Annotated in this window: 52 protein-coding genes (2 of these 52 cut by a window edge); 14 read left to right on the forward strand and 38 right to left on the reverse strand. The window is 66.8% G+C overall.

The features are described 5' to 3' along the window. The 5 genes from FBY21_RS11260 to FBY21_RS11280 all read right to left on the reverse strand — a co-directional run. Positions 1-49: the beginning of a Trm112 family protein gene (locus FBY21_RS11260; RefSeq protein ID WP_069561688.1), read on the reverse strand. It extends 137 nt beyond the left edge of the window; only the first 49 of its 186 coding nucleotides appear in the window; its start codon is at positions 47-49; its stop codon lies beyond the left edge, outside the window. Between the two features lie 35 nt (positions 50-84). Then, on the reverse strand, positions 85-1,089 hold the full coding sequence (gene lpxK, locus FBY21_RS11265; RefSeq protein WP_142011075.1) for a tetraacyldisaccharide 4'-kinase: 1,005 nt from the start codon (positions 1,087-1,089) through the stop codon (positions 85-87). Next, positions 1,089-1,532: an ExbD/TolR family protein gene (locus FBY21_RS11270; protein ID WP_044404945.1), complete on the reverse strand. Its 444-nt coding sequence runs from the start codon at positions 1,530-1,532 to the stop codon at positions 1,089-1,091. The genes lpxK and FBY21_RS11270 overlap by 1 nt, the downstream gene beginning before the upstream one ends. Beyond that, entirely contained in the window at positions 1,529-2,164 is a 636-nt protein-coding gene (locus FBY21_RS11275; RefSeq protein WP_044404948.1) for a MotA/TolQ/ExbB proton channel family protein, read from the reverse strand. The genes FBY21_RS11270 and FBY21_RS11275 overlap by 4 nt, the downstream gene beginning before the upstream one ends. A 72-nt stretch (positions 2,165-2,236) precedes the next feature. Continuing rightward, on the reverse strand, positions 2,237-4,459 hold the full coding sequence (locus FBY21_RS11280; RefSeq protein ID WP_142011077.1) for a DNA internalization-related competence protein ComEC/Rec2: 2,223 nt from the start codon (positions 4,457-4,459) through the stop codon (positions 2,237-2,239). A 147-nt stretch (positions 4,460-4,606) separates the two neighbouring features. Here FBY21_RS11280 and FBY21_RS11285 point away from each other — a divergent pair, with 147 nt between their 5' ends. Further along, entirely contained in the window at positions 4,607-5,137 is a 531-nt protein-coding gene (locus FBY21_RS11285) for a DUF2062 domain-containing protein (protein ID WP_044404954.1), read from the forward strand. 63 nt (positions 5,138-5,200) lie between these two features. Here FBY21_RS11285 and FBY21_RS11290 read toward each other — a convergent pair whose 3' ends face one another. From FBY21_RS11290 to FBY21_RS11300, 3 genes are read right to left on the reverse strand one after another with little or no spacing between them, the layout of a single operon-like run. After that, positions 5,201-6,445, reverse strand: coding sequence for a lipoprotein-releasing ABC transporter permease subunit (locus FBY21_RS11290; RefSeq protein ID WP_142011079.1), 1,245 nt, complete (start codon positions 6,443-6,445; stop codon positions 5,201-5,203). A 1-nt stretch (position 6,446) separates the two neighbouring features. After that, positions 6,447-7,130 (reverse strand): lipoprotein-releasing ABC transporter ATP-binding protein LolD, encoded by a 684-nt coding sequence (gene lolD, locus FBY21_RS11295; protein WP_160481182.1) that lies wholly within the window; start codon positions 7,128-7,130, stop codon positions 6,447-6,449. A gap of 1 nt (position 7,131) precedes the next feature. Beyond that, entirely contained in the window at positions 7,132-8,382 is a 1,251-nt protein-coding gene (locus FBY21_RS11300) for a lipoprotein-releasing ABC transporter permease subunit (RefSeq protein ID WP_142011081.1), read from the reverse strand. A 95-nt stretch (positions 8,383-8,477) separates the two neighbouring features. Between FBY21_RS11300 and FBY21_RS11305 the strand changes: the two genes are divergently transcribed. The 3 genes from FBY21_RS11305 to FBY21_RS11315 are packed head-to-tail and all read left to right on the forward strand — an operon-like array spanning position 8,478 to position 10,073. Further along, positions 8,478-9,059, forward strand: coding sequence for a PilZ domain-containing protein (locus tag FBY21_RS11305; protein WP_142011083.1), 582 nt, complete (start codon positions 8,478-8,480; stop codon positions 9,057-9,059). Positions 9,060-9,063: 4 nt separating this feature from the next. Continuing rightward, positions 9,064-9,357, forward strand: a complete 294-nt coding sequence (locus tag FBY21_RS11310) for a hypothetical protein (RefSeq protein WP_044404968.1) — start codon at positions 9,064-9,066, stop codon at positions 9,355-9,357. Next, positions 9,354-10,073, forward strand: coding sequence for a glycerophosphodiester phosphodiesterase (locus FBY21_RS11315; RefSeq protein WP_142011085.1), 720 nt, complete (start codon positions 9,354-9,356; stop codon positions 10,071-10,073). The genes FBY21_RS11310 and FBY21_RS11315 overlap by 4 nt, the downstream gene beginning before the upstream one ends. Positions 10,074-10,285: 212 nt before the next feature. On the opposite strand, the gene sthA is transcribed toward FBY21_RS11315, so the two are convergent. The 11 genes from sthA to FBY21_RS11370 form a co-directional block, all read right to left on the reverse strand. Further along, positions 10,286-11,680, reverse strand: coding sequence for a Si-specific NAD(P)(+) transhydrogenase (gene sthA / locus FBY21_RS11320; protein ID WP_044404974.1), 1,395 nt, complete (start codon positions 11,678-11,680; stop codon positions 10,286-10,288). A gap of 118 nt (positions 11,681-11,798) precedes the next feature. Next, entirely contained in the window at positions 11,799-12,026 is a 228-nt protein-coding gene (gene nqrM, locus FBY21_RS11325) for a (Na+)-NQR maturation NqrM (RefSeq protein WP_044404977.1), read from the reverse strand. A 2-nt stretch (positions 12,027-12,028) separates the two neighbouring features. Further along, positions 12,029-13,045: an FAD:protein FMN transferase gene (locus FBY21_RS11330; protein WP_142011087.1), complete on the reverse strand. Its 1,017-nt coding sequence runs from the start codon at positions 13,043-13,045 to the stop codon at positions 12,029-12,031. Further along, positions 13,029-14,255, reverse strand: a complete 1,227-nt coding sequence (nqrF, locus tag FBY21_RS11335; RefSeq protein ID WP_107328900.1) for an NADH:ubiquinone reductase (Na(+)-transporting) subunit F — start codon at positions 14,253-14,255, stop codon at positions 13,029-13,031. Before nqrF ends, FBY21_RS11330 begins: the two co-directional genes overlap by 17 nt. 9 nt (positions 14,256-14,264) lie before the next feature. Further along, complete coding sequence (gene nqrE / locus FBY21_RS11340; protein WP_021219522.1) at positions 14,265-14,873, reverse strand: NADH:ubiquinone reductase (Na(+)-transporting) subunit E; 609 nt, start codon at positions 14,871-14,873, stop codon at positions 14,265-14,267. Then, positions 14,873-15,547: an NADH:ubiquinone reductase (Na(+)-transporting) subunit D gene (locus FBY21_RS11345; RefSeq protein ID WP_172433032.1), complete on the reverse strand. Its 675-nt coding sequence runs from the start codon at positions 15,545-15,547 to the stop codon at positions 14,873-14,875. Before FBY21_RS11345 ends, nqrE begins: the two co-directional genes overlap by 1 nt. Continuing rightward, the gene (locus FBY21_RS11350; RefSeq protein ID WP_044405014.1) at positions 15,544-16,332 is read right to left on the reverse strand and encodes a Na(+)-translocating NADH-quinone reductase subunit C; all 789 of its coding nucleotides are present in this window, start codon (positions 16,330-16,332) and stop codon (positions 15,544-15,546) included. Before FBY21_RS11350 ends, FBY21_RS11345 begins: the two co-directional genes overlap by 4 nt. Further along, a complete protein-coding gene (locus FBY21_RS11355) occupies positions 16,325-17,536 on the reverse strand; it encodes an NADH:ubiquinone reductase (Na(+)-transporting) subunit B (protein ID WP_142011090.1) in 1,212 nt (403 codons plus the stop codon). The genes FBY21_RS11350 and FBY21_RS11355 overlap by 8 nt, the downstream gene beginning before the upstream one ends. Before the next feature lies 1 nt (position 17,537). Continuing rightward, positions 17,538-18,875, reverse strand: coding sequence for a Na(+)-translocating NADH-quinone reductase subunit A (locus FBY21_RS11360; protein ID WP_142011092.1), 1,338 nt, complete (start codon positions 18,873-18,875; stop codon positions 17,538-17,540). 270 nt (positions 18,876-19,145) lie between these two features. Then, positions 19,146-20,537, reverse strand: a complete 1,392-nt coding sequence (locus tag FBY21_RS11365; protein ID WP_142011095.1) for an amino acid permease — start codon at positions 20,535-20,537, stop codon at positions 19,146-19,148. A 94-nt stretch (positions 20,538-20,631) separates the two neighbouring features. Next, positions 20,632-22,098 carry a glyceraldehyde-3-phosphate dehydrogenase gene (locus tag FBY21_RS11370; RefSeq protein ID WP_074968622.1) on the reverse strand — a complete coding sequence of 489 codons (1,467 nt, stop codon included), beginning with the start codon at positions 22,096-22,098 and terminating at the stop codon, positions 20,632-20,634. Between the two features lie 133 nt (positions 22,099-22,231). Between FBY21_RS11370 and mfd the strand changes: the two genes are divergently transcribed. The 3 genes from mfd (at position 22,232) to FBY21_RS11385 (ending at position 28,863) form a co-directional block, all read left to right on the forward strand. After that, on the forward strand, positions 22,232-25,684 hold the full coding sequence (mfd, locus tag FBY21_RS11375; RefSeq protein WP_044405026.1) for a transcription-repair coupling factor: 3,453 nt from the start codon (positions 22,232-22,234) through the stop codon (positions 25,682-25,684). 11 nt (positions 25,685-25,695) lie between these two features. Continuing rightward, entirely contained in the window at positions 25,696-26,220 is a 525-nt protein-coding gene (locus FBY21_RS11380; RefSeq protein WP_074968618.1) for a CsiV family protein, read from the forward strand. Positions 26,221-26,337: 117 nt separating this feature from the next. Then, complete coding sequence (locus FBY21_RS11385; protein WP_409563815.1) at positions 26,338-28,863, forward strand: DEAD/DEAH box helicase; 2,526 nt, start codon at positions 26,338-26,340, stop codon at positions 28,861-28,863. A 29-nt stretch (positions 28,864-28,892) separates the two neighbouring features. Here FBY21_RS11385 and FBY21_RS11390 read toward each other — a convergent pair whose 3' ends face one another. Genes FBY21_RS11390 through FBY21_RS11405 form a run of 4 tightly spaced genes read right to left on the reverse strand, consistent with a single transcriptional unit; the run spans position 28,893 to position 31,923 of the window. Then, complete coding sequence (locus FBY21_RS11390) at positions 28,893-29,630, reverse strand: S-methyl-5'-thioinosine phosphorylase (RefSeq protein WP_074968613.1); 738 nt, start codon at positions 29,628-29,630, stop codon at positions 28,893-28,895. Between the two features lie 10 nt (positions 29,631-29,640). Continuing rightward, entirely contained in the window at positions 29,641-30,639 is a 999-nt protein-coding gene (gene nagZ / locus FBY21_RS11395) for a beta-N-acetylhexosaminidase (RefSeq protein WP_142011097.1), read from the reverse strand. An 11-nt stretch (positions 30,640-30,650) separates the two neighbouring features. Beyond that, positions 30,651-31,172 (reverse strand): L,D-transpeptidase, encoded by a 522-nt coding sequence (locus tag FBY21_RS11400; RefSeq protein WP_142011099.1) that lies wholly within the window; start codon positions 31,170-31,172, stop codon positions 30,651-30,653. Positions 31,173-31,215: 43 nt separating this feature from the next. Further along, entirely contained in the window at positions 31,216-31,923 is a 708-nt protein-coding gene (locus FBY21_RS11405; RefSeq protein WP_044405042.1) for a TetR/AcrR family transcriptional regulator, read from the reverse strand. 236 nt (positions 31,924-32,159) lie between these two features. Between FBY21_RS11405 and lexA the strand changes: the two genes are divergently transcribed. Then, positions 32,160-32,768: a transcriptional repressor LexA gene (lexA, locus tag FBY21_RS11410; protein WP_044405045.1), complete on the forward strand. Its 609-nt coding sequence runs from the start codon at positions 32,160-32,162 to the stop codon at positions 32,766-32,768. Positions 32,769-32,779: 11 nt separating this feature from the next. Further along, positions 32,780-33,247 carry an SOS-induced cell division inhibitor SulA gene (gene sulA / locus FBY21_RS11415; protein ID WP_044405049.1) on the forward strand — a complete coding sequence of 156 codons (468 nt, stop codon included), beginning with the start codon at positions 32,780-32,782 and terminating at the stop codon, positions 33,245-33,247. Between the two features lie 53 nt (positions 33,248-33,300). Here the strand turns inward: sulA and FBY21_RS11420 are convergent, their stop codons facing one another. From FBY21_RS11420 to fadB, 6 genes are all read right to left on the reverse strand, one after another. Then, entirely contained in the window at positions 33,301-33,534 is a 234-nt protein-coding gene (locus tag FBY21_RS11420) for a hypothetical protein (protein WP_044405053.1), read from the reverse strand. Positions 33,535-33,605: 71 nt separating this feature from the next. Further along, positions 33,606-34,124: a DUF6586 family protein gene (locus tag FBY21_RS11425; protein ID WP_142011101.1), complete on the reverse strand. Its 519-nt coding sequence runs from the start codon at positions 34,122-34,124 to the stop codon at positions 33,606-33,608. Positions 34,125-34,232: 108 nt separating this feature from the next. Further along, positions 34,233-36,842, reverse strand: coding sequence for a type I DNA topoisomerase (gene topA / locus FBY21_RS11430; RefSeq protein WP_142011103.1), 2,610 nt, complete (start codon positions 36,840-36,842; stop codon positions 34,233-34,235). A gap of 121 nt (positions 36,843-36,963) precedes the next feature. Next, positions 36,964-37,200, reverse strand: coding sequence for a DUF1653 domain-containing protein (locus FBY21_RS11435; RefSeq protein ID WP_044405062.1), 237 nt, complete (start codon positions 37,198-37,200; stop codon positions 36,964-36,966). 136 nt (positions 37,201-37,336) lie between these two features. After that, on the reverse strand, positions 37,337-38,512 hold the full coding sequence (fadA, locus tag FBY21_RS11440) for an acetyl-CoA C-acyltransferase FadA (protein WP_044405065.1): 1,176 nt from the start codon (positions 38,510-38,512) through the stop codon (positions 37,337-37,339). Positions 38,513-38,542: 30 nt separating this feature from the next. Then, the gene (fadB, locus tag FBY21_RS11445; RefSeq protein ID WP_044405068.1) at positions 38,543-40,690 is read right to left on the reverse strand and encodes a fatty acid oxidation complex subunit alpha FadB; all 2,148 of its coding nucleotides are present in this window, start codon (positions 40,688-40,690) and stop codon (positions 38,543-38,545) included. Positions 40,691-41,162: 472 nt separating this feature from the next. Here fadB and FBY21_RS11450 point away from each other — a divergent pair, with 472 nt between their 5' ends. Beyond that, positions 41,163-41,975: a hypothetical protein gene (locus FBY21_RS11450; protein WP_074968597.1), complete on the forward strand. Its 813-nt coding sequence runs from the start codon at positions 41,163-41,165 to the stop codon at positions 41,973-41,975. Between the two features lie 20 nt (positions 41,976-41,995). Here the strand turns inward: FBY21_RS11450 and FBY21_RS11455 are convergent, their stop codons facing one another. Continuing rightward, positions 41,996-42,433, reverse strand: a complete 438-nt coding sequence (locus FBY21_RS11455) for a hypothetical protein (protein WP_142011105.1) — start codon at positions 42,431-42,433, stop codon at positions 41,996-41,998. 89 nt (positions 42,434-42,522) lie between these two features. Between FBY21_RS11455 and FBY21_RS11460 the strand changes: the two genes are divergently transcribed. Then, entirely contained in the window at positions 42,523-42,966 is a 444-nt protein-coding gene (locus FBY21_RS11460) for a universal stress protein (protein WP_044405078.1), read from the forward strand. Between the two features lie 19 nt (positions 42,967-42,985). Here FBY21_RS11460 and FBY21_RS11465 read toward each other — a convergent pair whose 3' ends face one another. Then, positions 42,986-43,672: a DUF6901 family protein gene (locus FBY21_RS11465; protein WP_044405081.1), complete on the reverse strand. Its 687-nt coding sequence runs from the start codon at positions 43,670-43,672 to the stop codon at positions 42,986-42,988. A 23-nt stretch (positions 43,673-43,695) separates the two neighbouring features. After that, positions 43,696-45,621, reverse strand: a complete 1,926-nt coding sequence (locus FBY21_RS11470) for an ATP-binding cassette domain-containing protein (protein WP_142011107.1) — start codon at positions 45,619-45,621, stop codon at positions 43,696-43,698. A gap of 180 nt (positions 45,622-45,801) precedes the next feature. Between FBY21_RS11470 and FBY21_RS11475 the strand changes: the two genes are divergently transcribed. Further along, positions 45,802-47,730: a transglycosylase SLT domain-containing protein gene (locus FBY21_RS11475; RefSeq protein ID WP_044405088.1), complete on the forward strand. Its 1,929-nt coding sequence runs from the start codon at positions 45,802-45,804 to the stop codon at positions 47,728-47,730. 75 nt (positions 47,731-47,805) lie between these two features. Here FBY21_RS11475 and FBY21_RS11480 read toward each other — a convergent pair whose 3' ends face one another. The 3 genes from FBY21_RS11480 to yegS all read right to left on the reverse strand — a co-directional run bounded on the left by FBY21_RS11480 (position 47,806) and on the right by yegS (position 50,651). Beyond that, positions 47,806-48,609 carry an MOSC domain-containing protein gene (locus FBY21_RS11480; protein WP_142011109.1) on the reverse strand — a complete coding sequence of 268 codons (804 nt, stop codon included), beginning with the start codon at positions 48,607-48,609 and terminating at the stop codon, positions 47,806-47,808. A 78-nt stretch (positions 48,610-48,687) separates the two neighbouring features. Further along, positions 48,688-49,614 (reverse strand): chemotaxis protein CheV, encoded by a 927-nt coding sequence (locus tag FBY21_RS11485; protein ID WP_044405093.1) that lies wholly within the window; start codon positions 49,612-49,614, stop codon positions 48,688-48,690. Positions 49,615-49,745: 131 nt separating this feature from the next. Beyond that, positions 49,746-50,651, reverse strand: a complete 906-nt coding sequence (yegS, locus tag FBY21_RS11490; RefSeq protein ID WP_142011111.1) for a lipid kinase YegS — start codon at positions 50,649-50,651, stop codon at positions 49,746-49,748. 207 nt (positions 50,652-50,858) lie between these two features. Here yegS and FBY21_RS11495 point away from each other — a divergent pair, with 207 nt between their 5' ends. Further along, on the forward strand, positions 50,859-51,557 hold the full coding sequence (locus FBY21_RS11495) for a pirin family protein (RefSeq protein WP_142011114.1): 699 nt from the start codon (positions 50,859-50,861) through the stop codon (positions 51,555-51,557). A 91-nt stretch (positions 51,558-51,648) separates the two neighbouring features. Here the strand turns inward: FBY21_RS11495 and FBY21_RS11500 are convergent, their stop codons facing one another. Genes FBY21_RS11500 through FBY21_RS11510 form a run of 3 tightly spaced genes read right to left on the reverse strand, consistent with a single transcriptional unit; the run spans position 51,649 to position 56,399 of the window. Then, on the reverse strand, positions 51,649-53,208 hold the full coding sequence (locus FBY21_RS11500) for an FGGY-family carbohydrate kinase (protein ID WP_044405102.1): 1,560 nt from the start codon (positions 53,206-53,208) through the stop codon (positions 51,649-51,651). Between the two features lie 20 nt (positions 53,209-53,228). After that, positions 53,229-54,800: a glycerol-3-phosphate dehydrogenase/oxidase gene (locus FBY21_RS11505; protein ID WP_142011116.1), complete on the reverse strand. Its 1,572-nt coding sequence runs from the start codon at positions 54,798-54,800 to the stop codon at positions 53,229-53,231. Between the two features lie 3 nt (positions 54,801-54,803). Next, positions 54,804-56,399: an FAD-binding oxidoreductase gene (locus FBY21_RS11510; protein WP_142011119.1), complete on the reverse strand. Its 1,596-nt coding sequence runs from the start codon at positions 56,397-56,399 to the stop codon at positions 54,804-54,806. 132 nt (positions 56,400-56,531) lie between these two features. Between FBY21_RS11510 and FBY21_RS11515 the strand changes: the two genes are divergently transcribed. After that, a protein-coding gene (locus tag FBY21_RS11515; RefSeq protein WP_074968581.1) for an AraC family transcriptional regulator crosses the window boundary here: on the forward strand, positions 56,532-56,651 show its beginning. It continues 903 nt past the right edge of the window; 120 of the gene's 1,023 nt are visible here — the first part of the coding sequence; it begins with the start codon at positions 56,532-56,534; the stop codon falls past the right edge of the window.

The following is a 56,651-nucleotide window of genomic DNA, read 5'->3' on the forward strand; positions in this document are numbered from 1 at the left end:
GGCCCTTGCACAGCGGGCAGGCGAGGATGTCGAGCAGTTTCGGGTCCATGGGGGAATCCTTGGTGACCGCCTCGGGGGCGGGTTTCAGGGGCGGGCCGGCGCCAGTGCGGCGAGGCGCGCATCGAGCCAGCGGACGAAGCCGGCGGATGGTGCGGCGTCCACCGCCAGGTACCACCAGTCGGCGCCGGCGAAGGCCCGGCACTTGACCGCATCCTTCTCCGTCATCACCAGGGGCAGCGGCGGGCTGAACTGCAGCTCGGCGGGCCCGAAGCGGGCGTGATCGGCGAAGGCATGCGGAATCGGGCGCCAGTTTAGCGCCTCGAGCGTGGTGAAGAAACGCTGCGGGTTGCCGATGCCGGCCACCGCGTGCAGGGCCTGGCCGGGGGGGAAATGTTCGAGCCCGACGCGCTCGCCGCTGCGCAGGTTGAGCAGCGCCGAGGGGCGCAGGCGGAAGCCGTGGGCGCCGTCAGGGCCTTCGTCCGCGCCGTTGTAGAGCACGGCATCGACGCTGGCCAGGCGCTCGGCGGGCTCGCGCAGGGGGCCGGCCGGCAGGCAGCGGCGATTGCCGAGGCCACGGGCGGCGTCGATCAGCACCAGTTCGATGTCCCGCGCCAGGCGGTAATGCTGCAGGCCGTCGTCGCTGAGGATGAGGTCGAAGGGCCCCTCCTCCAGCAGCGCGCGGACGGCGCGGGAACGGTCGGGGTCGATCACCAGCGGCACGCCGCTGCGCTGGACGATCAGCAGGGGTTCGTCACCGGCGACGGCGGCGCTCTGGTCGGCCTCGACCCGCCAGGGCAGGTGCGGCGGCTCGGCGCCGTAGCCCCGGCTGACCACCCCGACGCGCAGGCCGCGCTGCCGGCAGTGCTCGATCAGCCAGAGGATCATCGGGGTCTTGCCGGTGCCGCCGACGGTGATGTTGCCCACCACCATCACCGGGACCGGGGCGCGGTAGATCTCGCCCTCGCCGGCCAGGAAGGCGGCGCGGCGGCGGGCAGCGATGCGGCGGTAGAGGGCCTCGAGCGGGCGCAGCAGGCCCAGTGCGGGATGGCCCCGGTACCAGGCCTCCAGCAGGCGGTCGGAGAAGGCCATCAGGGCTTCTCCGGCTGGGCCTCGACGGTGGTGATGCGCAGCTTGCTGAAGCCCAGCTTGCCGGCGGCATCCATGGCGGTGATCACCGACTGGTGAGTGGTCTTGGCGTCGGCGCTGATGATCATCGGCAGGCTGTTGTCACCACCGGATTCCTTGCCCAGGGCGTTCATCAGGGTGGTGAGGTCGTTCTTCACCAGCACCTGGCCGTTGAGGGCGTATTGCCCGTCGGCGCTGATGCTCAGCTCCAGGGTCTTCTCGGTGGTGGCCTCGGTGGGCGTGCCGCTGACCGCCTCGGGCAGTTCGATCTTCATCTCGCTGGGGCGGCTGAAGGTGGTGGTGACCACGAAGAACAGCAGCAGCACGAAGATGACGTCGATGAACGAGGTCAGGTTGAGGAAGACTTCCTCGCGGGCCACGTTGCCCGCCCGACGGCGGAACTTCACGCTTTGCCTTCCTCTGCGAAGTCCACTTCACGGTCGCCCTGGGTCACTTCCACCAGCTTGATGGCGTCCTGTTCCATGGCCACCACCAGCTCGTCAACACGACGCAGCAGGAAGCGGTGGAAGAACACGGCGGGGATGGCGACCATCAGGCCGGCGGCGGTGGTGATCAGCGCCTTGCCGATGCCGCCGGCCAGGGCCGGGGCGTTGGCCATGCCGTTGTCCATGAAGCCGCCGAAGATCTCGATCATGCCGAACACGGTGCCCAGCAAACCGAGCAGCGGGCCCATGGCGGCAATGGTGCCGAGGGTGTTGAGGTAGCGCTCCAGCTCGTGGATGACGCGGGACGCGGCCTCCTCGATGCACTCCTTCATGATCTCGCGACCGTGCTTGGAGTTGGCCAGGCCTGCGGCGAGCACCTCACCCAGCGGCGAGGAGGCGCGCAGCTCCTTGAGCTTCTGGCTGTTGAGCTGCTTGTCCTTGACCATGCGCCAGACCTGACCCAGCAGTTGCGGCGGTGCGACACGGTTCTTGCGCAGCGTCCAGAGACGCTCGGCGATGATGGCGGTGGCGACCACGGAACTCAGAATGATCGGCAGCATCATCCAGCCGCCTGCTTTGACCAGCTCCCACACGGTGGTAAATCCCCTCGAAAAAAGTCGCGCAACTCTAGCACAGGGCACCCGGCCCGCCGACCGTCGCTGTTCTCATTTTTCCCGCCAGAAACGTGCCTGGCTCCGCAGTCCCGACACCTCGCCGTGGGTGCCCAGGCGAATCAGCAGCGCGCCGGACTCGGCGGTGTCGTAAAGAGCCGTCGGCAGCGCACGGTAACGCGCCAGCACCTGGGGATGGGGATGACCGAAGGCGTTGCGCGCGCCCCGGGAGATCAGCGCCCCGCGCGGCCGCACCGCCTGCAGCAGGCGCGCCGAGGAGGAGCTGCGGCTGCCATGGTGGGGCGCCAGCAGCCAGTCCGCTGCGAGAGGCTCGCCGCTCTCCACCCAGGCGGCTTCGGCGGCCTGGCCGAGATCGCCGGTCAGGTGCAGGCGCTCGCCGTTGGCCTCGAGGGTGAGCACGCAGGAGCGATCATTGCTGTCGCGGGCTTCGGGCCAGCGCCAGGTGCGCAGGTGCACGCCATCCCACTCCCACTGGCGGGCTTCGCAGGGCTGGGCGTTGAGGCCGGGCGGCAGGCGCTCCACCTCGCCGCTGATCACCCGCGCCACGGACAGGGCGCGCACCACCGCCTCGGCCCCGCCGGAATGATCGTTGTCGGCGTGGCTCAGCAGCAGTTCGTCCAGATGCCGTACACCCAGCCCGCGCAGGGCCGGCACCACCACCCGCTCGCCCAGGTCGAAGCCGCCCTGGCGCGGGCCGGTGTCATACAGCAAGGCGTGGTGCTCGGTGAGCACCAGCACCGCCAGGCCCTGCCCCACGTCCAGCACGCGGACATCCGCCGTACCGGGCGCGGGCCGCTGCAGGGGTGGCCAAACCAGCAGCACCAGCAACAGCAGCCCCGGCAGGCGAAAGGGCAGCGCCGGCGGCAGGATCAGCAGCAGGCAGCCCAGCAGCACCAGGCCCCAGCTCCAGACCGCCAGTGCAGGCGCCTGCCAGGCCGGCATCGCCTCGGCGATCCAGCCTAATAGAAGGAAGAGCCCCTCCAGGGAAAGCCCCGCCAGCCACAGCAGGCCTTCCCCCAGGCCGGGCACGGCGTGCAGGGCCGTGCCGGCCAGGGACAGCGGCACCGAGACGAAGCTGACCCAGGGCACCGCCACCAGGTTGGCCAGGGGGCCGCTGAGGCTGATGGGCAGGGCAAGGGCCATCAGCGCCGGAGTCAGCGCCAGGCTCAGGGTCCACTGTGCCCGCCACGCACTGCGCCAGGCCGGCGGGCTGCCCAGGCGCCCGGCGAACACCAGCACCAGCAGCGCCACGGCTGCGAAGGAGAGCCAGAAGCCCGCCTGCAGGGAGGCCAGCGGGTCCACCAGCAGCACGGTGCAGAGCACCGCCAACAGCGGCGTGACCACCCCGAGCCGGCGGAAACGCAGGCGCCAGAGCAGCACCAGGGCGGTCATCAGGCAGGCGCGCTGCACCGGTACGTCGAACCCGGCCAGCGCCCCATAGCCAAGGGCACCGGCCAGGGCCAGCGCGCAGGCACAGGGCAGCCAGGGCAGGCGCGTTGGCCAGAGCCCGAGCCGGGCCAGGGCGGCCACAGCGCCGTAGAGCAGCAGCGCCAGCAGGGAGATGTGCTGCCCGGAGATGACCATCAGGTGGACCGTGCCGGTGTCCTGCAGGTGCCGCCAGTCGCGACTGCTGAGGCCGGAGCCGTCGCCCAGGACCAGCGCGGCGATGGTGCCGTTGCGCCCCCGCGCCTCGGCCTGCTGGATGGCCTGGCGCAGGTCATCACGCCAGGCGCCGGGCCCTTCGGCCGCCATGAGCCGTTCGCCCGCCTTCACCGTGCCGGTGGCGCCAATATGCCGGGCCAGCAGCCAGGCCTCGTAGTCGAAGGTGTGGGGGTTCACCAGACCGCGCGGACGGCGAAGGGTGACTGCCAGTCGCCAGGTCTCGCCGCTGCGCACCTCCGGCCCGCCGTACCATGACACCCGCATCCGCCCGGGCAGGCGCAGCCCTTCGATGACGGCGGGCACCAGTTCGAAGCGCACCACGCCGCCGTCCTGCTGCGGCAGGCCGACCACCTGCCCCTGCAGCCAGCGGGTGGTGCCGTCCAGCGCCGGGTCGAGCCGGTCGTCGAGGGCGACCTGGGCACAGTGACAGGCCCAGGCGAAGCCGATCAGGGCGACGCCCAGCGCTCGCGCCCGCCAGGGCAGCAGCACCGCGCCGATGCCCGCCAGCCCCAGCAGCACCCAACCGGGCGGCAGCGCCGGCAGGAAGCGCAGCGCCAGCAGCCCGCCGGCCAGGGCCAGCCAGAAACCTCGCATCCCCTACCCTCCCTGGAGACGATGCGAACCCGAGGCCCATGGTTGAGCGGGTGTCTCGGGTTCGTTCATTTATCGACACAAACTGTCCCGGCGGTGTCATGAATCGCTATGCATAATGACCGGCGCTTCCGCCCGCCGAGACCGCCGATGCCGCGCCACCTCTTCAAACGCTACATGCCCAACCCGGACACGATCAGGGAACACAAGTCCCTGCGTTTCCTCGGCACGCTGCTGCACGATCCCAACCTCTGGCACCTCAATCGCCATTCCGTCTCGCGGGCGATGGCCATGGGGCTGTTCGCGGCGTTCGTGCCGATCCCGATGCAGATGCTGCTGGCCGCCGGCCTGGCGGTGATGGTGCGAGCCAACATGCCCATCTCGGTGGGGCTGGTGTGGCTGACGAACCCTATCACCATGCCGCCGGTGTTCTATTGCACCTACAAGATGGGCGCCTGGCTGATGGGCGTGGCGCCGCGCACGCTGCCGGACTCGCTCACCTGGGAGTGGATCACCCAGGAGCTGTCCACCCTGTGGCAACCCTTCCTGCTGGGCTCGCTGGTCTGCGGTGTGCTGGTGGGGGCGCTGGGCTACGTGCTCACCATGCTTTATTGGCGCTGGTGGGTCGCCCACAGCTGGCGCAAGCGGCAACGTCGCCGCCGCGAGCGCACGGGGGCCTGACACCGGGAAACGAAAACGCCGCATCACTGCGGCGTTTTTTCGTCTGCGGCATCCGGGCGGGGATCACTCGTAGCGCAGGGCCTCGGCCGGGTGGGTCTGGGCGGCACGCCAGGCCGGGTAGAGGGTGGCGAGGAAGCTCATCAGCAAGGCCGCACCACAGACCATCACCACATCGCCCACCTGCAGGTCGGACGGCAGGTAGGCCACGAAGTACACGTCGGAACTGAAGATGTGCAGGCCGGTGGCGCGCTCCAGGGCGGCGATCCAGGTGCTGACGTTGAGCGCCGTGACCACGCCGAGCAGGGTGCCGATCAGGGTGCCGACGCTGCCGATGACGCTGCCCTGGACCATGAACACGGCCATGATCTGCCGCGGCGTGGCGCCCAGGGTGCGGAGGATGGCGATGTCGGCGCGCTTGTCGGAGACCACCATGATCAGCGTGGCGATGATGTTGAAGGCGGCGACGGCGACGATCAGCATCAGCAGCAGGCCGATCATGGTCTTCTCCATCTTCATCGCGCTGAACAGGCTGCCCTGGGTGTGGGTCCAGTCGTCGGCCCGGTAGCCCGCGCCCAGTTGCCGGGCGATCTCGGCGGACACCTGGGGCGCCTGGTACAGGTCCTTGAGGGCGATGCGCACCCGCTGCACGGTGCCTTCCGGCAGGCGCAGCACTTCGGAGGCGTCGGCGACGTTGATCAGCGCCAGGGTGCTGTCCAGCTCAGCGCCGACCTTGAACACGCCCACCACGTTGAAGCGCTGCATGCGCGGGGTGATGCCGCCCGGGGCGCTGCTCAGCTCGGGGACGATCAGGGTCAGCTTGTCACCCACCGAGAGGCGGAAGCGCCGCGCGGTGATCTCGCCGATGACGATGCCGGACTCGCCGGGGCGCAGGTCCTGCAGCGAGCCCTGCACCATGTGCTGGCCGATGATGGAGACCTTGGGCTCTTCCGCCGGGTCGATGCCGTTGATCTGCACCGGCTGCATCAACCCCTTGAAGGAAAGCATGCCCTCCAGCTCGGCGAACGGCGCCACGCCGGTGACGTTGCGGTTGCGCGAGGCGGCCTCGGCCACCTGGCGCCAGTCGGCCAGCGGCTCGGGCCCGGACAGGGTGGCGTGGGGCACCATGCCGAGGATGCGCGAGCTCATTTCCTTCTGGAACCCGTTCATCACCGAGAGCACCACGATCATCGCCAGCACGCCCAGCGCCAGCCCGATCATTGAGGTCAGGGAGATGAAGGAGATGAAGTGGTTGCGTCGCTTGGCACGCACGTAGCGCGCCCCGACGAAGACGGCGAGCGGTCTGAACATGTCAGGCAGCCACCAGCCGGCCGTCTTCCAGGCGCAGCACGCGGTCCATCTGCCGGGCCAGTTGCGGGTCGTGGGTGACCACCAGGAAGGCGGTGCGCGACGACTGGCTAAGCTCCAGCATCAGTTCCTGGATGCCCTGGGCGGTGTGCTGGTCGAGGTTGCCGGTGGGCTCGTCGAGCAGCACCAGCGCCGGGTTGTTGACCAAGGCCCGGGCGATGGCGACGCGCTGGCGCTCGCCACCGGAGAGCTCCGCCGGCTTGTGCGTCAGGCGGTGGCCTAGGCCGACGCGCTCCAGCAGCGCGGTGGCACGCTGGCGGGCCTCGGCGATCGGCGTGCGGCCGATCAGCAGCGGCATGCAGACATTCTCCAGGGCGGTGAACTCCGGCAGCAGGTGATGGAACTGGTAGACGAAGCCGAGGGCGCGGTTGCGCAGCAGGCCACGGGCGCGCTCGTTGAGGGCGGAGAGCTCTTCGCCGGCCAGCCAGACGCTGCCGGTGGTCGGTACATCGAGGCCGCCGAGCATGTTCAGCAGGGTGCTCTTGCCGGAGCCGGAGCTGCCGACGATGGCCACGCGCTCGCCGGGGTTCAGCTCCAGTTCGACGCCGCTGAGCACCTGCACGGACTGCGGGCCTTCCTCGTAGCTCTTGGCGATGTTGCGGCAGCTCAGCACCGCGCGGTCTTTCACGTCACTCATAACGAAGCGCCTCAGCAGGCTGGGTGCGGGAGGCACGCCAGGCCGGGTAAAGGGTGGCGAAGAAACTCAGGATCAGGGCAGCGCCGCAGACCAGGACCACGTCCTCCAGCTTGAGCTGGGAGGGCAGGTAGTCGATGAAGTACACCTCGGCACTGAGGAATTTGTGGCCGATCAGCTGCTCCAGGCCGTCGATGGCGGCGCTGATGTTGAGGGCGGCGAGCACGCCCAGCACGCAGCCGATGGCGGTGCCGACCACGCCGATCACCGTGCCCTGGACCATGAAGATGCCCATGATCTGCCCCGGCGTGGCGCCGAGGGTACGGAGGATGGCGATGTCACCCTTCTTGTCGGTCACCACCATCACAAGGGTGGAGATGATGTTGAAAGCGGCCACGGCGACAATCAGCAGCAGCAACAGGCCGATCATGGTCTTCTCCATGCCGATGGCCTGGTAGAGGTTGCCGTGGGTGCGGGTCCAGTCGCGGGCGTAGAAGTCCTCGCCCTTGAGCTGCCCAGCAATTTGCCAGGCGATCTGCGGTGCCTGGAACAGGTCATCCAGCTTGAGCCGCAGGCCCTGCACCTGTTCGGGTTTCCAGCGGTGCAGGCGGGCGGTGTCCTGCAGGTTGGTCAGCGCCAGGAAACCATCCAGTTCACCGACGCCGACATCGAACAGGCCGACCACGGTGAAGCGCTTCATGCGCGGGAAGACCCCGGCCGGCGTCACCGAGACCTCGGGCAGCACGATGGTGACCTTGTCACCCATCTTCACGCCCAGCTTGGCGGCGGCACGGTCGCCGATGACGATGCCGAACTCGCCCGGGCGCAGGTCCTGGATACTGCCCTGCTGCATGAAGTTGCCGATGATCGACACGGCGCCTTCGAGGTCCGGGTCCACCGCATTCACCAGCACCTTCTGCACCTGGCCATTGCTGGTCAGCAGGCCCTGCATCTGGATATAGGGCGCCACGGCGGCGACGCCCGGCTGCTGCCGGACCTGCTCGGCGAGGGCCTGCCAGTCGTTGATCGGCACGGCGGATTCGATGGTGGCGTGGGGCACCATGCCCAGCACGCGTTCACGCATCTCCCGGTCGAAGCCATTCATAACGGACAGCACTAGGATCATCACCAGCACGCCGAGGGCGAGGCCGATCATGGAAGTCAGGGAGATGAACGAGACGAAGTAACTGCGACGCTTGGCGCGCGTGTAACGGGCGCCGATGAACAGGGGCAGCGGTCTGAACATAGAAAAAGGTTCGCTTGCGAAGAAAGGAACGTCCTTGTGGCGGGGCCCGGCGAGCAGCTTTACACTCTGACCACCCCTGCAGCCATGGGTTCGCCATGTCGATACAAGACGCAGATGACCGCCGCGAATACTACCGTATCGAAGATACGATCGCACTGGAATTCATGCCGCTTTCCAGTGCCCAGGCGCAGGCTGGCGAAGCCCTCCAGGACCCGTCTCCGCTGTTCAACCTGCTCAGCGACCTGCACCTGATGGACTTCGAGTCCCAGCACCTGTTGCGCCACATCGCCGAGCGCGACCGTACCCTGGCCAGCTACCTGAAGGTGATCAACAAGCGCATCGACCTGCTGGGCCAGGCGGTGGCCCAGAGCCTGATGCGCGACATCGGCCCGCCCCGGCAGGTGACGCTGTCCGAAGGCGGCGTGGGCTTCGTCACGGCACAGCCGTTCGATCAGGGCACCCACCTGGCGATCAAGATGGTGCTGATGCCCCAGGCGCTCGGCCTGCTGTTGCGTGCGGTGGTGATCCACTGCAAGCCGCGCGAGGACGGCCAGTACGAACTGGGCACCGAATTCGAAGCGCTGACTGACGCACAGCGCCAGTTGCTGGCCCGGCATATCCTGCAGAAACAGGCCCAGGCCCGTCGCCTGGCCCGCCAACGCCCGTCTTCAGGATGAATCCATGTCGCGTCTGTTGCTCCTGCTCTGCCTCGCCCTGCCACTCCCCGTCCTCGCTGACACCCTGGAAATCCCGCTGGGCCAGCAAGGCGACAGCGGCAGCCCGCTGCCTGCGCGCGGTGAGTCGCAGCGCGCCGTGCTGGAACGTTTCGGCCTCCCGGACGAGGAGCACCCGGCGGTCGGCAAGCCGCCGATCGCCCGCTGGGACTACCGTGAGTTCTCCGTCTATTTCGAGAGCGGCCGCGTGATCGACAGCGTCCGCCACCACCAACCCCGCAACCCCGAGGTTTCCCAGTGACCCTGATCTACGGCCATCGCGGCGCCAAGGGCGAATGCCCGGAAAACACCATGGCCAGCTTCCAGCAGTGCCTGTCCCACGGCGTCAAGCGTTGCGAGCTGGACCTGCACCTGTCCCGCGACGGCGAGCTGATGGTGATCCACGACCCGACCCTCAAGCGCACCACCGGCCGCCGCGGCAAGGTGGTGGAGCATGACGCCGAGGAGCTGGTGAAGTACGACGCGCGCCTGGGCGGCCCGGGCTGGGTCAGCCCCTGCCCCATCCCGCGCCTGTCCGAGCTGTTCGAGCGCTGCGACTTCGAGCACTGGCAACTGGAGGTGAAGAGCGCCTCCCGCGTGCGCGCCGCGCGTACCGTGCTGGCGATCCAGGGACTGGCCGAGCGCTACGGGCTGATGGACAAGGTGACGGTCACCTCCAGCTCCCGCGAGGTGCTGCGCGCGCTGAACCGGCTGACGCCGAAACTCTCCCGTGGGCTGGTGGCGGAATATGCCTGGCTCGACCCGCTCAAGGTCGCCGCCCACCACGGCTGCGACCTGCTGGCGCTGAACTGGACCCTGTGCACCCCGGAGCGCCTGCTGCGCGCCCAGAAGCAGGGGCTGCACGTATCGGTGTGGACGGTGAACGAGCCGGCCCTGATGCGCCGCCTGGCGGACTTCGGTGTCGACAGCATCATCACCGACTTCCCCGGCGTGGCGGTGAGTACGCTGCCGCGTTGAATACCCTGGCCCCGTGCTGAACGTAAGGCCTGGGCAGGCGGTGGGCTGAAGCCCACCCTACGGCGAACGGCAGAAACGAAAAAACCGGCCACCTGGGCCGGTTTTTTCATGGGCGCTGCCTGATCAGAAGCTCTCGCGATTAGGCCAATGCCAGTTGGCCGGATCCCCGAGAGGGTCCTCCCCGGCCGGTTCAGGCGCCCGGCCGGTGCCGCTCAAAAAAGCCGGTTGAGGCCGTCGAACGCCGCCACCCGATAGGCTTCCGCCATGGTCGGGTAGTTGAAGGTGGTGTTGATGAAGTACTTGATGGTATTCGCCTCACCCTTCTGGTTCATGATCGCCTGGCCGATGTGGACGATCTCCGAGGCCTGGTAGCCGAAGCAGTGCACGCCGAGCACTTCCAGGGTCTCGCGGTGGAACAGGATCTTCAGCATGCCCACGGGCTCAACGGCGATCTGCGCGCGGGCCATGCCCTTGAAGAAGGCCTTGCCGACTTCGTAGGGGATCTTGGCCTGGGTCAGCTCCTTCTCGTTCTTACCGATGGAGCTGATCTCGGGGATGGTGTAGATGCCGGTGGGCACGTCGTCGACGAAGCGCCAGCTGTCGTTCTCCACGGCGCTGCCGGCAGCGGAGCGGCCCTGGTCGGCGGCGGCACTGGCCAGGCTCGGCCAGCCGATCACGTCACCGGCGGCGTAGACGTTGCTGACTTCGGTGCGGTAGTGCTCGTCGACGCTGATCTGGCCACGGCTGTTGACCTTGATGCCGATGTTCTCCAGGCCCAGGCGGTCGGTGTTGCCGGTACGGCCGTTGCACCACAGCAGGCAGTCGGCCTTGATCTTCTTGCCCGACTTCAGGTGCAGGACCACGCCGTTGTCCACCCCTTCGATGCGCTCGTACTCCTCGTTGTGGCGGATGAGCACGTTGTTGTTGCGCAGGTGGTAGCTGAGGGCGTCGGAGATCTCGTCGTCGAGGAAGCTGAGCAGCTGGTCGCGGTTGTCGATCAGGTCCACCAGTACGCCCAGGCCACTGAAGATGGAGGCGTATTCGCTGCCGATCACCCCGGCTCCGTAGATGATGATCCGGCGCGGGGTGTGGGTCAGGCTGAGGATGGTGTCGCTGTCGTAGATGCGCGGGTGGGTGAAGTCGACGTCGGCCGGGCGGTAGGGGCGCGAACCGGTGGCGACGATGATCTGCTTGGCCACCAGGCGCTCCACCACGCCGTTCAGGCACACCACTTCGATGGTCTGCTCGTCATGGAAGCTGCCGGTGCCGAAGAAGGTGTCGATGCGGTTGCGGGCGTAGTAGCCGGTGCGCGAGGCCACCTGCTTGGCGATGACCTTCTCGGCGCTCTTGAGCACGTCGGGGAAGGAGAACCAACGCGGCTCGCCGATCTGGCGGAACATCGGGTTGGTGTTGAACTGCATGATCTGTCGGACGGAGTGACGCAGGGCCTTGGAAGGGATGGTGCCCAGGTGGGTGCAGTTGCCGCCGACTTCGCGGCGGCTGTCCACCACGGCGACCTTGCGGCCCGCCTTGGCGGCGTTCATTGCCGCACCCTCACCCGCCGGGCCGGAACCCAGCACCACGATGTCGTAGTTGTAGACAGCCATGCTTACTCCTCATACACGGACCGGGGATCGTCAGCGCCCCCCGGCAGGGCCACGGCACCAGCGGCCGTGGCAATTCGAATTCGGCGCGCAGCTTAGTCACACTGCATGGCGCTGCACATTAGCGCTTGGTCGCGTCGTAGGCGAGTTCCGCGTCCACTACATCGCCAGCGCGATTCACCTCTTCGCACTTTTCGCGATTGCCGCCACAGATCGAGCATTCCTTCTCGATCCCCAGGTTGGCGATGCCGCCGCAGGAACCGGCGATGGGCTTGCGCCCCATGATCACGCCGATGGCCATGCCCAGCACCACCAGCAGCATGATCAGGAAGACCAGTAGCCAGGTCATGTTCAGTGCGCCTCCGTGGGGAACAGTTGCTCGAAGCGGCGGCTGCCGCGGGTGGCGAAGCCCGTGCCTTCACGGGTGACGAAGAACGCCGCGATGTCGTGGCGGTCGGCAAACGCCAGGCCGGCCTCGGGACCGAGCACCATCAACAGCGTAGACAGTCCATCGGCACGCAGGGCCGACGGGTCGATGACCGTGACCGCTGCCAGGTGATGGGTGATGGGTGCGCCGCTGGTGGGATCGAGGGTGTGAGAATACCGCTGTCCACCCCGTTCGAAGTAGTTGCGATAGTCGCCTGAGGTGGAAATGCCCATGTCCTGCAATGCAACAATCTTCTGCGCCACCTGGCGGTCGTCGCGCGGCGCCTCGATGGCCACGCGCCAGGGGCTGCCGTCGGGCTTGTGGCCGACGGCCTTCATCTCCCCGGTGATCTCCACCAGGGAACTGGTCACGCCCAGCTCGCCCAGCCGCGCGCTGACGCGATCCACGGCATAGCCGGCGGCGATGGCGTTGAAGTCCAGTTGAACGGCAGCGTCCTTGCACAGTTGGTCGCCCTGGCGCTTGAGGTGCTGGTGGCCGACATCGGCCCGGGCCGCGGCGATGGCCTCGGCGCTGGGCACCTGGTCCCCGCGCGACTGCGGGCCGAAGCCCCAGAGGTTGAGCAGCGGCTCCAGGGTCATGTCGAAGGCGCCGTCGCTCTGTGCGGACAGGCTGTCGCCAAAGGCCACCAGCTCCAGCATGGGCGCCGGCAGGGCCATGCAGCTGCCCGCCGGCAAGGCGTTGAAACGCTCCACGTCGGAGTCGGCGCGGTAGGTGGACATCTGCCGGTCGATCTCGGCGAGGATGCCCACCACTTCGCCCCGCGCCTGCTCCACGGAGGGCCCGGACGCGTTGCGCACGTACTTCACCGAGTAGCTGCTGCCCATGGTCGGGCCGCCGAACTGCTCCAGGGAGTCGCCACATCCGGCCAAGAGAACGCTGGCCGAAAGCAGCAGGGCGAAGGGTCTAACCACCGAAATCATCCAGCAGGATGTTCTCGCGCTCGACGCCCAGGTCCAGCAGCATCTTGATCACGGCGGCGTTCATCATCGGCGGGCCGCACATGTAGAACTCGCAGTCCTCGGGGGCCGGGTGGTCCTTGAGGTAGTTCTCGAACAGCACGTTGTGGATGAAGCCGGTGTAGCCGGTCCAGTTGTCCTCGGGCTGCGGATCGGACAGCGCCAGGTGCCACTGGAAGTTGGGGTTCTCGGCGGCCAGCTGGTCGTACTCCTCGGTGTAGAAGGCTTCACGCAGGGAGCGCGCGCCGTACCAGAAGCTGATCTTGCGCTGGGAGCCCAGGCGCTTGAGCTGGTCGAAGATGTGCGAGCGCATGGGCGCCATGCCCGCGCCGCCACCGATGAAGACCATCTCGGCCTGGGTCTCCTTGGCGAAGAACTCGCCGAAGGGGCCGTACACGGTGACCTTGTCGCCCGGCTTGAGGTTGAACACCCAGGAAGACATCTTGCCCGGCGGGATCTCGTCCTTGCCCGGCGGCGGCGAGGCCACGCGGATGTTGAACTTCACGATGCCCTTCTCATCCGGGTAGTTGGCCATGGAGTAGGCGCGGATGACGGTCTCGTCGACCCTGGAAACGTACTTCCAGAGGTTGAACTTGTCCCAGTCGGCCCGGTACTCGGGCTGGATGTCGAAGTCCTTGTAGTGCACCTCGTGGGGCGGGCATTCCAGCTGGACGTAGCCACCGGCGCGGAAGTCCACGCTCTCCCCTTCCGGCAGGCGCAGGGTCAGCTCCTTGATGAAGGTGGCGACGTTGGGGTTGGACTCCACCGTGCATTCCCACTTCTTCACCCCGAAGACCTCTTCGGGCACCTCGATGTGCATGTCCTGCTTCACCGGGGTCTGGCAGGACAGGCGCCAGCCTTCCTTCGCCTGACGGCGGGTGAAGTGGGACTCCTCGGTGGGCAGCATCTCGCCACCGCCGCTCTCCACCACACACTTGCACTGGGCGCAGGTACCGCCGCCGCCGCAGGCCGAGGAGAGGAAGATGTTCTGCGCTGCCAGGGTCTGCAGCAGCTTGCCGCCGGCCGGGACGGTGATGGTGCGTTCGCGGTTGATCACGATGTTCACGTCGCCGCTGGACACCAGCTTGGCGCGGGCGGCGAGGATGATCACCACCAGCCCGAGGACGATGGCGGTGAACATGCCAATGGCGAGGAAGATTTCGAAACTCGGCATGTCGTCTCCTTACAGCTGGACGCCCGAAAAGGACATGAAGCCCAGCGACATCAGGCCGATGGTGATGAAGGTGATGCCCAGGCCCTGCAGGCCCTCGGGTACATCGCTGTACTTGAGCTTCTCGCGGATGCCGGCGAGCAGCGCGATGGCCAGGGCCCAGGAGAAGCCGGAACCGACGCCGTAGACCACGCTCTCACCCAGGTTGTAGTCGCGCTCCACCATGAACAGCGAGCCGGCCATTATGGCGCAGTTCACCGTGATCAGCGGCAGGAACACGCCGAGGGCGTTGTAGAGCGAGGGCACGTACTTGTCGAGCAGCATCTCGAGGATCTGCACGATGGCGGCGATCACCCCGATGTAGCTGAGCAGGCCGAGGAACGACAGGTCCACGTCCGGCAGGCCGGCCCAGGCCAGTGCGCCGTCCTTGAGCAGGAGGGTGTAGAGCAGGTTGTTGGCCGGCACGGTGATGGCCTGCACCACGATCACGGCGATGCCGAGGCCGATGGCGGTTTCCACCTTCTTGGAAATGGCGATGAAGGTGCACATGCCGAGAAAGAAGGCCAGGGCCATGTTCTCGACGAACACCGCCTTCACGAACAGGCTGATGTAGTGCTCCATCAGTAGGCCTCCTTGTTGGATACCTGGGGCGCGATCTTGAAGGACGGCGCTTCCTTCTGCTCGGTCTTCCAGCTGCGCAGGGCCCAGATGATCAGGCCGATGAGGAAGAAGGCCGAGGGCGGCAGCAGCAACAGGCCGTTGGGCTGGTACCAGCCGCCGTCGTTGATCACCGGGAGGATCTCGTAGCCCAGCAGCTTGCCGGAGCCGAACAGCTCGCGGATCACGCCGAGGACGATGAGCATGGCGCTGTAGCCCAGGCCGTTGCCGATGCCGTCGAAGAACGACAGCACGGGCGGATTGGCCATGGCGAAGGCTTCGGCGCGGCCCATCACGATGCAGTTGGTGATGATCAGGCCGACGAATACCGAGAGCTGCTTGGACAGGCTGAAGGCATAGGCCTTGAGCACCTGGTCGACCACGATGACCAGCGAGGCGATGATCACCATCTGCACGATCATGCGGATCGAGCTGGGGATCTGGCTGCGGATCATCGAGATGAACAGGTTGGAGAAGCCGGTCACCAGCGTCAGGGCGATGGACATCACCAGCGCGGTCTTCAGGTTGGAGGTGACCGCCAGGGCCGAGCAGATGCCGAGGATCTGCAGGCCGATGGGGTTGTTGTGCAGGATCGGGTCCAGCAGGACCGAGCGGATCGTGGGTTGCGCCATGTTCATGCCTCCCCGTTGTTCAGCTTGGCCAGGAAGGGGCCGAAGCCGTTCTTGCCGAGCCAGAAATGCAGCAGGTTGTTGACGCCCTTGCTGGTCAGCGTGGCGCCGGCCAGGCCGTCGACCTGGTGGCTGGCGTTGGGCGAGCCGGGCTCGACACTGCCCTTGATGATCTGGATGGCCAGCTGGCCCTGCTCATCGAACAGGCTCTTGCCGTTCCACAGCGCCTTCCATTTCGGGTTGTCCACCTCGCCGCCGAGGCCGGGCGTCTCGCCATGCTGGTAGAAGCCCAGGCCGACCACGGTATTGAGGTCGCCCTTGAGGGCGAGGAAGCCGTACAGGGTCGACCACAGGCCGTAGCCGCGCACCGGCAGGATCAGGGTGTCCAGCTTGCCGTCCTTCTCCACCAGGTAGACGGTGGTGAAGCGCTCGCGGCGCTTGATGGAGGCGATATCCTGGTCACCCGGCAGGGCGTCGGAGAGCTTCGGGTCCTTGGCGGCCTTCAGCGGGTCGAAGCCGGCGGCCTGGATGGCGTCGCTGTACTCGCCGCTGGAGAGGTCCACCACCTTGGCGGTGATGCGCTCGGCATAGAGCGCCTTCACTTCGCTGGCGGACATGCCCGGCTGGCCGAGGCCGGCGATGGAGAGGATGCTGCGCTGCTTGTCCAGCTCGCGGTTCTCCACCTGCACCGGCTTGAGGGCTACTGCCCCGCCGGCGACGAAGATGGAGCACACCAGGCAGACCACCAGGGCCACCAGCAGGGTGCGGATCGTGGATTCCTTCTGGTTAGCCATGGCGTGCCAGCCTCCGCTTGATGTTGGCCTGGACGACGAAGTGGTCGATCAGCGGTGCACAGAGGTTGGCGAAGAGGATCGCCAGCATCATGCCTTCCGGGAAGGCGGGGTTGACCACGCGGATCAGCACCACCATCAGGCCGATCAGCGCGCCGAACAGCCACTTGCCGGTGTTGGTCATGGAGGCGGACACCGGGTCGGTGGCCATGAACATCATGCCGAAGGCGAAACCGCCGAGGACCAGGTGCCAGTACCAGGGCATGGCGAACATCGGGTTGGTGTCGGAACCGATGGCGTTGAACAGCGTGCTGGTGGCTATCATGCCCAGCATCACGCCGGCGACGATGCGCCAGGCGGCGATGCGGGTCAGCAGCAGCACGCCGCCGCCGATGAAGATGGCCAGGGTGCTGGTCTCGCCGATGGAACCGTGGATGGTCCCGAGGAAGGCGTCCATCCAGGTGATGCCGTGACCGAGGATGTTCTCCACGCCACCGGCAGCGCCCAGGCTCAGGGAGGTGGCGCCGGCGAAGCCGTCCACCGCCGTCCACACGGAGTCACCGGAAATCTGCGCCGGGTAGGCGAAGAACAGGAAGGCACGGCCCACCAGGGCGGGGTTGAGGAAGTTCTTGCCGGTGCCGCCGAACACTTCCTTGCCCAGCACCACGCCGAAGCTGATGCCCAGGGCCACCTGCCACAGCGGGATGCTCGGCGGCAGGGTGAGGGCGAAGAGCACGGAGGTGACGAAGAAGCCTTCGTTCACTTCATGGCGGCGGATGGCGGCGAACAGCACTTCCCAGAAGCCGCCGACGATGAAGGTCACGGCGTAGATGGGCAGGAACCAGGCGGCGCCCTGGATGACGTTGTCCCACAGGCTGTTGGGGTCGAAGCCGGCCAGGCTGCCGATCAGCGCGAAGCGCCAGCCGTCCTGGGCGGCCAGCAGGTCCGGGCTCTGGGCGAACACCAGGTTGGCCTGGTAGCCGACGTTCCACATGCCGAAGAACATTGCCGGGAAGGTGCAGAGCCACACGGTGATCATCATGCGCTTGAGGTCGATGCCATCGCGCACGTGGGCCGTGGTCCGGGTGACGTTGGCCGGCCGGTAGAAGAAGGTGTCGATCGCTTCGTACAGGGCGTACCACTTCTCGAAGCGGCCACCCTGTTCGAAGTTGTGCTCGATCCGGTCGAGGAATTTGCGCAGGCCCATGTCAGCCCTCCTTCTCGATGCGGTTGAGGTTGTCCCGCAGGATGGGGCCGTATTCGTACTTGCCGGCGCAGACGTAGCTGCACAGCGCCAGGTCTTCCTCGTCCAGCTCCAGGCAGCCCAGCTTCTGGGCCATCTCGGTGTCGCCGACGATGAGGTAGCGCAGCAACTGGGTGGGCAGGATGTCCAGCGGCATCACCGCCTCGTAGTTGCCCACCGGCACCATGGCGCGCGGGCTGCCGTTGGTGCTGGTGCTGAAGGCGAACCGACGGGCCGCCATCAGCTTGGAGACGAAGATGTTCAGCACCGAGTGCTTGTTCACCCCGGCGCGCAGGTAGTGCAGCAGCTCGCGGTCATTGCCTTCGGCCAGGCAGGACACCTGCAGGTGGTAGCGCCCCAGGTAGGCGCAGGCGCCACGGGAGGTGCGCCCGCCCAGCAGGGAGCCGGACACCACGCGGTTGACGCCGGGCTTGAGTTCGCCGGCGGTCAGCTCATCGAGGCTCGCACCCAGGCGGGTGGCCAGCAGACGCGGCTTCTCCACCACCGGGCCGGCCAGGGCCACGACGCGCTCGACCCACAGGCGGCCGGTGGCGAACAGCTTGCCGACGGCGATCACGTCCTGGTAGCCGATGTGCCAGACGCTCTTGGTGGCGCTGACCGGGTCGAGGAAGTGGATGTGGGTACCCGGAAGCCCCGCCGGATGCGGACCGGAGAAGGCCTCGGCGCGCACGCCGGTCAACTGCTCACCCGGCAGGCTGGCCCCGTCGGCCTTGCACAGGAACACCCGGCCCAGGCGCGCCAGCACCTTGAGGCCGCGTTCGAAGTCGGCGGCGTGGGCAGCGATGATCGGCTGCGGGTCGGCGGCCAGCGGGTGAGTATCGAGGGCGGTCACGAAGATCGAGCTGGGAACGGCATCGACGGCCGGCACCCGGCTGAACGGGCGCGTACGCAGTGCGGTCCAGAGGCCCGAGCGCTGCAGGTTGTCCCGCACGGCCTGGGGATCGAGGGCATCCAGGGCATTGTCCGGGCAGGTGTCGAAGACGACTTCGTCGTCGCCGTCCACATCGATCACCACCGACTGCAGCACACGCTGCTCGCCGCGGTGGATGGCCGAAACCACGCCCGCCGCCGGGGCGGTGAAGAGCACGCCGGGGTTCTTCTTGTCGGCGAACAGGGCCTGGCCCAGCTTCACCCGGTCCCCGACCTGCACCTGCATGGTGGGCTTCATGCCGTGGTAGTCGAAGCCGATCACGGCCACGCTACGCACGGCGCGTGCAGCCTCGATGCGCTGCTCAGGCTGGCCTGCGATGGGCAGGTCCAACCCCCGTCTGATTCTTGTCATGTCTCTCGCCTGAACCTTGAGAAGGGTTTCGTCCCGGTGTCGAACAGTAGCCGCCAAACGCCAGGCAGGCACCGGCACATATGCCGGCACGCGGCAGAGCCTCGGGACGAAAACCGCGCATTATAAAGAGGCGACTTCCCAAGCGGCCACTGAAAGTCCTGAAATTTCCGACTGTTAGAGCGACTCGGGCAACTGGAAGTCAGCGTGCGGACGAATGGTCACCGCCCGCCACGCCATGAAAAACGGGGGCCTAGGCCCCCGTTTCAGGTTCTACCGGCGCGCCCCGGTGGAGCGCCTGATCCAGTAACAAACCGCAATAAATGCGAGCCAGAACGGAATGGCGTAGACCGACACGTTGATGCCCGGGATCAGCAGCATCACGCCCAGGATGAGCGCCACGAAGGCCAGGCACAGGTAGTTGCTGAAGGGGTACCAGAGCGACTTGAAGAACGGCTCGATGCCCTGGCGCTGCAGCGACTTGCGGAACATCAGGTGCGACAGGCTGATCATCGCCCAGTTGATCACCAGGGCCGCCACCACCAGCGCCATCAGCAGCTCCAGCGCCTGCTTGGGCGCCAGGTAGTTCACCAATACGCAGAGCAGGGTGATCAGCGCGGACACGCCAATGGCCAGCACCGGCACGCCACGGCGGTTGACCTTGAGCAACGCCTTCGGCGCATCGCCCTGCTCGGCCAGGCCGTAGAGCATGCGACTGTTGCAGTACACGCCACTGTTGTAGACCGACAGCGCGGCGGTCAGCACCACGAAGTTCAGCAGGTGGGCGGCGGTGTCACTGCCGATCAGCGAGAAGATCTGCACGAAGGGGCTGCCGCTGTAGGGGTCGCCGGCGGCATTGAGGGTTTCCAGCAGCTTGTCCCAGGGATACAGCATCAGCAGCACGCTGAGGGCGCCGATGTAGAAGATCAGGATGCGGTAGATGACCTGGTTGATCGCCTTGGGGATCACCTTCTTCGGCTCGCTGGCCTCGGCGGCGGTGATGCCCACCAGCTCCAGGCCACCGAAGGAGAACATGATGATCGCCAGGACCATCACCAGCCCTTCCAGGCCATTGGGGAAGAACCCGCCGTGACTCCAGAGGTTGCTCACCGCGGCCTGCTCGCCGCCGGTGCCGGAGACCAGCAGGTAGAGGCCGAGGATGATCATGCCGATGATCGCCACCACCTTGATCAGGGCGAACCAGAATTCCGTCTCCCCAAAGACCCGCACGTTGGCCAGGTTGATCACGTTGATCAGCACGAAGAACACCGCTGCCGTCACCCAGGTGGGCACGTCGGGCCACCAGAACTGGATGTACTTGCCCACGGCGGTCAGCTCGGCCATGCCCACCAGGACGTAGAGCACCCAGTAGTTCCAGCCGGCCAGGAAGCCCGCGTAGCCGCCCCAGTACTTGTGGGCGAAGTGACTGAAGGAGCCGGCCACGGGCTCCTCGACGATCATCTCGCCCAACTGGCGCATGATCAGGAAGGCGATGAAGCCGGCGATGGCGTAGCCGAGGATCATCGACGGCCCGGCGGACTTGAGCACCCCGGCGGAGCCGAGGAACAGGCCGGTGCCGATGGCGCCACCCAGGGCGATCAACTGGATATGGCGGTTTTCCAGCCCGCGCTTGAGCGAGCCGGCGTGCTGCTGTTGTCCGTCCATCAGGAGTTCCGAAAAGAAGGGAGGGGTCTAGCGATTACAGCCGGAAAAATGAAAAACGGGAGCCCGAGAGCTCCCGTTTTCACGGACCAGCGACTTAGCGCGGGAAGGCCGGCGGGTTGACCCCAGCCATGTCTTCCATCACGCGGACCACCTGGCAGCTGTAGCCGAACTCGTTGTCGTACCAGACGTAGAGGACGACACGGTTGTCGTTGCAGATGGTGGCTTCGGCATCGACCACACCGGCATGGCGGGAGCCGACGAAGTCGGTGGACACCACTTCCTGGGAGGAGACGTAGTCGATCTGCTTGTGCAGGTCGGAGTGCATGGCCATCTGGCGCAGGTACTCGTTGATCTCGTCGCGGGTGGTGGCCTTCTCCAGGTTCAGGTTGAGGATGGCCATGGAGACGTTCGGGGTCGGCACGCGGATGGCGTTGCCGGTCAGCTTGCCTTTCAGCACCGGCAGGGCCTTGGCGGCTGCGGTGGCGGCACCGGTCTCGGTGATCACCATGTTCAGCGCGGCGCTGCGGCCACGGCGGCTGCCCTTGTGGAAGTTGTCGATCAGGTTCTGGTCGTTGGTGTACGAGTGAACGGTCTCGACGTGGCCGTTGGCGATGCCGAACTTGTCATTCACGGCCTTGAGCACCGGCACGATGGCGTTGGTGGTGCAGGAGGCAGCGGAGATGATCTTGTCGTCGGCGGTGATTTCGCCGTGGTTGATGCCGTGGACGATGTTCTTCAGCGCGCCCTTGCCGGGAGCGGTGAGGACCACGCGGTCGATGCCCGGGCACTTCAGGTGCTGGCTCAGACCCTCGGCGTCACGCCATTTGCCGGTGTTGTCCACCAGCAGGGCGTTCTTGATGCCGTAGGCGGTGTAGTCGACCGAGGCGGGATCGTTGGAGTAGATCACCTGGATCAGGTTGCCGTTGGCGGTGAGGGTGTTGTTCTCCTCGTCGATGACGATGGTGCCGTCGAACGGACCGTGCACGGAGTCGCGACGCAGCAGGCTGGCGCGCTTGACCAGGTCGTTCTCGGCGCCCTTGCGGACGACGATGGCGCGCAGGCGCAGGCCGTCGCCGCCACCGGTCTTCTCGATGAGGATACGCGCCAGCAGGCGGCCGATGCGGCCGAAGCCGTAGAGAACGACGTCGGTGCCTTCACGGGCAGCGCCGTTCTGCTTGCCGACCAGCTCGGCCAGCTCGTCCTTGGTGAACTGCTCGAGGCTGCGACCGGCACCCTCGGCCTTGAACTTGGCGACCATCTTGCCCAGGTCGACGGAAGCGGCGCCCAGCTTGAGCTCGCTCATGGCCTTCAGGATCGGGAAGGTGTCGTGGACCGACAGCTCGGCTTCGTCGGCCTGGCGGTGGCGGGCGAAACGGTGGGCTTTGAGGATGTCGATCACGGAACGGTTGATCAGGCCGCGACCATAGATCGAGGTGACCACGTTGTTGTTGCGATAGAGCTGGCCGATCAGCGGAATCATCGCTTCCGCGAGGGCTTCACGATCGATCCATTCACCGAGACACTGGTCGGGCTTCTGAGTCACGGGCAGTACCTTCCACATGTAGGGGATGAAAAAAGGGGCTACATTATGACGACGCGCGCAAGCGCCGGCAATCTGCAGCCGTCGCAAGACTGACATCCAACGGTCGGGATAGTTACAATCGCCCGGTTCGAATTCCGACCGGAGCCCCCTTTTGCCCGCCTCCGTCCTGCGTCTCCCGACCCTACCCACCGCCAGCGGCAAGCAGCAGTGGGGCAACCTCAACGGTGCGGCCCTCGGCCTGGCCATCGCCGAAGCGGCGAGCGCTGCCCGACGCTTCACCCTGTTGCTGACTGCCGACAGCCAGAGCGCCGAACGCCTGGAGCAGGAGCTGGGCTTCTTCGCCCCGGACCTGCCGGTGCTGCACTTCCCGGACTGGGAAACGCTGCCCTACGACCTGTTCTCCCCCCACCAGGACATCATTTCCCAGCGGGTGGCCAGCCTCTATCGCCTGCCGGAACTGGACCATGGCGTGCTGGTGGTGCCGATCACCACCGCCCTGCACCGCCTGCCGCCCCGGCGTTTCCTGCTGGGCTCGAGCCTGGTGCTGGACGTGGGCCAGAAGCTGGACGTGGAGCAGATGCGCCTGCGCCTGGAAGGGGCCGGCTACCGCTGCGTGGAAACGGTCTACGAGCACGGCGAGTTCGCCGTGCGCGGCGCGCTGATCGACCTGTTCCCCATGGGCAGCGACCTGCCCTACCGCATCGACCTGTTCGATGACGAGATCGAGACCCTGCGCACCTTCGACCCGGAAACCCAGCGCTCGGTGGACAAGGTGGAGTCGATCCGCCTGCTGCCGGCCCGCGAGTTCCCGCTGGACAAGAAGGCGGTCACCGACTTCCGCGGCCGCTTCCGCGAGCGCTTCGACGTCGACTTCCGCCGCTGCCCGATCTACCAGGACCTGGCCAGCGGCATCACCCCGGCCGGCATCGAGTACTACCTGCCGCTGTTCTTCGAGGAGACCGAGACGCTCTTCGACTATCTGCCCGGCAACACCCAGGTGTTCTCCCTGCCCGGCATCGAACAGGCCGCCGAGCAGTTCTGGAGCGACGTGCGCAGCCGCTATGAAGAGCGCCGCGTCGACCCCGAGCGCCCGCTGGTGCCGCCGGCCGAACTCTTCCTGCCGGTGGAGGACTGCTTCGCCCGGCTGAAGGCCTCACCCCGTGTAGTGGCCGACCCCAGCGACCTGGCGCCCGGCGTGGGCCGCGAGCGCTTCCCCACCCGCGCCCTGCCCGACCTCGCCATCGAAGGCAAGGCCAGCGAGCCGCTGGCGGCCCTGCGCCGCTTCCTGGAGGAGTTCCCCGGCCGCGTGCTGTTCAGCGCCGAATCGGCCGGCCGCCGCGAAGTGCTGCTGGAACTGCTCGCCCGGCTCAAGCTGCGCCCGCAGGAAGTCGCCGGCTGGCCGGAGTTCGTCGCCAGCAGCGAGCGCCTGGCCATCACCATCGCCCCGCTGGACGAGGGCCTGCTGCTGGACGAACCAGCCCTGGCGCTGGTCGCCGAAAGCCCGCTGTTCGGCCAGCGCGTCATGCAGCGCCGTCGCCGAGAACGCCGCAGCGACGGTGGCGACAACGTCATCAAGAACCTCGCCGAGCTGCGCGAAGGCGCGCCAGTGGTGCACATCGACCACGGCGTGGGCCGCTACCTCGGCCTGATCACCCTGGAGATCGAAGGCCAGGCCGCCGAATTCCTCGCCCTGCAGTACGCCGAGGAAGCCAAGCTCTACGTACCGGTCGCCAGCCTGCACCTGATCGCCCGCTACACCGGCACCGATGACGCCCTGGCACCGCTGCACCGCCTGGGCTCGGAAACCTGGCAGAAAGCCAAGCGCAAGGCCGCCGAACAGGTGCGCGACGTCGCCGCCGAACTGCTGGACATCTACGCCCGCCGCGCCGCGCGAAAGGGCTATGCCTTCAAGGACCCGCTGGCCGACTACGCCACCTTCTCCGCCGGCTTCCCCTTCGAGGAAACCCCGGACCAGCAGGCCGCCATCGAGGCCGTGGTCGCCGACATGCTGGCGCCCAAGCCGATGGACCGCCTGGTCTGCGGCGACGTCGGCTTCGGCAAGACCGAAGTGGCCATGCGCGCGGCCTTCGTCGCCGTGCACAGCGGCAAGCAGGTGGCGGTGCTGGTGCCCACCACCCTCCTCGCCCAGCAGCACTACAACAGCTTCCGCGACCGCTTCGCCGACTGGCCGGTGCGCGTGGAGGTGATGAGCCGCTTCAAGACCGCCAAGGAAGTGGAAGGCGCCGCCAACGAACTGGCCGAAGGCAAGGTCGACATCGTCATCGGCACCCACCGCCTGCTGCAGGGCGACATCCGCTTCAAGCAGCTGGGCCTGGTGATCATCGACGAGGAACACCGCTTCGGCGTGCGCCAGAAGGAGCAGCTCAAGGCCCTGCGCAGCGAGGTGGACATCCTCACCCTCACCGCCACGCCGATCCCGCGCACCCTGAACATGGCCGTGGCCGGCATGCGCGACCTGTCGATCATCGCCACCCCGCCGGCGCGCCGCCTGTCGGTGCGTACCTTCGTGATGGAGCAGCAGAACACGGTGATCAAGGAGGCCCTGCTGCGCGAGCTGCTGCGGGGCGGGCAGGTCTACTACCTGCACAACGAGGTCAAGACCATCGAGAAGTGCGCCGCCGACCTCGCCGAACTGGTGCCCGAGGCCCGTATCGGCATCGGCCACGGGCAGATGCACGAGCGCGAGCTCGAACAGGTGATGAGCGACTTCTACCACAAGCGCTTCAACGTGCTGGTGGCCTCCACCATCATCGAGACCGGCATCGACGTGCCCAGCGCCAACACCATCATCATCGAGCGCGCCGACAAGTTCGGCCTGGCCCAGTTGCACCAGCTGCGTGGCCGCGTCGGCCGCAGCCACCACCAGGCCTACGCCTACCTGCTGACGCCACCGCGCAAGCAGATGACCGAGGACGCCCAGAAGCGCCTGGAAGCCATCGCCAACGCCCAGGACCTGGGGGCCGGCTTCGTGCTGGCCACCCATGACCTGGAGATCCGCGGCGCCGGCGAACTGCTGGGCGAGGGCCAGAGCGGGCAGATCCAGGCCGTGGGCTTCACCCTGTACATGGAAATGCTCGAACGCGCGGTCAAATCCATCCAGAAGGGCGAGCAGCCCAACCTGGAGCAGCCCCTGGGTGGCGGGCCGGAAATCAACCTACGGGTGCCGGCACTGATTCCCGAGGACTACCTGCCCGACGTACACGCACGGCTGATCCTCTACAAGCGCATCGCCTCGGCCGCCGACGAGGACGGCCTGAAGGAGCTGCAGGTGGAAATGATCGACCGCTTCGGCCTGCTCCCCGAGCCCACCAAGAACCTGGTGCGCCTCACCCTGCTCAAGCTGCAGGCGGAGAAGCTCGGCATCAAGAAAGTCGACGCCGGCCCCCAAGGTGGTCGGATAGAATTCGCCGCCGACACCTGCGTCGACCCGCTGGTGCTGATCAAGCTGATCCAGGGCCAGCCCAAGCGCTACAAGTTCGAAGGCGCCACCCAGTTCCGCTTCCTGGTCCCGATGGAGCGACCGGAAGAACGCTTCAACACACTGGAGGCGCTGTTCGAGCGCCTCGTTCCGCAATCCGCTTAAAGGACTGATCCATGCGTGCGTTCCGTTTCATCACCCTGCTGCTCGCCCTGGTGGCCCCCAGCGCCTTCGCCGACGGGCTCTACCAGGTGGAGATGATCCTCTTCCGCCAGGCCGGCGAGCCGGTCCCGGCCAGCCAGAACGCCCCGGATGACTGGGCCAACGGCAGCCAGACCCTGTCCAGCGTCGGCGAGCGCGCCACCAACCTGAACAACGAAGCCGCCCGCCTCAACCCGGGCGCCGGCTACCAGGTGCTGCTGCACAAGGCCTGGTCCCAGAGCATTGGCGCCACCCCGAGCAAGGTGGCGGTCACCACCGGCGACGGCCAGCTCGGCCACTTCCCGGTAGAAGGCACCGTGGAGCTGAGCCAGGGGCGCTTCACCGACGTGTCCGTCGACTTCTGGGTCAACCGCTTCGACGCCAGCGGCCTGCTCAGCGGCAGTGAACGCATCAAGCAGGGCACCCGCCTGAAGAGCGGCGAGCTGACCTACCTCGACCACTCCAGCCTGGGCATCCTGATTCGCGTCAACCCGCTCTGACCCATGCCCACCCTGCTCGAACACCTGCGCCAGGAAGACTGGCGCCAGGACTTCGACCAGGGCGCGCTCGACCGCGGCGCCCGCTACGCCCAACAGCGGAAAGCGCGCCTGCGGGCCATGGACGAGACGCAGCTGCTGGCCAGCTGCGCAGGCTCCGCCGAGACGCCCTACCTGCAGACGATCCGCCTCGCGCCCCATGGGCTCGGGGTGATCGGTCGTTGCACCTGCCCGGTCGGCCTGAACTGCAAGCACTGCGTCGCCGCCATCCTCCAGCTGCTGTCCGATGGCCCACCGGCCGCACGGCCGGAGCCCGTCACCCCGGCACCGGCGCGCGCACCCCGGTTGCTGAAAGACATCCCGCCACGTCCGCACCTGGCCCTGGGCAGCCTGGCCCAGAGCCTCTATGACCTGCGCAGCGGCCGGATGGTGGGCAACCAGCAGCACCGCGCCGGGCTGGCCTTCGACTATGCAGGGGCGCTGGTCCACGGCAAGAACACCCGCGCCAACCCGGTCAGGCGCCGGCAGGATGGCGAGCTGGTGGCCATGCAGCGCAATCCCCAGGCCGAGGAAACGCTGCGCGAGCGCCTGCGACAACTGGGCTTCAAGGAGTCCCTGCGGCAGAGCCAAGCCCTGCCGGGGGACCTGCTGGAACTGTTCGAGCTGCCCGACGACGAGGCCTGGCAGCGCTTCGTCCAGCTGCAGCTGCCGCAGTTGCGCGACGAGGGCTGGCTGATCGAGATCCGCCCCGGTTTCCACTTCGACCTCACCCCGGTGGATGGCTGGTATGCCGAGGTGGACGAGCAACCGGGCCAGCAGTGGTTCGACCTGGAGCTGGGCATCCTCGTGGAAGGGCAGCGCATCAGCCTGCTGCCGGTGTTGCTCAAGCTGATCCGGGACAACCCCAAGCTGCTCAGCGCCAAGGTCCTGCAGCGACGCAAGGACGACGACCAGTTGCGCCTCCAGCTCGATACGCTGAGCAGCGAGACCGGGCGGCCCCTGCAGGTCGCCCTCCCCTACGGCCGCCTCAAGCCCCTGCTCGGCACGCTGGGCGAGCTGTTCCTGCGGGATCGCGGCGAGGGCCGCAGCCTGCGGCTCGGACTGCCGGACGCTGCACGGCTCGACCAACTGGAGTCCCTCGGCCTGGCCTGGCGAGGCGGCGAACGCCTGCGCACCTTCGCCGAACGCCTGCGGGACAGCCGTCATGGCAGCCACCCCACGCCCAAGGGACTGAAGGCCGAGCTACGCGCCTACCAGCTCCAGGGCCTGGCCTGGCTGCAGACCCTGCGTGAGCTGGACGCCGGCGGCGTGCTGGGCGACGACATGGGCTTGGGCAAGACCCTGCAGACCCTGGCGCACATCCTCACCGAGAAGGAGGCCGGCCGGCTGGACCGTCCCGCCCTGGTGGTGATGCCCACCAGCCTGGTGCCGAACTGGCAGGACGAGGCCGCGCGCTTCGCCCCGGACCTGAAGGTCCTGGCGCTGCATGGCCCCAACCGGCACAAGGACTTCGAGCACCTGGCCGACCACGACCTGCTGCTCACCACCTACGCCCTGCTGCCCCGCGACCTGCCGCAATGGAAGGAGCAGCCGCTGCACCTGCTGGTACTGGACGAGGCGCAGAACATCAAGACCGCCACCAGCAAGGCCGCCCAGGCCGTGCGCCAGCTGCAGGCCCGCCAGCGCCTGTGCCTGTCGGGCACGCCGCTGGAAAACCACCTGGGCGAACTGTGGTCGCTGTTCCACTTCCTGATGCCCGGCTGGCTGGGCGATGCCAAGCAGTTCGCCCGCGACTACCGCACCCCCATCGAGAAGCACGCCGACAACGAACGCCTGGCCCACCTGAACGGTCGCATCCGCCCCTTCATGCTGCGGCGCACCAAGGAGTCGGTGGCGACCGAACTGCCGGCCAAGACCGAGATGATCCACTGGGTGGAACTGAGCGAGGCCCAGCGCGACCTCTATGAGACCGTGCGCCTGGCGATGGACCAGAAGGTGCGTTCGGAAATCGAGCACAAGGGCATGGCCCGCAGCCAGATGGTGATCCTCGAAGCCCTGCTCAAGCTGCGCCAGACCTGCTGCGACCTGCGTCTGGTGGAACCGGAGCGTGAGGTACGCGGCAGCACCTCGGGCAAGCTGGACAGCCTGATGGAGATGCTCGAGGAGCTGTTCATGGAAGGCCGGCGAGTGCTGCTGTTCTCCCAGTTCACCAGCATGCTGGAGCTGATCGAGGGCGAATTGCAGACGCGCCAGATCGACTACCTGCTGCTGACCGGCGAGACCCGCGACCGGCGCACGCCGGTGGAGCGCTTCCAGGCCGGCGAGGTGCCGCTGTTCCTCATCAGCCTCAAGGCCGGTGGCACCGGGCTGAACCTGACCCAGGCCGACACGGTGATCCACTTCGACCCCTGGTGGAATCCGGCAGCCGAACGCCAGGCCACCGACCGCGCCTACCGCATTGGCCAGGACAAGCCGGTGTTCGTCTACAAGCTGATCGCCCGGGGCACGGTGGAAGAGAAGATCCAGCAGTTGCAGCAGCGCAAGGCCGACCTGGCGCAAAGCGTGCTGAGCGCGCCGGCCGGCAGCGACTGGCACCTGCGCGAGGAAGACATCGACGCGCTGTTCGCGCCCCTCCCCCACGCCTGACCCGGGCTACCGCCCGGGCCAGGCACCGGTCACGCCTTCAGCAGGATGGACAGGGTTTCGCGCACCTTGCCGATACCCGCCGCGAGCGCGGCCTCGATCTCGGCCATGGTGATGATGCTGGTGGACTTGCCGGCTGCCGGATTGACCACCAGGGAGAGGGCGGCATAGGGCAGGTTCAGCTCGCGCGCGAGGGCGGCTTCGGGCATGCCGGTCATGCCGACGATGTCGCAGCCATCGCGCTCCATGCGGGCGATCTCGGCGACCGTCTCCAGGCGCGGGCCCTGGGTGCAGCCATAGACGCCGTAATCGCTGTGGGCGTGGCCGGCGCGACGCAGGGCATCGAGCAGCTTCTGCCGCAGCGGTTCGTCGTAGGGGTGGCTGAAGTCGATGTGGGTGACGTGGTCCAGCTCGCCCTCGAAGAAGGTGCCGATGCGCCCCTGGGTGTAGTCGATCACCTGATGCGGCACCACCAGTTGCCCGGTGCCCATCCCGGCGGTGATGCCGCCAACGGCATTGACGGCGATGACCGCCTCGGCCCCGGCATGCTTCAGCGCCCAGAGGTTGGCGCGGTAGTTGACCTGGTGCGGCGGAATGCGGTGCGGGTGGCCGTGACGGGCGAGGAAGAGCACCTCACGACCGGCGTACTCGCCCTGCACGATCCCTGCGGACGGCGCGCCGTAGGGTGTCTCGGGGTTGAGCAGGGCCTTCATGCTGAGGCCGTCCAGTTGGGTCAGGCCGGTACCACCGATAATCGCGTAAACGGTCATGTCGCTTCCTTCAGTCGATCAGCTGGGCTTCGCGCAGGGCACCCACAGCGGCCTGCCAGCGCGGGTCTTGACAGTATTCGGTGCCCGGGAAGGCACGACGGCGCATGCGGGCCAGTTGCGGGGACGGGGTCACGCCCAGGCGCTGCAGACGCGACAGGGCCAGCTCGGCGGCAGCGCGGTCGTTGCACACCAGGCCCATGTCGCAGCCTGCGTTCAGCGCGGCCTCGATGCGCTCGGCGGCGTCACCCACCACATGGGCACCGGCCATGGAGAGGTCGTCGCTGAAGATCACCCCGGTGAACTTCAGCTCTCCGCGCAGGATGTCCTGCAGCCAGCGACGCGAGAAACCGGCGGGCTGAGCATCGACCTGGGGATAGATGACGTGGGCGGGCATCATGCCGTCCAGCTCGGACGCCAGGCGGGTGAAGGGCACAAGGTCGGCCGCACGGATCTGCTCCAGGCTGCGCTCATCCGTGGGGATGGCGACGTGGGAGTCGGCTTCCGCCCAGCCGTGACCGGGGAAGTGCTTGCCAGTGGCCGCCATGCCTGCAGCACGCAGGCCTTTGATGAAGGCACCGGCCAGGTCAGTGGCGCGCTGAGGATCGCCCTCGAAGGCACGGCTGCCCACCACGGCGCTGCGCTGGTGATCCAGGTCCAGCACCGGGGCGAAGCTGAGGTCCAGGCCGGCGGCCAGCACTTCGGTCGCCATCAGCCAACCGCATTGCTCGGCCAGGGCCTCGGCGTTGGGCGTATCGGCCAGGGCGCGCATCGCCGGCAGGCGCACGAAGCCGCGACGCAGGCGCTGCACCCGGCCGCCTTCCTGGTCGACGGCGAGGATGAGGTCGGGACGTACGGCGCGGATCGCAGCACACAGGTCACGCACCTGGCGCGGGTCCTCGATATTGCGGGCGAACAGGATCAGGCCGGCCACTTCGGGCTGGCGCAGGATGTGGCGGTCTTCGGCAGTCAGCCAGGTGCCGCCGATGTCCAGCATCAGGGAGCCTTGCATGGGGTTCCTTGTCAGGGGTTGGGCGCCGCCCACTCGGGCTTGGGCGCTTCATCGATGCGCACCGCACAGTGGACGGGTACGCGGGGAAAGAGTTCCAGCAGGTCGGCGTTGCGCATGCGCACGCAGCCGTGGGAGCGCGGGACGCCCATGGGCTCGGTATCCGGCGTGCCGTGGATATAGATGTAGCGGCGCATGCTGTCGACCTTGCCCAGGCGGTTGAAGCCGGGCTCCCGTCCACTCAGCCAGAGGATGCGAGAGAGGATCCAGTCACGCCCGGGGAACTGTTCGTGCAGCGCCTCGGACCAGACCTCACCGGTCCAGCGACGCCCGCGCAAAACGGCGTTCAAGGGAAGATCGGCACCAATCCTGGCCCGCACTTCGTGGAGACCACGGGGTGTGCAGTTGGAACCACTGAGTTCACCGGGGCCATTGAGGGCGGTCGACACGGGATAACTGACCAGCAGGCGTCCAGCAGCGAAGCCGTAGAGGCGCTGATCAGCAATGGAGATATGGAGTAGATCGAGGTCGGACATGGGCGGCTAGCTTAGCTGATCCCGCCGCCCTCGCCCACCGGCTTCAGGCCTTGCCGGCTGCAGGAGCGGGCTTTGCCCTGGGCTTCAGTACGGCCTTGGACAGGGCCTCGTCGGCCAGGCCCGTTTCTGCGCGCATGCCTGCCGCGAGGAACGGGACCATCAGGCGCATGACCTGTTCGATGGAGGTATTCACACCGAAGTCGGTCTCGGCCATGGCCCGCAGCGCCTTGATGCCGGACATGCTGAACGCCGCAGCCCCCAGCATGAAGTGGACACGCCAGAAGATCTCAAGAGGCGGCAACCGGGGCGCCGCCTCGTTGACCAGCAGCATGTAGCGACGGAACACCTTGCCATACACCTCTTCGAGGTACTTGCGCAGGTGACCCTGGCTCTGACTGAAGGCAAGCCCGAGCAAGCGCATGAATATGGAAAGGTCGTTGCCACTGCGAGGCTTTACCGCCAGCGCCTGCTCCACGAGCATCACCAGCAGCTCCTCCAGAGAGGGCGGCGTTTCAGACTTGCCTTGGCGCTTGTCGAGCTCACGCTCCAGGCTCTGGCAGAACGGCCCGAGGAAGCGCGAGAAGACCGCCTGGATCAGGGCCTTCTTCGAACCGAAGTGATAATTCACCGCCGCCAGGTTGACCCCGGCCTTGCTGGTGATCAGACGCAAGGAGGTTTCGGCGAAGCCTTTCTCCGCGAACAACTGTTCCGCTGCATCGAGGATGCGTTCGACGGTTTCCGACTGAGCCATGGTTCCCCCACCTGACAAACACTTGTTTGAAACATACGTTTCAGACCCTGCCTTTGTCAAGTCGCACTCACCACCTTCTGACGCATGGGTCACGCCGGAGGACATCTTACGCAGCCGGGGCGAAACCTCATCCGGCACACCGCCGAATGGCAGGCCGGGTCTTCAGAAAATACTTGTAGGCCCACTCGAGGCACTGTATAAAACACCAGTCACTGTATAAAAAGACAGAGCCCGACATGCTGAAACTGACGCCCCGCCAAGCCGAGATCCTCGCGTTCATCAAGCGCTGCCTGGAAGACAACGGTTATCCGCCGACCCGGGCGGAAATTGCTCAGGAGCTCGGCTTCAAGTCGCCCAACGCCGCTGAGGAACACCTCAAGGCCCTGGCACGCAAGGGCGCCATCGAGATGACCCCGGGCGCTTCCCGCGGCATCCGCATCCCCGGATTCGAGCCGGCAGCCGAGGAAGGTGGACTGCCCGTGATCGGCCGAGTCGCTGCAGGTGCACCTATCCTTGCCCAGCAGAACATCGAGGAATCCTGCCGCATCAACCCCGACTTCTTCCACCCCAAGGCCGACTATTTGCTGCGCGTACGCGGCATGAGCATGAAGGACATCGGAATCTTCGATGGCGACCTCCTGGCCGTCCACTCCACTCGCGAGGCCCGCAACGGCCAGGTGGTGGTAGCACGACTGGGCGATGAAGTGACGGTCAAGCGCTTCAAACGCGAAGGCGACAAGGTGTGGCTGATCGCCGAAAACCCCGAATTCTCTCCGATCGAAGTCGACCTGCACGAGCAGGAACTGGTGATCGAAGGCTTGAGCGTCGGCGTCATTCGCCGCTAACAGGAGGCGTCATGCAGTTCTCGCAACCGATCGGCCGCATCCAACTGCCCCTCTTCCACGACGCCATCGTCGCAACACCCCTTCACGACCTGCTGGAGCCCGAGGCTCCCCTGGAAGCGGAAAGCGAGGCCTTCAGCGAACTCTCATTGCGAGGCAGCCCACTCCATTGCCGCCACCTGCTGGCCCCGATGCTGAGGGAGCTGAGCGAAGAACAGGACGCCCGCTGGCTCACCCTCATCGGAGCACCCGCCACCCTTAATCAGGCCTGGCTGCGGGATGCGGGACTCAACCGTGAGCGCATCCTCCTGCTCGAACCCCGAGGCGGCAAGGACGCTCTGGAATTGGCATGCGAAGCCCTCCGACTGGGGCGCAGCCACACTGTCGTGAGCTGGCTTTCACTCAGTGCACGGGACAAGGACGCCCTCATCAGGGCCGCACGGGAAGGCAATGCACAGAGCCTGAACATCCACCTTGGATAGCCAGGGCCCTGCTTAATCAAATGGCAATGATCGGCGAGGAGACTATTCGCTTATCAGTGCAAGACGCGGGGCTGGTCATCATGGTCCATCTCGCCTTCGGCGAGCCGGCCGGCCATCTGCACACCCACGTTGAGCATGGCCTTGGCCACTTCCAGGTGATGCCCCTGGAGGAATGCCTTGGCATCAGCGGAGAAGTCCAGCGTCACCAGCGCTTCCTCGTCCTCTGCACGGCGCAGAATAATGCGCCCGTCGGGCAATTCGACTATTTCCAGGAAGGACGTTGTCATCGCTTCATCTCTCCACTAAAGACCGCGCATTGTAACAGCCGTTCGGCTGGGCGCCCTACCCCTTCCGTCACTCAGCACTCCGAGAGACTTTCCCGATAACGAAGCACCAGCGCCTTCAGCTGCTGACGCCAGGACTCCAACTCCTCACGGGACAGGGGTGCTTCCTCCTCATCCAGTACTACCGCCTCGATCAAGGGAAGCGTCGGATCCACCTTGGCCTTGGTGGGTGCCTGAGGCGGCAGGAAGAGCGCCTGATAGGCCCGCTCGAGAGAGCCCAGCCAGCTCTCGGGCTGCTGGAACAGTTCCACCAACTCGGCCAGCTCCGGGCTCGGCGAGGCAGACAGCACCTCTGAGCTCAGGATCGCCACTACATCCGGAGCCCCCGGGTTAGGCATGCGGTAGTAATGGGTGATCTCGTGGCATAGCCCCAGCAAGGCACCGTGAAGGTGGAAAAGCGCAGCCTCCCGCTCCGCCTGGACCTGGGCTTGCGCATTCATCGCACGCCCCTCGTCCGCCTTGCGCCAGTTCTCAAGGCAAAGCCCGGCGAAAAAGAGTTTCTGGTTGGTGCGGGTGTAGGGCTCATGGGCCATGGCACGGACTCCGGATATGCAATCGGCACAAGACCGAAACGAAGAAGGCCGGACCTGTGGTCCGGCCTTGCCAGTATGCGCGCATGGGAGCCATGCGCGCAGCGGGACTCAGCGCTTGTCTTCGACCTTCCACTTGCCGCCGTCGAAGAATGCACGCCAGCCGGTCGGCTTGCCATCCACCTCCGACTGCACGTACTGCTCCTTGGTCTTGCGGCTGAAACGGATGACAGCCGGGCGGCCATCCGGATCTTTTACCGGTGCACTGAGCAGGAAGTGATACTTGGGATCCAGCTCATCCTTGTGCGGAATCAGCTCCAGCACCAGCGGCGCACGGGTCTCGCGATTCTTCGGGAACTGGCTGGCAGCCAGGAAGAGACCCGAGGCACCATCACGCAGCACATAGGTGTCGTCCACCTTCTCGCACTTGAGCTCCGGCATCTTGATCGGGTCGATCTTCGGCGGCGCGGCCTCACCGTTCTTGAGCAGCTTGCGGGTGTTCTTGCAGCTGGAATTGGTGCACCCGAAGAACTTGCCGAAACGGCCGGTCTTCAGCTGCATCTCGCTGCCGCACTTGTCGCACTCAAGGCTCGGGCCTTCGTAGCCCTTGATGCGGTAATGGCCTTGCTCGATCTCGTAGCCCGCGCAATCCGGGTTGTTGCCGCAGATGTGCAGCTTGCGGCTTTCGTCCAGCAGGTAGGCATCCATCGCCGTGGAGCAGATTGGGCAGCGGTGCTTGCCACGCAGCACACGGGATTCGGACTCACCCTCGTCATCCGCGGCGATCTCGTCGCCCGGCACGAGATTGATGGTGGCCTTGCAGCGCTCCTTCGGCGGCAGCGCATAGCCCGAGCATCCCAGGAAGACGCCCGTGGAGGCCGTACGGATCATCATCGGGCGGCCGCACTCACGGCACGGAATGTCGGTCAGGGTCGGCTGGTTGGCACGCATGCCACTGTCGCTGCCTTCGGCCAGCTCCAGCTTCTTGCGGAAATCACCGTAGAACTCGTCCAGCAGGTTCTTCCAGTCGCGCTCGCCCTGGGCGACGTCGTCCAGGTTCTCTTCCATACCGGCGGTGAAGCCGTAGTCCATCAGGTTGGCGAAGCTTTCATTGAGGCGCTCGGTGACGATGTCGCCCATCTTCTCGGAGTAGAAGCGGCGGTTGTGCACCGTCACATAGCCACGCTCCTGGATGGTGGAGATGATCGCCGCGTAGGTGGACGGACGGCCAATGCCACGCTTTTCCAGCTCTTTGACCAGACTGGCCTCGGAGAAGCGCGCCGGCGGCTTGGTGAAGTGCTGGCTGGGGTCGAGCTTGATCAGCTTGAGCGCCTCGCCTTCCTTCATGTCGGGCAGTACGTCGTCCTCGCCCGGCTTGCTCTGCTGCGGCAGCACACGGGTATAGCCGTCGAACTTGAGGATGCGGCCCTTGGCACGCAGCTCGAAGTTGCCCGCCGCCACGCTGACGCTGGTGGACAGGTACTCGGCAGGCGGCATCTGGCAGGCCACGAACTGGCGCCAGATCAGGTCGTACAGACGCTCGGCATCCCGCTCCATGCCGGACAGCTGGGTCGGCTTGAGGTTGACGTCGGACGGGCGGATGGCTTCGTGAGCCTCCTGAGCGCCTTCCTTGCTCGAATAGAAATTCGGCTTGGCCGGCAGGTACTTCTCACCGAACTCGCCCTCAATGAAGCCACGCACCATGGTGATGGCGTCAGCAGAAAGGTTGGTCGAGTCGGTACGCATATAGGTGATGTAGCCCGCCTCGTAGAGACGCTGGGCCATCATCATGGTCTTCTTCACCCCGAAGCCCAGGCGATTGCTCGCGGCCTGCTGCAGAGTGGAGGTGATGAACGGCGCGGAGGGACGGCTGGAAGTGGGCTTGTCCTCGCGTTTCTGCACGCTGTAGCTGGAGGCATTGAGCTTCTCCAACGCGGCCATGGCCTGGGCTTCGTTCAGCGGCTTGAAGGCCGCGCCGTTCTCCTTGGCCACCTCGAAGCGCACATTGGCGCCCTTGGCGGTACCCAGGTCGGCATGGACCTCCCAGTACTCCTCGGGGACGAAGGCGCGGATCTCGCGCTCACGCTCCACCACCAGCTTCACCGCCACCGACTGCACGCGACCGGCGGACAGGCCACGGGCGATCTTCTGCCACAGCAGCGGCGAGACCATGTAGCCCACCACGCGGTCGAGGAAGCGACGCGCCTGCTGGGCGTTGACGCGGTTGATGTCCAGCTCGCCGGGCTGGGAGAAGGCCTCCTGGATGGCCTTCTTGGTGATCTCGTTGAACACCACGCGCTTGTAGCGGCTGTCGTCACCACCGATGGATTCCCGCAGGTGCCAGGCAATGGCTTCCCCTTCGCGGTCCAAGTCGGTTGCGAGGTAGATGGTGTCGGCATCCTTGGCCAGGCGGCGCAGTTCGTCGATCACCTTTTCCTTGCCGGGCAGGATCTCGTACTTGGCCTTCCAGCCGTGCTCGGGGTCAACCCCCATGCGCGCGAACAGCTGGCGCTTGGCCTTCTCCTTCGGCGAGAGGGCCGGCGCTTCGGCTGCTGCGGCCTTGCCGCGCTTGACCGGCTCCTTGGTGGCACTTGCCGAACCGCTGGTGGGCAGGTCACGGATGTGGCCGATGCTCGACTTCACCACGTACTGGTTGCCCAGGTACTTGTTGATGGTCTTGGCCTTGGCCGGGGATTCCACGATGACCAGCGATTTGCCCATGGATCGGAAAGTTCCTGAATTCGAGAGATAGATAAACAAAGGCGGGAGCCGCCCCAGGCGGCACCGCTATATATAGTGGCGAAGGAGACAAGGTCAAGTTCGCCGGGGCCGGCGAGTCGACTCAGCGGCGTGGATAGGGATCCGACTCGGCAGTCACGAGGGAGAAGCGCGCGATCTGTTCGCCTTCCACCGTCACCGTGCCGGTGAACATCTCCAGCGGACGCACCCAGAGCCCATGCTCGCCGTAGAGCGCCTGGTACACCACCAGCTCCTCTTCGCTCTCCGAGTGCCGAGCGGTTCCGATCACGCGGTACTGCTGCCCCTTGTAGTGGCGATAGAGTCCCGGTTGTACGCTCATGTTCCCCTCAGTGCTCGGTCGACGGCTTGCCAAGGTGCGCATGGTGCCCACTCCGACGGGATATGGCCAGCCTTGGTGAGAAATTGGCGGAAACGAAAACCGGGGCACGAGGCCCCGGTCTTGTCCAGCTTCAGGCTCAGACGCGCTCGAAGATGGTGGTGATGCCTTGGCCGAGGCCCACGCACATGGTGGCCACGCCCAGCTTGCCGTCGTTCTGCTTCATCACGTTCAGCAGGGTGCCGGAGATACGCGCACCGGAGCAGCCGAACGGGTGACCCAGGGCGATGGCACCGCCGTGCAGGTTGACCTTCTCTTCCATCTTGTCGAGCACCTTCAGGTCCTTCAGCACGGGCAGGGCCTGGGCAGCGAAGGCTTCGTTGAGCTCGATGAAGTCGATGTCAGCCATGGTCAGGCCGGCACGCTTGAGCGCTTTCTGGGTGGACGGCACCGGGCCGTAGCCCATGATCGCCGGGTCGACGCCCGCGACCGCCATGGCACGAACCACGGCCATGGGCTCGATGCCCAGGTCCTTGGCGCGCTGGGCGCTCATCACGATCATGCAGGACGCACCGTCGGTGATCTGCGACGACGTACCGGCAGTCACGGTACCGCCCTTCGGGTTGAACGCCGGCTTCAGGGAAGCCAGGCCTTCGAGGGTGGTTTCCGGACGGATGGTTTCGTCGAAGTCGAACACTTTCAGGAAGCCATTCTCGTCATAGCCTTCCATCGGGATGATCTCGTCCTTGAACTTGCCTTCCACAGTGGCCTTGTGGGCCAGCTGGTGGGAGCGCACGCCGAACTGGTCCTGGGCCTCGCGGGTGATGCCGTGCATCTTGCCCAGCATCTCGGCGGTCAGGCCCATCATCCCGGATGCCTTGGCGGCGTACAGGGACAGGTGCGGGTTCGGGTCGACGCCGTGCATCATGCCGACGTGGCCCATGTGCTCCACGCCGCCGATGACGAACACATCGCCGTTGCCGGTCTGGATGGCCTGCACGGCAGTGTGCAGGGCGCTCATGGAGGAACCGCACAGGCGGCTGACGGTCTGGCCAGCGCTGGTGTGGGGGATCTGGGTCATCAGCGACGCCATGCGCGCAATGTTCCAGCCCTGTTCCAGGGTCTGGTTCACGCAGCCCCAGATCACGTCTTCCACTTCAGCCGGGTCAACCTTGGGGTTGCGCTCCAGCAGCTTGCTGATCAGGTGGGCCGACATGGTCTCGGCACGGGTGTTGCGGTGCATGCCACCCTTGGAACGACCCATCGGGGTGCGGCCGAAGTCGACAATGACCGCGTCTCTCGGATTCAGGCTCATATTTCTTCTCTCGCTCTGTTCGCTGCGCGATTAACCGAAAAACTTCTGGCCCTTGGCGGCCATCTCACGAAGCTTGGCGGTCGGGTGATACAGGGCGCCCAGGTCGGCATACTTGTCGGCCAGGGCGACGAACTCGGCTACACCGATGGAATCGATGTAACGCAGCGCACCACCACGGAAGGGGGGGAAGCCGATGCCGTAGATCAGGCCCATATCGGCCTCGGCTGCGGTTTCGACGATGCCGTCTTCCAGGCAGCGAACGGTTTCCAGGCACAGCGGGATCATCATGAAGTTGATGATGTCCTCATCGGTCAGCTCGCGCTGTTCCTTGATGATCGGCTTGAGGATCTCGTAGGCCTCGGGGTCCTGGACCTTCTTCGGCTTGCCGCGCTTGTCCATTTCGTAGGCGTAGAAGCCCTTGCCGTTCTTCTGGCCCAGGCGGTTGGCTTCGTACATCACGTCGACGGCGGTCTTGCCCTCGACCGCCATGCGGTCCGGGAAGCCTTCTGCCATCACGTCACGGCCGTGGTGGCCGGTGTCGATGCCGACCACGTCGGACAGGTAGGCCGGGCCCATGGGCCAGCCGAACTTCTCCATGATCTTGTCGATACGGACGAAGTCCACGCCGAACTCCAGCAGCTTGGCGAAGCCACCGAAGTACGGGAACAGCACGCGGTTCACCAGGAAGCCGGGGCAGTCATTCACCACGATGGGGTTCTTGCCCATCTTCTTGGCGTAGGCAACGGTGGTGGCCACTGCCACTTCGCTGGACTTCTCGCCACGGATGACCTCGACCAGCGGCATCATGTGCACCGGGTTGAAGAAGTGCATGCCGACGAAGTTCTCGGGGCGCTTCAGGGCCTGGGCCAGGTAGCTGATGGAGATGGTGGAGGTGTTGGACGCGATGATCGCGTTGTCCTTCACATGACCTTCCACCTCGGCCAGCACGGCGTGCTTGACCTTCGGGTTCTCGACCACAGCCTCGACCACGATGTCGACATGGGCGAAGTCACCGTAGGACATGGTCGGACGGATGGCGTTCAGCGCCTCGGCCATCTTGGCCGGGGTCATGCGGCCTTTCTCGACGCGCTTGCCGAGCAGCTTGGACGCCTCGTTCAAGCCCATCTGGATACCCTCTTCGCGGATATCCTTCATCAGGATCGGAGTGCCCTTGGAAGCGGACTGGTAGGCGATACCGCCACCCATGATGCCGGCGCCGAGTACGGCGGCCAGTTTCACGTCCTGGGCGATCTCGTCGTGCTTCTTGGCCTTCTTCTTCAGTTCCTGGTCGTTCAGGAACAGACCGATCAGGCTCTCGGCAACCGAGGTCTTGGCCAGCTTGACGAAGCCGGCAGCCTCGACTTCCAGCGCCTTGTCACGGCCGAAGTTGGCGGCTTTCTGGATGGTCTTGATCGCTTCGACCGGCGCCGGGTAGTTCGGGCCGGCCTGGCCAGCCACGAAGCCCTTGGCGGTCTCGAAGGCCATCATCTGCTCGATGGCGTTCAGCTTGATCTTTTCCAGCTTGGGCTGGCGCTTGGCCTTGTAGTCCAGCTCGCCGGCGATGGCGCGCTTGACCAGATCCAGGGCACCTTCCTTCAGCTTGGCCGGAGCGACCACGGCGTCGACGGCACCCACTTTCAGGGCGTCGGCGGCCTTGTTCTCCTTGCCGGAGGCGATCCACTCGATGGCGTTGTCCACGCCGATCAGGCGCGGCAGGCGCACGGTGCCGCCGAAGCCCGGGTAGATGCCCAGCTTGACTTCAGGCAGGCCGATCTTGGCGGTTTCGCTCATCACGCGGTAGTCGGCGGAGAGGCACATCTCCAGGCCGCCACCCAGGGCGATGCCGTTGATGGCGACGACGGTGGGTACGGCCAGGTCTTCGAAATCGCTGAAGATCTTGTTGGCTTCGAGGTTGCCGGCCACCAGCTCTTCGTCGGGCAGCTTGAAGTTGTCGACGAACTCGGTGATGTCAGCGCCGACGATGAACACGTCCTTGCCGCTGGTGACGATGACGCCCTTGACCGAAGCGTCTGCCTTGATGGCGTCGACGGCCTGGCGCAGTTCGTTCAGGGTAAGACGGTTGAACTTGTTGACGGACTCACCCTTGAGATCGAACTGCAGTTCGACGATGCCGCCCTCAAGAGCCTTAACCGTGATGGCTTTACCTTCGTAAATCATCAACTGATCTCCACGGTATGGAAGCTGAACAGTACACATCGGAGCCAACCGGCGAACCGGCCCTGGGCTGGGCCCTGGGTCAAGTCCGATTCGGTCCGGCACACCCACCGACGCGATATCGGGTCGTGGTCATTGGAGCGCGCCCACCAGGCAAACGCTCAATTCATACGCCCGTTTGATTTGGGTGCGCACACATTCACGGAAAAGTCCTCCGTTGTCAATTGCGCTTCGTGACCGCCCAGCCACGCCCAAACCGCTCTGTAACCGGCGCTTCAAGCGATGCGGCAGGTTGCCGAAACCACTATGCACGGAGCTTATGTCATTGCATCAGAAAGTCGATGGAAGGCCACTCCAGCAGCTGCCGGAGCACGCTAGCCAAAGGCCAGCCATGAAGAGTAGAGTCCCGTGGCACGGCCGGGACAGGCCGAATAAAAACAACAAACACGCCCCCAGGGGCACACGGAGTAGCACCATGACGAGCCGCACGCTTGCCGTACTGCTAGGCACCCTCCTTTCCTTCTTCTGCCTGGTTTCCCCGAGCCAGGCGGCCGACCCCGGTACCACCCTCCTCAAGCTCCACCAGATGCGCCTGGCCGCCCTGAAAAGCCTGGGCGACTTCTACATGTACAACGGCATGGAAGGTGACCAGCGCTACGCCCGGATGATCGACGAGTCCGTGCAGGAAGCCGATGCACGCATGAAGGAACTCAAGGACATCCAGGGCGACGCCTCGAAGGCCCTGCACACCCAGCTGCAACAGCAGTGGAAGGACTATTCCAGCGAACTCGGCGGCCTGGTCACCGCCCTGCGCACCAAGGGCTTCACCGACCTGCAGCCCGTCGCCGACATGACGGCGCGCAACCAGAAGCTGATCGCACTGGCCGGCGAGCTCTATGACCGCATCCAGCAGGAGAGCAACTTCGTCGTCCCCCCACTGACCCAGCAAAGCCGCCAGCAGAGCCTGCTGATGCAGACCATCGCCGTCGACTACGCCTCACGCAGTGCGTCCGTGGGCGCGTCTTTCTTCGGCGGCGGGGAGGGCAAGGCCATCGACGAACTGGCCAGGGACTTCGCCGGCCAGCTCACCGCGCTGGCACAGCAGCCCAGGAACACCCCGCAGATCAGCCAGGCGCTGACCAGCATCGGCACCAAATGGCGCTACATCGAGCGCTCGCTGCAGAACTACAACGAGAACAGCGTGCCGTTCCTCATCAACAAGTACTCGGACAGCATCATCGAAGGCCTCGAAGGCGTGTCCGCCCAGTACGCCACGGCCCAGCTCTGAGCCGCCCTGCTCGCTGCGCGTCAGTCGATGGCGCGCAGCACCTCGGCGATGCGCTGGAGGTCCTCCGCCGTACCCCGCTCACCCCAGTACAGCGCCACCATCTGCGGCGTGGTCTCGATCTTGTAGACATCGGCAGGCAACCCCGCGAAACACCCGAGCAATACAGGGTCTTCCAACGGCTCGCGCCACTGGTTGACCCACTGCCTGGGTGCCACCTGCCAATAGGCCCATGCCCCCTCGGCCCCACGGCGGCGGGCACGGTGGAATTGCGCGCAGGAAGGCGGCGGCTCCACCGGCAGCCAGTGCGGCCATTCCTGCCGCGCCAACTGCATCGCCAGCCCCATGCGTCGGGCCTGCATGCGCAGGTCCATGCGCCCGCGCTGGCCCTTGGAAGGCAACAGCCAGACCAGCGGACTGAGCACAGCGAGCAGGAGAAACACCACCAACCACAGGGTCATAACTGCATTCCCATGATGAAAATCATGCCGGCACGCCCCCATGGCGGCCATACTTCATGCCAGGTGCAACCTTAAGGAGGAGTCACCCCATGCCCTACCAGCACATCCTGGTCGCCATCGACCTCACCGACGAATGCCACCCCGTCGTGCGCCGCGCGCAGGCCCTGGCTCAAGCCTCCCAGGCCCGGCTGTCCCTGGTGCACATCGTCGAGCCCATGGCCATGGCCTTCGGCGGCGATGTCCCCATGGACCTCTCCATGCTGCAGCAGCAGCAGTTCGAACAGGCCCGTGAGCGCCTCGACGGCTTCGCCGGCCTCTACCCCGAGATCAGCGCCGAGCAGCGCCACCTGACCTACGGCCAGCCCCGCCAGGAGATCCACCGGCTGGCCGAAGAGCAGGGCTGCGACCTGATCGTGGTCGGCAGCCATGGCCGCCACGGCCTGGCCCTGCTGCTGGGCTCCACCGCCAACGATGTCCTCCACGGCGCGCCTTGCGACGTGCTCGCGGTGCGTCTCAACAAATCAGAGAAATAACGCGGCTGCCGACGAAGGCCTACATGAAGCCTTCGTCGGCACTCATCACCAGGGGACGGATCTTCTGCAGCTGCGTTTCCAGCGAGTAGGTCATGCTGGACGCCATGGAGAAAAAGGTCAGGAAGGCCTTGAGGTTCGAATCCCCCTCGCACACGTCATGGATGCGCTGCCAGAACGCCTGGTTCACCAGCTGCAATTGCTGGAACAGCCTCACCAGCCCCTTCAGCTCCCAATCGGCATGTCGCCCCTCACGCATGTTGAAGTACTGCCGCGCCAGGTAGAGCGACACCGCCCTCAGGATGAACTCCTGGTTACTGGCGAACGGCAGGTGCTGCTGGGCCATCGGCTTGAGACGCCCCAGGACCGGGCAGGCACTGGAGGCCATGATCACCCCCAGCAGCGCCCGCAAGCCCTCTTCCAGGCCGACGTGCTTGGTGTACTCGCGCTCCGGCGTGCGCACCATGAACACCGCCTTCTTGAAGGCCGGCAGGCCGTGGAAGTCCTCGATCACCCGGTGCAGGTCGACGGCTGCCGGGCAATGGCTGAAGCGATCACGTGAGAGCGGGCAATTGCTGCACTGGTTGAAATCCAGGCGCGTCCACTTCGGCGCCGTCGCCGCGCGCTCCTGGTCATATTCCCGGTCCAGCTCGATGCGATAGCTGAACTCGTGTTCATCGTCCAGCGTGATGCGGTACTCGACAGCCATGGGCTCTCCGACTCAAACAGACATCAATCTTCCAGTTCGGCCCAGCGCTCCAGCAGGCGGTCCAGTTCCTGCTGCTGCTGCTCGAAACGCTCCAGCACCGCGCGGGTCTGCTCTGCGGGGCGCTGGTAGAACGCCGGGTCGGAAATCTCCTGCTGGACGGCCTCCATCTCGGCCTCCAGGGCCTCGATCTGCCCGGGAAGGGCTTCGAGCTCACGCTGCAATTTGTAGCTGAGTTTCTTCTTCGGCGCCTCGCCGGCCGGCTTCTCGGCCGCCTGCGCAGGTGCCTCGGCGACGGCCGGCGATTCGGCACGGGGCTCGGCCTTGGCACTGCGCCCCTCGCCCACACCCAGCAGGCGTGGCGAACCACCCTGGCGCAGCCAGTCCTGGTAGCCACCGACGTACTCGCGCACCAGGCCTTCACCCTCGAACACCAGGGTGCTGGTCACCACGTTGTCGAGGAAGGCCCGGTCGTGGCTGACCATCAGCACGGTGCCCGGGAACTCCAGCAGCACCTCTTCCAGCAGCTCCAGGGTTTCCACGTCGAGGTCGTTGGTCGGTTCGTCCAGCACCAGCAGGTTGGCCGGCTTGCTGAACAGCTTGGCCAGCAACAGGCGCGCACGCTCGCCGCCGGACAGTGCCTTGACCGGCGTACGCGCGCGCTGCGGGCTGAAGAGGAAATCGCCGAGGTAGCTGAGGACATGACGGTTCTGTCCGCCCACGGTAATGAACTCGCGCCCTTCGGCGAGGTTGTCGATCACCGTTTTCTCCGGCTCCAGCGCATGGCGCAACTGGTCGAAGTAGGCCACCTCCAGCTTGGTACCGACCTCGATGCTGCCCTGGGTCGGCTGCAGGTCACCCAGCAGCAGCTTGAGCAGCGTGGTCTTGCCGGTGCCGTTGGCGCCCAGCAGGCCGATGCGGTCGCCACGCTGCAGCACCATGGAGAAGTCGCGGATCAGGAGCTCGCCGCCCGGGTGGGCGAAACCCACGTTCTCCACCACGATCACCTGCTTGCCGGACTTGTCCGCCGTCTCCAGCTGGAAGGTCGCGCGCCCCTGCCGCTCACGGCGTTCGGCACGCTCCATGCGCATCGCCTTGAGCGCACGCACACGGCCCTCGTTACGGGTCCGCCGGGCCTTGATGCCCTGGCGGATCCACACCTCTTCCTGGGCCAGGCGCTTGTCGAACAGCGCGTTGGCGGTCTCTTCCGCCGCCAGCTGCTGCTCCTTGTGCACCAGGAAGCTGGCGTAGTCGCCGTTCCAGTCGATCAGGTTGCCGCGGTCCAGTTCGAGGATGCGGGTCGCCAGGTTCTGCAGGAAAGAACGGTCGTGGGTGATGAACAGCACCGCACCACCGAAGCCCGACAGGGCCTCTTCCAGCCAGGCGATGGCGCCGATGTCCAGGTGGTTGGTGGGCTCGTCCAGCAGCAGCAGGTCCGGTTCGGAAACCAGCGCCTGGGCCAGCAGCACGCGGCGGCGCCAGCCACCGGAGAGCTCCGCCAGGGTCTTGTCCGCCGGCAGCTGCAGGCGGCTCAGGGTGCTGTCCACCAGTTGCTGCAGGCGCCAGCCGTCCTTCGCCTCCAGCTCCTGCTGGACATGGGTCAGGCGCTCAAGGTCGTGCTCGTCGCGGATGTTCTGGCTCAGGTGGTGGTACTGGGCCAGCAACTCGCCAACGCCAGCCAGGCCCTCGGCCACCACGTCGAACACCGTACGTTCGTCGGCACGGGGCAGCTCCTGGGGCAGTTCGCCGATCTTCAGCGCCGGAGCCCGCCAGATCTCGCCGTCGTCCGCGTGCTGCTCGCCCTTCACCAGGCGCAGCATGCTGGACTTGCCGGTGCCATTGCGGCCGATCACGCAGACCCGCTCGCCCCGGGCGATCTGCCACGACACCTTGTCCAGCAACGGCATGGCGCCATAGGCAAGGGAAACATCGCTGAACTTGAGCAGGGTCATGGGGGCCTCCGAAAGATGGGCGCGCATTCTACCCCGATTGGTCATCGCCACGGCCGCCATTTTTTCATCATGTTTCCCCCCTCCGACGAGACTCCACCTGCACCCGGCAAACGGCTAAGCTACGCACCTCCGGTGGCCCCGTGGCCGTCGCCCACTACGTTTTCTCTACCCGGAAGTGTCATGCGCGGTCGTCTGCTCAGCCTGTTCTCCTGCCTGCTTCTCACCACCCTTACGCTCGACGCGGCCCACGCGGTGCCCCTCGCCCAGCAGCGGCAGATGTACGACGAGGCCAAGCGCGCCCTGGCCAAGGGCGACAGCGGCCCGTACAAGCGCTACGCCAGCGCGCTGGCCGACTACCCGCTGGAGCCGCACCTGGCCTACGACGAGCTGACCGCCCGCCTGAAGTGGGCCAGCAACGAGGAAATCGAGAAGTTCCTCGCCGAGCATGGCGACCTGCCCCAGTCCAACTGGATGCGCCTGCGCTGGCTGCGCTGGCTCGCCGAGCGCGGCGACTGGAAGACCTTCGTCAATCACTACGACCCCAAGATGAACTTCACCGAGCTGGACTGCCTCTACGGCCAGTACCAGCTCAAGCACGGCCTCAAGGCCGAAGGCCACAAGACCGCCGAGAAGCTCTGGCTGGTGGGCAAGTCCCAGCCCGAGGCCTGCGACGTGCTGTTCGAACTCTGGCGCGCCGACGGCCAGATGACCGAACAGATGCGCTGGCGCCGCGCCAAGCTGGCGGCCGAAGCCCGCAACTACGGCCTGGCCAGCTTCCTGGCCAAGAGCCTGCCGAGCCTGTCCACCCAGGGCAAATTGCTGGTGGACGTCGCCCAGAACCCGCAACTGCTCAGCCAGACCGCCCGCTTCAGCCCCGCCGACCGTGCCATGGCCGACGTGGTCGGGCTCGGCTTGCGCCGCCTGGCCCGCCAGGACCCGGACAAGGCCACCACCCTGCTGGACGCCTACGCCGCCCGCATGCCCTTCTCCAGTGAGGAAAAGGTCGCCATCGCCCGGGAGATCGGCCTGGCACTGGCCAAGCGCTTCGACGCCCGCGCCCTGCAGCTGATGACCCAGTACGACCCCAAGCTGCGCGACGACACCGTCAGCGAATGGCGCGCGCGCCTGCTGCTGCGCCTGGGCCGCTGGCAGGACGCCTACCAACTGACCCGGCAGATGCCGCCATCGCTGGCCAGCACCAACCGCTGGCGCTACTGGCAGGCCCGCAGCCTGCAGCTGGCACAGCCGCAGAGCGCCGAAGCCACCCGCCTCATGCAGCCCCTGGCCCGCGAGCGTGACTTCTACGGTTTCCTCGCCGCCGACCGCATCCAGGTGCCGTATCAGCTCAACAACAAGCCGATGGCCATCGACCCCAAGGTGATGCAGAAGGTGCGCAACACCGCCGGCATCCGCCGGGCCATGGAGTTCCATGACCGCGGCGAGATCGTCGACGGCCGCCGCGAGTGGTACTACGTCAGCCGCCTGTTCAGCCGCGAGGAACTGGTCGCCCAGGCCAAGCTCGCCTACGACATGGAGTGGTACTTCCCGGCCATCCGCACCATCAGCCAGGCCCAGTACTGGGACGACCTGGACATCCGCTTCCCCATGGCCCACCGCAGCACCCTCACGCAGCAGGCCAAGGTGCGCGGGCTGCATTCCAGCTGGGTGTTCGCCATCACCCGCCAGGAAAGCGCCTTCATGGCCGACGCCCGCTCCGGCGTGGGCGCCATGGGCCTGATGCAGCTGATGCCCGGCACCGCCAAGGAGACCGCGCGCAAGTTCGGCATCCCCCTCGCCTCGCCCCAGCAGGCGCTCAATCCGGACGTGAACATCCAGCTCGGCGCCGCCTACCTCAGCCAGGTGCACGGCCAGTTCAACGGCAACCGCGTGCTCGCCTCCGCCGCCTACAACGCCGGCCCCGGCCGTGTGCGCCAGTGGCTCAAGGGCGCCAACCACCTGGCCTTCGACGTCTGGGTGGAGAGCATCCCCTTCGACGAGACCCGCCAGTACGTGCAGAACGTCCTGTCCTACTCGGTCATCTACGGCAAGAAGCTCAACGCCCCGCAGCCCCTGGTGGACTGGCACGAGCGCTTCTTCGACGACCAGTGATCCCCTCCTGAAACAAGACGGGCGCCCATCGGCGCCCGTCTTGTTTCATCGTCCTGCTGCAACGGGGTCAGCCCCTCACTCCAGCACCTCCACCGCCATCCCCACCTCCAGGGTGCCGCTGCTGCGGTTGATCAGGTTCTGCCCGAAGAACACCTCGCCCTCCCGCTCCCGATAGGTCTTCAGGGTGGTCAGCGGTTCCCGGTCGGCACTGCGCTCGCCGGTGGCCGGGTCGATGGTGGTGAGGATGCAACGGCTGCAGCCCTTGGCAACGCTGAACTCCACGCCGCCGATGCGGATGCGCTTCCAGCTGTCCTCGGCATAGGGTCCGCTGCCCTCCACCACCAGGTTCGGGCGGAAGCGCAGCATCTCCAGCGGGCGACCGACCCGGGCCGAGAGGTCATCGAGGGAGGCCTGGCCGATCAGCAGCAGCGGGTAGCCGTCGGCAAAGCCCACCTTCTCCTCCGGCAGCAGGCTGCCCGGAATGTCCCGGGCACGCTCGGCCGGCACGTGCACCAGGCGGCACGGCTTGCCGATGAAACGGCTCAGCCACTCGGCCGCCTCGTCGCCGGCATCCGGCACCCGCATCGCATCGCTCCAGATCAGCGCGCTGCGCAGCTCCGCCTCGGCCCCCGGCAGGGGCACCTCCAGCTCCGGCAGGCCGGCGGCACGCAGGCTCAGACCACCCGTGGCGTTCCAGCGGGCGCTGAGCTGGGACATCTGCGGCAGTGCACGTTGGGTGAGGAAGCGCCCGTTGCTGGCGTCCACCAGCATCCAGCGGCGATCACCGGCCAGGCCGAGGCCGTCCAGCTCGGCGCGCGCGAGGGACTCGCCGATGGCGGATTTCATGGGGTAGCGATACAGGGCGGTGAGACGCAGCATGGGCCAGCTTCCATCAGGCGGTCGGAAGCGTCCCTTATACGGAATCGGCGACGGGCGGCCAAGCCCGTCGCCCGGCGGTCAGTTGCCCTTGCTCAGGCGGTCCGCCACCACGTCGACCAGCTTGTCGGGCTGGAACTTGGAGAGGAAGTTGTCGCAGCCCACCTTCTTCACCATGGCGTCGTTGAAGCTGCCGGACAGCGAGGTGTGCATCACCACATAGAGGTCACGCAGACGCGGGTCGTTGCGGATCTCGGTGGTCAGGCGGTAGCCGTCCATCTCCGGCATCTCGGCATCGGTGAAGATCATCAGCAGCTTGTCGGTCATCACCTCGCCGGAATCCGCCCACTTCTTCAGCAGGTTGAGGGCCTTCAGGCCGTCACTGGCGGCATGGGTGCGGATGCCCAGCTGGGACAGCGTCTCGCGCAACTGGGTCAGGGCGACGTTGGAGTCGTCCACCAGCAGCACTTCGCGGCCACGGGCGCGCTCCAGCAGCGGGTTGCCCAGGCGCTCCTCCGAAACGCGGGTGCTCATGGGCACGATCTCGGCCAGCACCTTCTCCACGTCGATGATCTCGACGATCTGGTCCTCCACCTTGGTGATCGCCGTCAGGTAGTGCTGGCGGCCGGCCCCACCGGGCGGCGGTTGGATGGACTCCCAGTTGAGGTTGAGGATGCGGTCCACGCCCCCCACCAGGAAGGCCTGCACCGAGCGGTTGTACTCGGTGACGATGATGGTGCTGTTCTGGTCCGGCACCAGCGCGCGCATGCCGATGGCGCGGGACAGGTCGATCACCGGCAGCGTATGGCCGCGCAGGTTGACCACGCCGCAGACGTAGGGATGGCGCTGGGGAATCAGGGTCAGCTTGGGCAGTTGCAGGACTTCCTGCACCTTGAACACGTTGATGGCGAACAGCTGACGGCCCACCAGTCGGAACATGAGGATTTCCAGGCGGTTCTCACCCACCAGTTGGGTGCGCTGGTCGACTGTGTCGAGAATACCGGCCATTGCATGCTCCTGTAGAAAATTCCAGCCGGGCTGCGGCTGCTTCACCTTATCGGCAGGGTGATGGGATAACTGTAGCCGTCATGGCGGGGAGCCATCATGCACCACCCCGGCGCACCACACCAGAAGGCGGCTCACGGCACGGCAGCCTGTAGCAGCGGCGAACCCTCCGGCAGATGTAAGCGTAGTGCGTTACGGCGTGCACTGAAGCGAACCTGCCGACATTCCAGCGGCTCGCCGTCCAGATTCACATCCAGCCCCTCCGGCGCCTCCACCTCCACCCAGGGCAGACGGGCGGTCACGGACACCGCCTCCAGGCCGCGCATGCCGCCCGACAGCAGCGTCCCCAGGGTGCCCACCACGTCCTGCGGCGCCGGCACGATGCACAGATCGAGCAGGCCGTCGTCCACCCGCGCACGGGGGCAGAGCACGTGCCCGCCGCCCGCCTGGCTGCCGTTGCCGATGCCCAGGGCGAGGAACTCCCCCTCCCAGGCGAAATCAGGCCCACGGAAGCGCCCGAAGGCCGCATGCACCTCCGAGAAGCGCGTCAGCCCGGTGAGCAGGTAGGCCGCCCCGCCGAGCACCTTCTTCAGGTCCTCCGAGGTGTTGGCCGTGACCTTGGAACCGAAGCCGCCGGTCGCCATGTTGAGGAACAGCCGCCCGTCGGCTTCCCCCAGGTCGATGGCCCGGGCCGGCACGTCCAGCAGCGCCAGCGCCTCGCCAGGCACCAGCGGCACCCCGGCTGCGCGAGCGAAGTCGTTAGCGGTGCCCAGGGGCAGCAGGGCCAGGCTGGCGTCCTCGCCCGACAGGGCAATGGCCTCGGCCACGTCCCGCAGGGTGCCGTCGCCACCCCCGGCCACCAGGGTGCTGTAGCCGGCCGCCAGGGCCTCGTCCACCAGCCGGCGGGCATCGCCGCCTTCCCAGGTCACTCGCACCGCCAGCTCCCAGCCCGCCTCACGGCGGGCCATCACCGCCGCGCGGACCTCTTCGTTCATGGCCTGCTTGCCATGCAGCACCAGCACCGCCTTGCGCTCAGTCATCAATCGCTCCACGCCGGGAATGGGCCCGAGTATAGGCACGCCCCCAGGGAAAAAGTGAAAAGGCCTGTCAGCCAAATCCAAAACAACCATCGAACACATCGATAGCTGGAACCCAGAAATCCCGCTTCTTCACCGCCTTCAGTCGATGGATCATGGCCACCATTGCACCGGGGAGCCCAACCCACCCCGGCCCGACAGGAGATTCCCATGATCGACGTACGCCCCTTCCAGCAACTCGGCGCCGCCCAGCATGGCTGGCTGAATGCCCGTCACCACTTCTCCTTCGCCGAGTACCACGACCCGGCGCGGATGAACTGGGGCCAGCTGCGGGTGTGGAACGACGACGAGATCGCCCCGCACTCCGGCTTCCCGCCGCACCCGCACCGGGACATGGAGATCATCACCTACGTCCGTGACGGCGCCATCACCCACCAGGACAACCTCGGCAACAAGGGCCGCACCGTGGCCGGCGACGTGCAGGTGATGAGCGCCGGCACCGGTATCGCCCACTCCGAATACAACCTGGAGGACGAGACCACCCGCATCTTTCAGATCTGGATCATGCCCACCGAGTTCGGTACGGCGCCGTCCTGGGGTACCCGACCGTTTCCCAAGGGGGAGCGCGCCGGCACCTTCGTCACCCTCGCCAGCGGTATCGACGAAGGCAGCGATGCCCTGCACATCCGCGCCAATGCCCGGCTGGTAGCCGCCACGATCAAGGCCGGCCAGACCGCCGAGTACCACCTCGAACCCGGCCGCAAGGCCTACCTGGTGGCGGCCCAGGGTCGCTACGAAGTGAACGGCATTCCCGCCCAGGCCCGGGACGGCGTCGCCGTGAAGGATGAAACGCACCTGTCCTTCAGCGCCCAGGAAGACACCGAGATCGTGCTGGTGGACGTGGCCTGAGCCGAAGCAGAACGCCCCCGGTGGCAACCACCGGGGGCGTTCCGTTCAAGCCGTAGCCCGGGATCACGACACACCCGTGCCCCGGTTCCATTCAGGCCGGGTAGCCGGTGATGTCGCGGATCTTCTGGTACAGCGGCTTCAGCTGCCGGTACATGTTCAGGTACACCTCGCGGTACAGCTGCTCGTACACCCGCCGCGCCTCCGGGTTGGGCTGGAACACCTGCCCCACCCGCGTCATCGCCGCGATGGCCGTGGGGAAGTCCGGGTGCAGGCCCAGGCCCACCGCGCAGTCGATGGCCGCCCCCAGCCCCGAGGTTTCGAACACATGGGGCCGCTCCGCCGGCAGGCCGAAGATGTCCGCCGTCAACTGCATCGCCGCATCGCTCTGGGAGCCCCCGCCAGACACCCGCAGCCGGGTGATGCGCGTGCCGGAGCGCTTCTCGATGCGCTCCTTGCCCTGGCGCAGGGCGTAGGCCAGCCCTTCGAGGATGGCCCGGTAGATGTGCGCCCGGGTGTGCACGTCGCCGAAGCCGATGATCGACCCCTTCGCCTCCAGCCCCGGCTCACGGATGCCCGGGGACCAGTACGGCTGCAGCGTCAGCCCCATGGAGCCGGGCGGCACGCCGTTGACCAGCTCGTCGAACAGCGCCTCCGGCTCCACCCCCAGCTCCCGCGCCCGCTGCATTTCCCGCAGGCCGAACTCCTGCTTGAACCAGCTGACCATCCAGAACCCGCGGTAGATCATCACCTCGGTATTGAAGTGGTCCGGCACCGCCGCCGGGTAAGGCGGGATCAGCGGAATCGTCTCCAGGTAGCGCTGGCGCGTGGTGTTGATGGTGGCCGTGGTGCCGTAGGAGAGGCAGGCCGTGTCCGGCGCCACCCCACCCGAGCCCATCACCTCGCAGGCCTTGTCGGCGGCGGCGGCCACCAGCGGCAGCCCCTCGGGGATGCCGGTCAGGCGGCTCGCCTCGGCGGTGATGCGCCCCAGGGTCTCGCCCGGCTTGCACAGGTCCGGCAGCTGCTCGCGGCGCACCGGCATCGCCTGCCACTTCCAGTCGCTCGGCTTGGCCCAGTCCAGGCGCTTGTAGTCGAACGGCAGGTAGGCCACCTGGCAGCCCACCGAATCCACGAAGCGGCCGCACAGCCGGTGGGTCAGGAACCCCGACAGCAGCAGCACCTTGTGGGTCCGCGCCCACAGCTCCGGCTGGTTCTGCGCCACCCAGTTCACCTCCGCCTGGGTGCGGAAGTGGTCCACCGTCGGCTCCAGCCGCAGCAGGCGGAACAGCCAGCCCCAGGGCCCCTTGATGCGACCCTCGGCCTCGGCGCGGCGCTGGTCCAGCCAGATGATCGCCGGGCGCAGCGGCTGGCCCTGCTCGTCGACGTGGATCACCGTGCCGCGCTGGGTGGTCAGGGCCACGCCACGGATCAGGCTGCGGTCGATGTCCACCGACGCCCACAGCAGGCGGCAGGCCTCGGCCAGGCTCGACCAGTAGTAGTCCGGGTCCTGCTCGGCCCAGCCGGGCTGCTTGGAGTAGTAGGCCTCCAGCGGCACCTTGCCCTTGCCCACCAGGTTGCCCTGCAGGTCGAACAGCAGGGCACGCACGCTCTGGGTGCCGTTGTCGATGGCCAGCAGGTAGCTCGTTTCGCTCACGGTGACGTCCTTTCTTGTCGTTATGCGGGCAGGCTGTAGTACCGGCGCCACAGCGCCCGGTATGCCTGCTCCTCGTGCGCCCAGCGCGCATCGTCCCATTCCAGCAGCGGCTGGCACAGCGCGCGGATGCGCGGCAGGTACGCCTGGCCGCCCTCCGCCACCAGCAGGCCCAGCCGCGTGCGGCGCAGCAGCAGGTCATCCAGGTGCAGCACCAGCTCGCCTTCGGCCGCCCAGGCCAGCTCGGCCCAGAGCACCTCGCTGCCGCCCACCCGCTCGCTCCCCAAGCGCTCCAGCCAGGGCGCCAGCCGCGCCAGTTCCGGGCCATGACGGCCCGCCAGGCGCCGCTGCAAACCCGCGCCCACCGGCAGGGGCGGCAGCGGTGCCGGCGTGAACACCGCCGAACCGTGGTCCGCCACTTCGCGCCCGGTGAACGGCGCGCAGGCCTGCAGCACCTCCAGGGCCAGCAGGCGAAAGGTGGTGAGCTTGCCCCCGGCCAGGGTCACGCAGCCGGGCTCCGTCCACAGCGCGTGCTCGCGCTTCTCGTCGGAGGGCTTGCGCCCCTCGGCCCCATCGCTGACCACCGGCCGCACGCCTGCCCAGGTGGAGAGCACGTCGGCGCGGCCGATGGCGGCATCCGGGAACTGCGCGGCGCAGGCGGCCAGCAGGTAGTCGACTTCCTCGGCGCTGATGGCTGCGTCTTCGGTCAGCCCCGTGCGGTGGTCCAGGTCGGTGGTGCCCACCACGGTCGCGCCTTCCCAGGGGAAGACGAACACCGGACGCCCGTCATCCGGGTGCATGAAGCTGATGGCATGGGCCAGCGGCAGGCGCCAGGCCGGCAACACCAGGTGGCTGCCCCGCAGCGGGCGGATGTGCTCCGGCCCCTCGCGACGGCGCAGCTCGTCTGCCCAGGCGCCGGTGGCCAGGGCCACGGCGCGGCTGCGAAACGCCAGCCGCTCGCCGCCCTCGGCGTCCTCCGCCACCAGGCCGGTCACCCGCCCCTTGTTGCGGGTCAGTTCCAGCACCCGCATCCCGTTGAGGGCTTCACCGCCCTCGCGCCGGGCCTCGGCCAGCACCCGCATCACCAGGCGTGCATCATCCGTCACGGCATCGAAGAACTGGGTCCCGCCCTGCAGCCCCGCCTCGCCCAGCCCAGGGGCCAGGAAGCGCAGCTGCGGCAGCGGGTGGTAGCGGTGGTTGCGCACCCCGGCCAGGGCGTCGTACAACGCCAGCAGCGTGCCGAACACCCGGGGACCGGGAAAGCCGCCGCGATGGGGCATCACGAAGCTCAGCGGGTCCACCAGGCCGGGCGCTTCCGCCAGCAGCCGCTGGCGCTCGCGCACCGAGTCGCGGGTGAGGCCGATCTGCCCCTTGGCGATGTAGCGCAGGCCGCCGTGGACCATCTTCGACGAGCGGCTGGAGGTGCCCCAGGCGAAGTCGCGCTGCTCCAGCAGCAGGCAGGACCAGCCCCGCCGCGCTGCCTCACGCAGGATGCCGGCCCCGGTGATGCCGCCACCGACCACGATCAGGTCCCACTCCCGCGCCGCCAGCGCCGGCAGTGCGGCCGCCCGCCAGGCGGCGTTCCAGGTTTCCACGGCTCAGTCCTGCAGCAGCACGCCGGGCGCCAGGCGGCCGTCCGGGTCGAAGTGACGGGCCATGGCCTGCAGCGTGGCCATTCCACGCACTCCCTTTTCCAACGGCAGCCAGGGCGCGTGGTCGCGGCCCACGCCGTGCTGGTGGCTGATGGTGCCGCGGTTGCGGGCGATCACCTCGCTCGCCGCGAACTTGAGGCGCTGCCAGCGGCCCAGGGCCGTCTCGTAGCTCGCACCAGGGCGGAACACGTAGGTGGTGTAGATGCTCGAACCCTCGCCGTAGACGTGGGACAGATGGGTGAACACGTGCACCCGCTCGCCCTCGTCCGCCAGGCCCTCGCGCAGGCTGGCCTCCACCTTGCCCATCAGGGCGTCGACGTTGGACCAGTCGGTGGCCGTCTCCAGGGTGTCCACCACGTAGCCGGCCTCCCACAGGGCGTGGCGCAGGTAGGGGAAGCGGAAGCGGTTCTCCGCCCACTTGCTGCCCAGCAGGGTGCCGGTGAACACCCCGCCAAACGGTTTCAGCAGCGCCTTGGCCTGGCGCAGCGAGGCGGCGTTCTGCACCCGCGAGCCGGTCACGCCGAAGGTCAGCATGCACTTGCCGGCGCGCGCCCCGCGGAAGGCCAGGTACTTCTCCAGCAGCGCGATGCGCTCCGGGTGCCCGGCCAGGGCCAGCTGGGTCTCGGTCTCGATGGCGTTGGACAGGCGCAGCATGGACAGCGGCACCCGCGCCTGGGCCAGGGTCCGCACCGCTTGCAGCGCCCGCGTCCAGTCCGGCAGGAACACCGCGTAGAAACGCTCCTGGTCGGCCAGGCGCGACACCCGCACCTTGACCTCAGAAATCACCCCGAAGCGCCCCTCGGAGCCCAGCACCAGCTCGCGCAGGTCCGGCCCGGCCGCCGAGGCCGGGAAGGTCGGCAGCTCCAGCGGGCCGTCGAAGGTCTCCAGGGTGCCGCCGGCGAACAACTGCTCGATGCGCCCGTAGCGCAGCGACTGCTGGCCACTGGAGCGGCTGGCGACCCAGCCGCCGAGGGTGGACAGCTCCCAGGACTGCGGGAAGTGCCCCAGGGTGAAGCCCCGGGCGCGCAACTGGCTTTCCACCTGCGGGCCGTTGGCACCGGGGCCGAAGGTGGCGATCTGGCTCGCCTCGTCCAGCTCCAGCAGGCGGCTCATGCGCGCCAGGGACAGGGTCAGCACCGGGCGGCTGGAGGCCTGCGGGTTGATGTGCCCGGCCACCGAGGTGCCGCCACCGTAGGGAATCAGCACCACGTCGTGCTGGGCCCCCCAGGCCATCAGCACGCGGATGTCCTGCGGGCTTTCGGGAAAGGCCACGCCGTCGGGGAACACCTCGAAGCGGCCTTCGCGCATCGCCAGCCAGTCCGGCAGGCTCTGGCCACGGGCATGGCGCACCCGCACCTCCGCATCCTGGCTCACCAGCGGGTGCTCCGGCAGGCGCGAGGCCGGCACGCTGGCCAGCACCTGCTCCAGGGTGGCATCCGCCAGCACCTGCCCGGCGCCTACCCGCGCGCCCAGGAATTCGGCCCCATTGGCCGGCAGCTCCACCACGGTCGACTCGTCGCCCCAGCCGTTCCAGCGTCGCATCCCGTTCTCCTTGTCCTGGTTGTTTCGAAGGTTTTCGATGGCTGCCTATACTAGCCAGCCGCCCCGCAGCGTCACTGTCTGATCGGGACAGCGGCTATCGCCAATCAGGACAACCCAGAACAAGAAGAACCCATGCACGCGCTCGGCTATACCTCCGTTCCCGCCCTGCTGAAGTACCTGCGCCATGCCGACCACCTGGGCCTGGACCGCGACGCCGCCCTGCGCGCCGCCGGCCTGCAGCCCGAGGACCTC

The sequence above is a fragment of the Pseudomonas sp. SLBN-26 genome (genome assembly GCF_006715895.1).
Taxonomy (GTDB): domain Bacteria; phylum Pseudomonadota; class Gammaproteobacteria; order Pseudomonadales; family Pseudomonadaceae; genus Metapseudomonas; species Metapseudomonas otitidis.

Bases quoted from the DNA above. Each gene is read 5' to 3' on its own strand.
- lpxK (WP_142011075.1), bottom strand. From the start codon at position 1,089: ATGGCCTTCTCCGACCGCCTGCTGGAGGCCTGGTACCGGGGCCATCCC.
- FBY21_RS11280 (WP_142011077.1), bottom strand. From the start codon at position 4,459: ATGCGAGGTTTCTGGCTGGCCCTGGCCGGCGGGCTGCTGGCGCTGCGC.
- FBY21_RS11285 (WP_044404954.1), top strand. From the start codon at position 4,607: ATGCCGCGCCACCTCTTCAAACGCTACATGCCCAACCCGGACACGATC.
- FBY21_RS11290 (WP_142011079.1), bottom strand. From the start codon at position 6,445: ATGTTCAGACCGCTCGCCGTCTTCGTCGGGGCGCGCTACGTGCGTGCC.
- FBY21_RS11300 (WP_142011081.1), bottom strand. From the start codon at position 8,382: ATGTTCAGACCGCTGCCCCTGTTCATCGGCGCCCGTTACACGCGCGCC.
- FBY21_RS11305 (WP_142011083.1), top strand. From the start codon at position 8,478: ATGTCGATACAAGACGCAGATGACCGCCGCGAATACTACCGTATCGAA.
- FBY21_RS11310 (WP_044404968.1), top strand. From the start codon at position 9,064: ATGTCGCGTCTGTTGCTCCTGCTCTGCCTCGCCCTGCCACTCCCCGTC.
- sthA (WP_044404974.1), bottom strand. From the start codon at position 11,680: ATGGCTGTCTACAACTACGACATCGTGGTGCTGGGTTCCGGCCCGGCG.
- nqrM (WP_044404977.1), bottom strand. From the start codon at position 12,026: ATGACCTGGCTACTGGTCTTCCTGATCATGCTGCTGGTGGTGCTGGGC.
- FBY21_RS11330 (WP_142011087.1), bottom strand. From the start codon at position 13,045: ATGATTTCGGTGGTTAGACCCTTCGCCCTGCTGCTTTCGGCCAGCGTT.
- nqrF (WP_107328900.1), bottom strand. From the start codon at position 14,255: ATGCCGAGTTTCGAAATCTTCCTCGCCATTGGCATGTTCACCGCCATC.
- nqrE (WP_021219522.1), bottom strand. From the start codon at position 14,873: ATGGAGCACTACATCAGCCTGTTCGTGAAGGCGGTGTTCGTCGAGAAC.
- FBY21_RS11345 (WP_172433032.1), bottom strand. From the start codon at position 15,547: ATGAACATGGCGCAACCCACGATCCGCTCGGTCCTGCTGGACCCGATC.
- FBY21_RS11350 (WP_044405014.1), bottom strand. From the start codon at position 16,332: ATGGCTAACCAGAAGGAATCCACGATCCGCACCCTGCTGGTGGCCCTG.
- FBY21_RS11355 (WP_142011090.1), bottom strand. From the start codon at position 17,536: ATGGGCCTGCGCAAATTCCTCGACCGGATCGAGCACAACTTCGAACAG.
- FBY21_RS11360 (WP_142011092.1), bottom strand. From the start codon at position 18,875: ATGACAAGAATCAGACGGGGGTTGGACCTGCCCATCGCAGGCCAGCCT.
- FBY21_RS11365 (WP_142011095.1), bottom strand. From the start codon at position 20,537: ATGGACGGACAACAGCAGCACGCCGGCTCGCTCAAGCGCGGGCTGGAA.
- FBY21_RS11370 (WP_074968622.1), bottom strand. From the start codon at position 22,098: ATGTGGAAGGTACTGCCCGTGACTCAGAAGCCCGACCAGTGTCTCGGT.
- FBY21_RS11380 (WP_074968618.1), top strand. From the start codon at position 25,696: ATGCGTGCGTTCCGTTTCATCACCCTGCTGCTCGCCCTGGTGGCCCCC.
- FBY21_RS11385 (WP_409563815.1), top strand. From the start codon at position 26,338: ATGGACGAGACGCAGCTGCTGGCCAGCTGCGCAGGCTCCGCCGAGACG.
- FBY21_RS11390 (WP_074968613.1), bottom strand. From the start codon at position 29,630: ATGACCGTTTACGCGATTATCGGTGGTACCGGCCTGACCCAACTGGAC.
- nagZ (WP_142011097.1), bottom strand. From the start codon at position 30,639: ATGCAAGGCTCCCTGATGCTGGACATCGGCGGCACCTGGCTGACTGCC.
- FBY21_RS11400 (WP_142011099.1), bottom strand. From the start codon at position 31,172: ATGTCCGACCTCGATCTACTCCATATCTCCATTGCTGATCAGCGCCTC.
- FBY21_RS11405 (WP_044405042.1), bottom strand. From the start codon at position 31,923: ATGGCTCAGTCGGAAACCGTCGAACGCATCCTCGATGCAGCGGAACAG.
- lexA (WP_044405045.1), top strand. From the start codon at position 32,160: ATGCTGAAACTGACGCCCCGCCAAGCCGAGATCCTCGCGTTCATCAAG.
- sulA (WP_044405049.1), top strand. From the start codon at position 32,780: ATGCAGTTCTCGCAACCGATCGGCCGCATCCAACTGCCCCTCTTCCAC.
- FBY21_RS11420 (WP_044405053.1), bottom strand. From the start codon at position 33,534: ATGACAACGTCCTTCCTGGAAATAGTCGAATTGCCCGACGGGCGCATT.
- FBY21_RS11425 (WP_142011101.1), bottom strand. From the start codon at position 34,124: ATGGCCCATGAGCCCTACACCCGCACCAACCAGAAACTCTTTTTCGCC.
- topA (WP_142011103.1), bottom strand. From the start codon at position 36,842: ATGGGCAAATCGCTGGTCATCGTGGAATCCCCGGCCAAGGCCAAGACC.
- FBY21_RS11435 (WP_044405062.1), bottom strand. From the start codon at position 37,200: ATGAGCGTACAACCGGGACTCTATCGCCACTACAAGGGGCAGCAGTAC.
- fadA (WP_044405065.1), bottom strand. From the start codon at position 38,512: ATGAGCCTGAATCCGAGAGACGCGGTCATTGTCGACTTCGGCCGCACC.
- fadB (WP_044405068.1), bottom strand. From the start codon at position 40,690: ATGATTTACGAAGGTAAAGCCATCACGGTTAAGGCTCTTGAGGGCGGC.
- FBY21_RS11450 (WP_074968597.1), top strand. From the start codon at position 41,163: ATGACGAGCCGCACGCTTGCCGTACTGCTAGGCACCCTCCTTTCCTTC.
- FBY21_RS11455 (WP_142011105.1), bottom strand. From the start codon at position 42,433: ATGACCCTGTGGTTGGTGGTGTTTCTCCTGCTCGCTGTGCTCAGTCCG.
- FBY21_RS11460 (WP_044405078.1), top strand. From the start codon at position 42,523: ATGCCCTACCAGCACATCCTGGTCGCCATCGACCTCACCGACGAATGC.
- FBY21_RS11465 (WP_044405081.1), bottom strand. From the start codon at position 43,672: ATGGCTGTCGAGTACCGCATCACGCTGGACGATGAACACGAGTTCAGC.
- FBY21_RS11470 (WP_142011107.1), bottom strand. From the start codon at position 45,621: ATGACCCTGCTCAAGTTCAGCGATGTTTCCCTTGCCTATGGCGCCATG.
- FBY21_RS11475 (WP_044405088.1), top strand. From the start codon at position 45,802: ATGCGCGGTCGTCTGCTCAGCCTGTTCTCCTGCCTGCTTCTCACCACC.
- FBY21_RS11480 (WP_142011109.1), bottom strand. From the start codon at position 48,609: ATGCTGCGTCTCACCGCCCTGTATCGCTACCCCATGAAATCCGCCATC.
- FBY21_RS11485 (WP_044405093.1), bottom strand. From the start codon at position 49,614: ATGGCCGGTATTCTCGACACAGTCGACCAGCGCACCCAACTGGTGGGT.
- yegS (WP_142011111.1), bottom strand. From the start codon at position 50,651: ATGACTGAGCGCAAGGCGGTGCTGGTGCTGCATGGCAAGCAGGCCATG.
- FBY21_RS11495 (WP_142011114.1), top strand. From the start codon at position 50,859: ATGATCGACGTACGCCCCTTCCAGCAACTCGGCGCCGCCCAGCATGGC.
- FBY21_RS11510 (WP_142011119.1), bottom strand. From the start codon at position 56,399: ATGCGACGCTGGAACGGCTGGGGCGACGAGTCGACCGTGGTGGAGCTG.